General features: G+C 58.5%; 37 protein-coding genes and 1 tRNA gene. 28 read left to right on the top strand and 10 right to left on the bottom strand.

Annotation, left to right across the window (positions count from 1 at the left end; genetic code table 11):
* Nucleotides 1–271: 271 nt before the first annotated feature.
* The 4 genes from V3572_RS13980 to V3572_RS13965 are packed head-to-tail and all read left to right on the top strand — an operon-like array spanning nt 272 to nt 2826.
* Complete coding sequence (locus V3572_RS13980) at nt 272–499, top strand: HypC/HybG/HupF family hydrogenase formation chaperone (protein WP_332111629.1); 228 nt, start codon at nt 272–274, stop codon at nt 497–499.
* Complete coding sequence (hypD, locus tag V3572_RS13975; protein ID WP_332111628.1) at nt 486–1577, top strand: hydrogenase formation protein HypD; 1092 nt, start codon at nt 486–488, stop codon at nt 1575–1577. The genes V3572_RS13980 and hypD overlap by 14 nt, the downstream gene beginning before the upstream one ends.
* Before the next feature lie 12 nt (nt 1578–1589).
* Nucleotides 1590–2594, top strand: a complete 1005-nt coding sequence (gene hypE / locus V3572_RS13970; protein WP_332111627.1) for a hydrogenase expression/formation protein HypE — start codon at nt 1590–1592, stop codon at nt 2592–2594.
* Nucleotides 2595–2613: 19 nt separating this feature from the next.
* Nucleotides 2614–2826 (top strand): hypothetical protein, encoded by a 213-nt coding sequence (locus V3572_RS13965; RefSeq protein WP_332111626.1) that lies wholly within the window; start codon nt 2614–2616, stop codon nt 2824–2826.
* 51 nt (nt 2827–2877) lie between these two features.
* On the opposite strand, the gene V3572_RS13960 is transcribed toward V3572_RS13965, so the two are convergent.
* Nucleotides 2878–3393 (bottom strand): DinB family protein, encoded by a 516-nt coding sequence (locus V3572_RS13960; protein WP_332111625.1) that lies wholly within the window; start codon nt 3391–3393, stop codon nt 2878–2880.
* Between the two features lie 124 nt (nt 3394–3517).
* Here V3572_RS13960 and V3572_RS13955 point away from each other — a divergent pair, with 124 nt between their 5' ends.
* Nucleotides 3518–3967, top strand: a complete 450-nt coding sequence (locus V3572_RS13955; protein WP_332111624.1) for a VOC family protein — start codon at nt 3518–3520, stop codon at nt 3965–3967.
* A gap of 211 nt (nt 3968–4178) precedes the next feature.
* Here the strand turns inward: V3572_RS13955 and V3572_RS13950 are convergent, their stop codons facing one another.
* Nucleotides 4179–5126, bottom strand: coding sequence for a hypothetical protein (locus V3572_RS13950; RefSeq protein ID WP_332111623.1), 948 nt, complete (start codon nt 5124–5126; stop codon nt 4179–4181).
* Nucleotides 5127–5626: 500 nt separating this feature from the next.
* Here V3572_RS13950 and V3572_RS13945 point away from each other — a divergent pair, with 500 nt between their 5' ends.
* From V3572_RS13945 to V3572_RS13875, 15 genes are all read left to right on the top strand, one after another.
* On the top strand, nt 5627–6151 hold the full coding sequence (locus tag V3572_RS13945) for an inorganic diphosphatase (RefSeq protein WP_332111622.1): 525 nt from the start codon (nt 5627–5629) through the stop codon (nt 6149–6151).
* Nucleotides 6152–6650: 499 nt separating this feature from the next.
* Nucleotides 6651–7100 (top strand): VOC family protein, encoded by a 450-nt coding sequence (locus V3572_RS13940; protein WP_332111621.1) that lies wholly within the window; start codon nt 6651–6653, stop codon nt 7098–7100.
* A 368-nt stretch (nt 7101–7468) separates the two neighbouring features.
* Nucleotides 7469–7780 (top strand): type II toxin-antitoxin system TacA family antitoxin, encoded by a 312-nt coding sequence (locus V3572_RS13935; protein WP_332111620.1) that lies wholly within the window; start codon nt 7469–7471, stop codon nt 7778–7780.
* Complete coding sequence (locus V3572_RS13930) at nt 7767–8303, top strand: GNAT family N-acetyltransferase (protein WP_332111619.1); 537 nt, start codon at nt 7767–7769, stop codon at nt 8301–8303. Before V3572_RS13935 ends, V3572_RS13930 begins: the two co-directional genes overlap by 14 nt.
* A 547-nt stretch (nt 8304–8850) precedes the next feature.
* Nucleotides 8851–12375: a DNA polymerase III subunit alpha gene (gene dnaE, locus V3572_RS13925; RefSeq protein ID WP_332111618.1), complete on the top strand. Its 3525-nt coding sequence runs from the start codon at nt 8851–8853 to the stop codon at nt 12373–12375.
* Nucleotides 12372–12791 (top strand): 6-carboxytetrahydropterin synthase QueD, encoded by a 420-nt coding sequence (gene queD / locus V3572_RS13920; RefSeq protein ID WP_332111617.1) that lies wholly within the window; start codon nt 12372–12374, stop codon nt 12789–12791. Before dnaE ends, queD begins: the two co-directional genes overlap by 4 nt.
* Nucleotides 12792–12941: 150 nt before the next feature.
* On the top strand, nt 12942–13358 hold the full coding sequence (locus V3572_RS13915) for an ATP-binding protein (protein ID WP_332111616.1): 417 nt from the start codon (nt 12942–12944) through the stop codon (nt 13356–13358).
* Nucleotides 13346–13687: an STAS domain-containing protein gene (locus V3572_RS13910; protein WP_332111615.1), complete on the top strand. Its 342-nt coding sequence runs from the start codon at nt 13346–13348 to the stop codon at nt 13685–13687. The genes V3572_RS13915 and V3572_RS13910 overlap by 13 nt, the downstream gene beginning before the upstream one ends.
* A 41-nt stretch (nt 13688–13728) precedes the next feature.
* Nucleotides 13729–15507, top strand: coding sequence for a CgeB family protein (locus V3572_RS13905; protein WP_332111614.1), 1779 nt, complete (start codon nt 13729–13731; stop codon nt 15505–15507).
* 3 nt (nt 15508–15510) lie between these two features.
* Nucleotides 15511–17244 (top strand): glycosyltransferase, encoded by a 1734-nt coding sequence (locus tag V3572_RS13900; protein WP_332111613.1) that lies wholly within the window; start codon nt 15511–15513, stop codon nt 17242–17244.
* Nucleotides 17241–18680 (top strand): glycosyltransferase family 9 protein, encoded by a 1440-nt coding sequence (locus V3572_RS13895; RefSeq protein ID WP_332111612.1) that lies wholly within the window; start codon nt 17241–17243, stop codon nt 18678–18680. The genes V3572_RS13900 and V3572_RS13895 overlap by 4 nt, the downstream gene beginning before the upstream one ends.
* Nucleotides 18681–18788: 108 nt before the next feature.
* On the top strand, nt 18789–20717 hold the full coding sequence (locus V3572_RS13890) for a flagellar hook-length control protein FliK (RefSeq protein WP_332111611.1): 1929 nt from the start codon (nt 18789–18791) through the stop codon (nt 20715–20717).
* A gap of 17 nt (nt 20718–20734) precedes the next feature.
* The gene (locus V3572_RS13885; protein WP_332111610.1) at nt 20735–21436 is read left to right on the top strand and encodes a flagellar hook assembly protein FlgD; all 702 of its coding nucleotides are present in this window, start codon (nt 20735–20737) and stop codon (nt 21434–21436) included.
* Nucleotides 21437–21481: 45 nt separating this feature from the next.
* Nucleotides 21482–23146 (top strand): flagellar hook protein FlgE, encoded by a 1665-nt coding sequence (locus V3572_RS13880; RefSeq protein ID WP_332111609.1) that lies wholly within the window; start codon nt 21482–21484, stop codon nt 23144–23146.
* A gap of 154 nt (nt 23147–23300) precedes the next feature.
* Nucleotides 23301–24164 (top strand): YihY/virulence factor BrkB family protein, encoded by an 864-nt coding sequence (locus tag V3572_RS13875; protein ID WP_332111608.1) that lies wholly within the window; start codon nt 23301–23303, stop codon nt 24162–24164.
* A gap of 409 nt (nt 24165–24573) precedes the next feature.
* Here V3572_RS13875 and V3572_RS13870 read toward each other — a convergent pair whose 3' ends face one another.
* Nucleotides 24574–27069, bottom strand: a complete 2496-nt coding sequence (locus tag V3572_RS13870) for an AAA family ATPase (RefSeq protein ID WP_332111607.1) — start codon at nt 27067–27069, stop codon at nt 24574–24576.
* Nucleotides 27062–27289: a hypothetical protein gene (locus V3572_RS13865; RefSeq protein ID WP_332111606.1), complete on the bottom strand. Its 228-nt coding sequence runs from the start codon at nt 27287–27289 to the stop codon at nt 27062–27064. The genes V3572_RS13870 and V3572_RS13865 overlap by 8 nt, the downstream gene beginning before the upstream one ends.
* 607 nt (nt 27290–27896) lie before the next feature.
* Here V3572_RS13865 and V3572_RS13860 point away from each other — a divergent pair.
* The 8 genes from V3572_RS13860 (at nt 27897) to V3572_RS13825 (ending at nt 37923) form a co-directional block, all read left to right on the top strand.
* Entirely contained in the window at nt 27897–29096 is a 1200-nt protein-coding gene (locus V3572_RS13860; RefSeq protein ID WP_332111605.1) for a tyrosine-type recombinase/integrase, read from the top strand.
* A gap of 102 nt (nt 29097–29198) precedes the next feature.
* Nucleotides 29199–30074: a hypothetical protein gene (locus V3572_RS13855; RefSeq protein WP_332111604.1), complete on the top strand. Its 876-nt coding sequence runs from the start codon at nt 29199–29201 to the stop codon at nt 30072–30074.
* 62 nt (nt 30075–30136) lie between these two features.
* The gene (locus V3572_RS13850) at nt 30137–30370 is read left to right on the top strand and encodes a helix-turn-helix transcriptional regulator (RefSeq protein ID WP_332111603.1); all 234 of its coding nucleotides are present in this window, start codon (nt 30137–30139) and stop codon (nt 30368–30370) included.
* A 13-nt stretch (nt 30371–30383) separates the two neighbouring features.
* Nucleotides 30384–33236, top strand: a complete 2853-nt coding sequence (locus V3572_RS13845; RefSeq protein WP_332111602.1) for a DUF927 domain-containing protein — start codon at nt 30384–30386, stop codon at nt 33234–33236.
* Nucleotides 33237–33630: 394 nt separating this feature from the next.
* Nucleotides 33631–35901: an AAA family ATPase gene (locus V3572_RS13840; protein ID WP_332111601.1), complete on the top strand. Its 2271-nt coding sequence runs from the start codon at nt 33631–33633 to the stop codon at nt 35899–35901.
* A gap of 11 nt (nt 35902–35912) precedes the next feature.
* On the top strand, nt 35913–36452 hold the full coding sequence (locus V3572_RS13835) for a conjugal transfer protein TraD (RefSeq protein WP_332111600.1): 540 nt from the start codon (nt 35913–35915) through the stop codon (nt 36450–36452).
* Nucleotides 36452–37249 (top strand): hypothetical protein, encoded by a 798-nt coding sequence (locus V3572_RS13830; protein WP_332111599.1) that lies wholly within the window; start codon nt 36452–36454, stop codon nt 37247–37249. The genes V3572_RS13835 and V3572_RS13830 overlap by 1 nt, the downstream gene beginning before the upstream one ends.
* A complete protein-coding gene (locus V3572_RS13825; RefSeq protein ID WP_332111598.1) occupies nt 37246–37923 on the top strand; it encodes a DUF6753 family protein in 678 nt (225 codons plus the stop codon). Before V3572_RS13830 ends, V3572_RS13825 begins: the two co-directional genes overlap by 4 nt.
* A gap of 105 nt (nt 37924–38028) precedes the next feature.
* Here the strand turns inward: V3572_RS13825 and V3572_RS13820 are convergent, their stop codons facing one another.
* From V3572_RS13820 to V3572_RS13795, 6 genes are all read right to left on the bottom strand, one after another.
* Nucleotides 38029–42006 carry a hypothetical protein gene (locus tag V3572_RS13820; RefSeq protein WP_332111597.1) on the bottom strand — a complete coding sequence of 1326 codons (3978 nt, stop codon included), beginning with the start codon at nt 42004–42006 and terminating at the stop codon, nt 38029–38031.
* Between the two features lie 157 nt (nt 42007–42163).
* Entirely contained in the window at nt 42164–42880 is a 717-nt protein-coding gene (locus tag V3572_RS13815; RefSeq protein ID WP_332111596.1) for a hypothetical protein, read from the bottom strand.
* Nucleotides 42877–45918 carry an HsdM family class I SAM-dependent methyltransferase gene (locus tag V3572_RS13810; RefSeq protein ID WP_332111595.1) on the bottom strand — a complete coding sequence of 1014 codons (3042 nt, stop codon included), beginning with the start codon at nt 45916–45918 and terminating at the stop codon, nt 42877–42879. Before V3572_RS13810 ends, V3572_RS13815 begins: the two co-directional genes overlap by 4 nt.
* 566 nt (nt 45919–46484) lie before the next feature.
* Nucleotides 46485–46561, bottom strand: a tRNA-Pro gene (locus tag V3572_RS13805).
* A 334-nt stretch (nt 46562–46895) separates the two neighbouring features.
* On the bottom strand, nt 46896–47771 hold the full coding sequence (locus V3572_RS13800) for a TPM domain-containing protein (protein WP_332111594.1): 876 nt from the start codon (nt 47769–47771) through the stop codon (nt 46896–46898).
* A 15-nt stretch (nt 47772–47786) separates the two neighbouring features.
* Nucleotides 47787–48362, bottom strand: a complete 576-nt coding sequence (locus tag V3572_RS13795) for a LemA family protein (RefSeq protein WP_332111593.1) — start codon at nt 48360–48362, stop codon at nt 47787–47789.
* Between the last annotated feature and the right edge of the window lie 86 nt (nt 48363–48448).

Raw genomic sequence — 48448 nt, 5'->3', positions numbered from 1 at the left:
CCCCGGCCTGGTAGTCCCCGCCCCCCTTTCGCCCCGGCCTGCGGGGACGTGCTCCCGCCCCTGTCCGCCCCGCCTACCCGCTTCGCGGAAGTCCCGGCCTGCGGGGACGTGCTCGAAGTCGGCCTGCGCCGCGTCCGTTCGTGCGCCAAAAACCGCCAACCCGGCCGTATCCCCGCTTTTTTCCCCGGAGAGGCTTTACGCCACGGCCCGCCGGGTTTATCTTTACCCATTGCCCTCGCATCACTGAACCGCCACCCTGGAGGAAACCGCCGTGTGTCTTGCCGTTCCCATGGAAATCATCGCCATTGCCGATAACGTCGCCGACGTGGAAATAGGCGGCGTCAAGCGCCAGGTCCGCCTGGACATCATCGACGAGGCCCCGGCCATCGGCGACTACGTCATCGTCCACGCCGGATTCGCCCTGCGCCGCCTGGACCGCGCCGACGCCCTGGAGACCATCAAGCTCTTTCAGGAAGGGCTCAACCTTGAACTCCTTTGACGCCTTCAAGGATCCGGCCCTGTGTCGCAGCCTTTTGGCGCGGCTCACGCAGGAGGCCCAAACCCCCGTGCGCTTCATGGAGGTCTGCGGCACCCACACCGTGGCCATCTTCCAAAGCGGCCTGCGCTCGCTTCTGCCGGAGACCATCACCCACCTGACCGGCCCGGGCTGTCCCGTGTGCGTCACCCACGAGTCCGAAGTCGCCGCCTTCCTCGAACTGGCCGCCCGCGACGACGTCATCGTGGCCACCTTCGGCGACCTCATGCGCGTACCCGGCCCGAAAGGCGCAAACCTCAAGACCGCCTCGGCCGAAGGGGCCAGGGTGGAGGTCGTCTATTCGCCCTTCGACGCCCTGGCCCTGGCCAAGGCCAACCCGGATCGCAAAGTCGTCTTTTTGGGCATCGGCTTCGAGACCACCGCGCCCACCGTGGCCGCCACCATCCGGCTGGCCCGGGAGCAGGCCCTCGACAATTTCCTGGTCATGAGCTTCCACAAGCTCGTGCCCCCGGCCCTGCGGGCGCTTTTGGCCGACCCCGAGGCCAGGGTGGACGCCTTCATCCTGCCCGGACACGTTTCGGCCGTCATCGGCGTCGACCCCTACGCCTTCCTGGCCACGGAATATCGCGTGCCCTCGGTCATCACCGGGTTCGAGCCCCTGGACATCCTCCAGGCGCTTCTGCACATCGTGCATATGCGCCGGGACAACGCCCCGGCCGTCATCAACCAGTATTCCCGGGTGGTGCCCGAACACGGCAACCAAAAGGCCCTGGCGGTTATGGCCGAGGTCTTCACCCCCGTGGACGCCCTGTGGCGCGGCCTTGGCGTTTTGCCCCAAAGCGGGCTGGCCATCGCCGAGCCCTATGCCGCCTTCGACGCCTTCAAGGTGCTGGGCATCACCCTCAAGGACCATCCTCCTCTGCCTGGGTGCCGCTGCGGCGAGGTGCTCAAGGGCAAGATGGCGCCCAACGAGTGTCCGCTGTTCGCCAAGGCCTGCACCCCGGCCACGCCCGTGGGGCCGTGCATGGTGTCCACCGAAGGCGGCTGCGCGGCGTATTACAAGTATCGGTTGGACGCGTAGGAGACGCACACTATGTCAGGACGACTTCTTTTGGATCACGGCAGCGGCGGCAAGGCGTCGCAACGTCTGGTGTCCGAGATGTTCATGCGGCATTTCGACAACGAGATTTTACGCGTCATGGACGACGCGGCGTATTTGGACATATCCGGGCCGCTGGCGGTGAGCACGGACTCGTTTACCGTGGACCCGATCTTTTTCCCGGGCGGCGATATCGGGGCGTTGGCTGTACACGGAACAGTGAACGATGTGTCCATGCTCGGGGCCACGCCGCTTTTTCTGACCTGCGGATTTATTCTGGAAGAGGGGCTGGATCTGGGGGACTTGGAACGCATCGTGGTCTCCATGGGCCATGCCGCGCGTGAGGCCGGGGTGCGCATCGTGGCCGGGGATACCAAGGTCGTGCCGCGCGGTGCGGCGGATAAAATATTCATCAACACCACGGGCATTGGCACGGTTCGGGTGAACCCTGCCCCGAGCGGCCATCGGGCCGTGCCGGGAGACGCGATACTTTTGACCGGCAGCATGGGCGACCATGGCTTGGCGATCCTGTCCACGCGGCAGGGATTGTCCTTTGAGTCGCCGGTGGTCAGCGACTGCGCCTCGCTGAATTTTTTGGTGGGCAAGGTGCTGGACGCCGTGCCGGACGTGCATGTGCTTCGCGACCCGACGCGCGGCGGACTGGCCACGACGCTCAATGAGATTGCCGGGCAGTCGGGCGTGGGGTGCTTTATCGAGGAGTCGCGCATTCCGGTGGACCCGGCCGTGGCCGGGGGCTGCGCCGTCTTGGGGCTTGACCCGCTGTATCTGGCCAACGAAGGCAAATTCATCTGCATCGTACCCGAGGCCGACGCCGAGGCGGCCCTGGCGGTGATGCGGGCCGACCCGCTTGGGCGCGGGGCCTGCCGCATCGGCGAGGTGCGGGCCGACTATCCGGGCAAGGTGGTGATGACCACGCCCCTCGGCGGGCAACGGCTTTTGGGGATGCTCGAAGGGGAGCAGCTGCCGAGGATTTGCTAATCGTTCACGCGTAAGGGCTATGAAAAACGACAGGCACATTGTCAGCTATACGGCGGAGGAGCTTCGCGCCAAGCGTGCTGAAAGCCGCACCGACCTGCGCCGACTGGACGCGACCACGGACGCCGATGTGGAGCGGCTGGTGGCGTCCGACGCCGACGAGACCGCCCTGGTCCCGGACTGGACCAGGGCGAGGCTGGTCGTACCCGCATCGAAAGAATCCGTCCGGCCGTAATCTCCACGCCGACCCTCCGGGCCTTTTTACGGCGGCCCGGCCGCGCCACGATCATCCTTCCGCTTTCTTCGTCTCCGACAGCTCCCGCTGGTAGAACACCAGATCGATATCCCGGGGCCGGACGCCGCATTCGGAAACAAGCGCGTGCATCTGGCCCCGGTGGTGCGTCTGGTGGTTGAAGAAATGCGCCGCCATGGCCGCCAGGGGCAGGGCCATGGGGCGGCCGTCCATGGCGTGGTAGTGCAAAAGGCCCGTCAGCCGGGCCGGGTCCAACTCCTGGGCGAAGGCCACGATGCGGGCGTCCTCGGCCCGGCGCGCGGCCAGCAGGTCCGCAAACCCGGGATAGGGGATGGTGTCGATGGCTGTGGGGCTGTCTCCTGATCCGGTAAAACGAAAGAGCCACGCCCTGTCGGCCAAAAGCACATGGTTGGCGATGCCCGCCAGGGAGCCGAAATTCACGGGCCGGGGCGCGGCCCAGTCTTCGGGCGACAGTTCGGAAAGATGTTCGAAGAGCAGGGCGTTGGCCCAGGCGTTGTACCCGGCCAGGGTGACGAAAAGGTTCTTCATGTCGCGCCTCCTGATATTGTGAAAGAGACTGGATGGCGGGGCCGTGACACGTCGTTTTGCGCAACGGGCGTATTGACGCCTCTCCCCTTGGGGTGCATTTTCCCCCAAACACAAGGAGTTCGTCATGCCTACCCAATTCGCCCACACCAACATTGTCGCCAAAGACTGGAAAACCCTGGCTAGGTTCTATGAAATTGCACTGGGCTGTACGCCTATGCAACCCGAACTCGTCCTTTCCGGAGAATGGCTTGACGAACTGGTCGGCCTGTCCGGATGCAGCCTGCACGGCATCAATCTGCGCGTGCCCGGCCACGGCGACACCGGTCCGATGCTTGAAATCCTGACCTACGAGGAGATGCCCGAAGGCCCGGTCATGCATGCCAACACCCCGGGGATGGCCCATCTGGCCTTTTCCGTGGACGATGTGGAGGCGGCGGTCAAGGCCTTTGTGGCCAACGGCGGCAGCCTTGTGGGCAAATCCATCGTGAAAGAGGTTCCCGGCGTGGGGCGGTTGTCGGCAGCCTACGCCCGTGATCCCGAGGGCAACATCGTGGAGCTGATGCGCTGGGACTAGCGGGTCGCCCGGTGAGCCGGGTGAGGATTTCCACTCGGAAACGTTCAATGATTTTGCAGGCGTGAGGCCGCGCGGCGCGGATCATGCGGCAGTGAGGCGCGGGCGCATGTCGCGGGATATCCCGGCGGCGTGCGCCCGGTCTTCGTGTTATGCGGGCGCTCGATGTGCCTGAGGGATGTGTCAGGCGCCGCTTGCCGCAAACCCATGCGGCCTATCCCACAAGTGACGCCAGACAAAGCGACAGGAATATCCATGGCAATCGGATGCCAAGGCCGGCAAAGGTCAGGTATGTCCCCAGCCGGGTTCCGAAGACGGCGACGTTTGCGGAAAAGAAATACGAAAAGGTGGAAAACACCACGTTTCCCAGGGCGGCCAGCATGAGAATCCTGGGAATCTGGACCAGGGTGACCAGGGAATCGTCCAGACAGGTGATGGCCGTGGCGTAGCCCACCATGATGTTCGGCAGGGCGGACATGGCGACCAGGGCGCCTTCCGAGGGCACGTCGAACCAGGCCAGAAAAACGTCCGCCCTGTCCATGGCCGACTGCACGGCCGGGACGGCGAGCAGCAACTCCACGGCCAGGAGGCATGGCGCGAAGATGATGGCGATGCGGCAGAACTGGGCCGCCGCGTCACGCAGGACCATGCCCCAGCCGGGCCAGCCGTCTGGGCATGACTCGTCCTGGACATGGGGCTGGCTGTCCGGGAGGGACGCGAACCGCGTCAAAACGACGCCGCAGCAAAAGGTGAGCAGGCTGGCCAGGAGAAAAAGCGCCAGGACCGTTGTCGCCATTTTGAACCCAAGCACGGGATACAGGATGGGCGCTGTGAAAAAGATGTGGAAATACAGGCTGGAGGGGAAAAACCCGATCAAATAGATGCCAAGAATGTTCCGCCTGTGCACGACGCCTTTGCGGGATAAGGACGACAAATAGGCGTTTGCCGAATGCTGGTCCAAAAAGCACAGGGGAAGATAGATCGTGGCGGGGCCGTGGAGGCCGGAAAGGCGGGCCATGGGCGAAAAGACCGCCCGGCAGCGTGGGCCGAATTTGCTGCGGGCCATGAGGCTTCCGGCCAGACAGCCGACAAACATGAACGGCAGGATCATCAGGCACAGACGTGTACCCTGTCCCAGCTCCCGGATGATGATGTCAATCATGGTCGCCGTGCGTGCCGTGCTTGGAGATGGCGGGGCGAGGGCATGCGCTGGGTCACGGCCGCAATGCGCGGCAGCCATTGCGTCGCGCACCAGGACATGCCGCCTGCGCCGGAGCGAACGGCGAGGGCCTGGGCGCGGGGGAGACTGTCCGAAGCGAGGGCGGCGTCACGGACATATCTTTATTCCTTCGGGCCTGACGGGATGTTCTCTGTCGCCGGGCCGGGCGAGGCGGGCGACGCCATGGGGGAAAGGGCTTTCATGACGGTCATATAGCAGATGGGGCTGGCCGTGTCATCACGGCGGGTTTGCGACGGCGAAGGGCGGCGCGTTCCGTGAAACGGTCCCCGGCTGGGTGTCCGTGCCGGGCGTCGCGCGAACCGGAGGCGCGAATAATAATTGGTATTGATTCTGAAGTTCAAAATCATTAGAGTGGGGACATCACGGGCGCAATGGTCGTATCAGCATGAAAATCAACACGTTAACGATCTGAAGGAGTGACCATGGACTACAACGCCATTTTGACCCCGTATGCCAAGGACAAGATCATCAATGTCGTGATCGAGATTCCCATGGGGTCGTCCCACAAGGTCGAATACGATCGGCATAAAAAGATCATGGTGCTGGACAGGGTTGAACCGGCGATCTTCGCCAAGCCCGTGAACTATGGGTTCATTCCAGCGACCCTGGACGACGACGGGGACGAGTTGGACGTGCTTTTCATCACCGACGAGCCCATGCCCGTCGGCGTGGCGGCGAAGGCCAAGGTTCTCGGCGTGCTGGAATTCGAGGACGACAACGAAATGGACCACAAGGTCATCTGCGTTCCGGCCGATGACCGCAATACCGGAAACCGCATCGCCTCGCTGGCCGACCTGGGCGAGCAGTGGAAAAAGAAGATCGAGCACCATTTTGCGCACTACAAGGATCTCAAAAAGCCGGGCACGACCAAGGTCCAGGGCTTTGGCGACGAGGAGAAGGCGCATAAGGTGATCGAGGAATGCATCGAACGCTGGAAGAAGCAATAAGGGCGTCTGCGGTTCGTCGCCGGAAAACGGTTTTTACGACAAAGGCGTCTCCCTGGCCGGACGATCCGTTCGTTCCGGCCCGGGGAGGCGCCTTTGGCGTGGGGTGACCGGGCCGCTAGGGGAGTAGACCGAGCGTGGTCCGGACGTGGTCCGGGCTGCTCGGATCGTTGGCCGTTCATGGGCGGGCGTGGTCCGGGCTGCTTGGAACAGTAACCGTTCATGGGCCGGGCGTGGTCCGGGCGTGACCCGGGTGTGGTTCGGACTGGTCCGCTCATCCCGGTTGCGGTTAGGCCGGGACGTCGTTTCTTCGTCCCGGCGACGAATTTTTGGGCCTGGGCGGGCGAAGTCCCGATGGAGCGGGGTTCGGGCCGCCGGGAATGGTCCCCGAAGGGCAGAGTGGGGCAAGGGCATGCCGCCGCTTGGCGGCCCGTGCCGCCTCTCCCCTTGACGGCCGCCCTTCGCCCGGCGCATCCTGCCGCCGCAACACAAGGAGCGTCCCATGCCCGTCCGCTACGCCCACACCAACATCATCGCCCGTAACTGGCGGTCCCTGGCCGCCTTCTACGAAACGGTCCTGGGCTGCACGCCCGTACCGCCCGAACGCGACCTGTCCGGGGCGTGGCTGGACGCCCTGACCGGGCTTTCCGGCAGCCGCCTGCGCGGCATGCATCTGCGCTTGCCCGGGCACGGCGAGTCCGGCCCGACGCTGGAAATCTTCTCCTACGATGATATGCCCGCCGGTCCGGTCATGGCCCCCAACACCCCGGGGCTGGCGCATCTGGCCTTTGCCGTGGACGACGTGGGGGCCGTGGCCCAGGCTTTTTTGTCCCACGGCGGCAGCCTCGTCGGCGAGGCCATCGCGCGCGACATCCCGGGCGTGGGGCGGCTTTCTTGCGTCTACGCCCGCGACCCCGAGGGCAACATGGTGGAGCTTTTGCGCTGGGACTAGTGCGCCGCACGAGGTCTCAGGGTAGGAAAGCCCCCTTGACCATTCGAGAGTTTTTCAAGTGGGAGACTGCGCGGTGTGGATCGCGCTACGGTGATGCGCGGGCGTATGTCGTAGGAATATCCTGGCGGGGGAAAGGTCATGGGGGGCGCGGTGCGGGTGTTCCCATGGGCGGGCGCGGCAAGCTGGCCGGGTACAGGCGGCGCGGATCGGTGGGTGGGGATTTCTCGAGCCGGAGAGCCACGGCCCGTCCCCGGGGAGGGCCAAAAGGAAACCAAAGAAAAACCCGAACCACTCTTGACTTGTACGGCGGATGCCGTACAGATTGATTCCAGGGCATGAGACTAAACACTTTGCCAGGAGGAATTACCATGCTGGCATTTCAAGCGCATGATGTGGACGAGGGGAAGAAAAGGGTGCGCATGGAACAGCGCCTTTCTTCCGAAGCAAAAGAAATCATTGAAAAAGCAGCCAGACTCCAGGGGATTCCTTTATCTGAGTTTGTTGTAGCAAACTCTGTAATGGCTGCAAGAGAAACGATTTCTAAATTGCAAACAACGATTTTACGGCCAGAAGACGCGGAAGCTTTTATGCTTGCGCTTGAAGATACAACGCCGTGCCAAGAATTGGTGGATTTGTTTACTCTTCATAACGAAGTGACGGCGTCACATGGCCATAAATAAAGAATTTTTAGCAAAAATTGTTATCGAGCCGCTCGATTCTAAACATAAACGAGCGGCTTTTTCATGTGGTGAAACCCGCATTGATAACTATATCAGGCATTCTGCGGCCAACCATGCTAAAAATGATTTTGTCAAAGTGTACGTGGCTTCAAAAACAGACTCAGATATTGTAATCGGATACTATGTACTTGGGCCACATGCTATAGACGCAACTAGTCTTCCTCCCGAATTCATAAAAAAGCTACCAAAATGGCCATTAATATCGGCTATATATCTTTCCATGATAGCAGTAGACAACTCTTGCCAAGGAAAAGGACTAGGTTCGTTTCTTATTGCTGATGCGTTCGAACGATGTATTCAAGCCGCAGATATAATCGGAGGATATTTTATCGTCCTTGACGCAATAAATGAAAAAGCCGCTAGGCTATATCGAAGATGCGGCTTTATTGAACTGTCTTCGCCGCCTCTTCGTATGATTGTAAGCGCAAAGAAAGTTAGAGGAATGATAGCTGCGGCCAAGTGAAGCCTATTGAGACAAAAAGAAAAAGGCCCTCTGAATTGAGTTCAGGGGGCCATTTCTTTGCTATCGTCCTAAATTAAGGATGACAAATTATTAGCTTGGCGTTAATTATTTGCAAACATCAGAAAAAATGGAGAAAGTCATGATGCGGAGCACTTTTTTAGCTGTTTTATTAGGATAGTCTTCGGACAAAGTTCGGGGTAAACGACATCTAAATAAAGGAGAGGCCCCGAAGGCAGTTGCCACCGAACGCTCAATCCTGCTGCGGCCGCCGCAGCCGGAACCATTGCCCGTATTTCTTCGGGGCTTGCCCTTGCCGCCAGAAACGCAAGAAAAACTCGACCCGGATGATGACCGCCGTGCCTTAGAGCGTCACCGCCCCCCCCCGAACCAACCTTCACCGTCTTTCCGGCAGTCGCACTCCCGCCAGCACGCCCCGCCGTCCCCGGCCCGTTCCCTTCCCGGATGAAATGGGCTATGTTTTCCAGGTACCGGTCACGGCGCGCGCGCCGTTTTCAAAAAAACCTTTCCCATCAGGTTGTTCCCCCATATGGCCGATTTCGTCCATCTGCATTGCCACACGGAATACAGCCTCCTCGACGGGGCCATCCGCATCGGCGACCTGGTCAGGACGGCCAAGGAGTTCGGCTGTCCGGCCGCGGCCATCACCGACCACGGCAACATGCACGGCGGTCTGGTCTTCTACGAGGCCGCCAAAAAGGCCGACCTCAAGCCGATTGTGGGCTGCGAGGTCTACGTGGCCAAGGAGCGCATGGGCAAAAAAGACGCCCGCTCCGCCCGCGACGCCGGATGGCACCTGATCCTTCTGGCCCAAAACGATGTCGGCTTCCGCAACCTCCTTAAGCTCGTGACCATGGGCTATTTCGAGGGCTTCCACTACAAGCCTCGGGTGGACAAGGCCGTTTTGGCCGCCCATTCCGAGGGGCTTATCGCGCTTTCGGCCTGCCTCAAGGGCGAGATCAACCAGGCCTTCCTTCGCGAGGGCATGGACGCGGCCCGGGAGCAGGCCAGGCAGTATGCGGCGCTTTTTCCGGATCGCTTTTATCTTGAGCTTCAGGCCAACGATCTGCCCGAGCAGGCCAAAGTCAACGACATGCTCATCGAGTTGGCGCATGAGACCAGGCTGCCGCTGGTGGCCACCAACGACTGCCACTATCTGCGCGCCTCGGACGCCGAGGCCCATGATATTTTATTGTGCATCCAGACGGCGGCCTGCGTGGACGACGAAAAGCGCATGCGCTTCACCACCAAGGAGCTTTATTATCGCTCCCCGGACGAGATGGCCGCCGCGTTCGCCCATGTGCCCGAGGCCATCGCCAACACCTGCGTCATCGCCGAGCGCGTCAATTTATCCCTCGACCTCAAGTCCCTGCATTTCCCGACCTACACCCCGCCCGAGGGCAAGGATCTGGACGAGACCATGGCCGCCATGGCCCGCGAGGGCCTGACGCGGCGGCTGGCCAAGATGCCGGGGGTGGAGGAAAAGAAATATTGGGAGCGCCTGGAGCTTGAGCTCGACGTCATAAGGCGCATGGGCTTTCCCGGCTATTTCCTCATCGTGCAGGACTTCATCAACTGGGCCAAGGCCCAGAACATCCCGGTGGGGCCGGGGCGCGGCTCGGCGGCCGGGTCGCTGGTGGCCTATGCGCTGCGCATCACCAACCTGGACCCGCTGCCGTACGATCTCCTGTTTGAGCGCTTCCTGAACATTGAGCGCGTCAGCATGCCGGATATCGACGTGGACTTTTGCGAACGCCGCCGGGTGGAGGTCATCCGCTACGTCACCGAGAAGTACGGCCGTGACTCCGTGGCCCAGATCACCACGTTCGGCACCATGAAGGCCAAGGCCGTGGTGCGCGACGTGGGCCGGGCGTTGGGCATGACCTTTGGCGAGACGGACCGCATCGCCAAGCTCATCCCGGAAGACCTGAAAATGACCATCGACAAGGCCCTGGCCCAGGAGCCCAAGCTGCGCGAGATGGCCGCCGCCGACCCGCGCATCGCCAGGCTCATCGACGTCTCGCGACGTCTGGAGGGGCTGTGCCGCCACGCCTCGACCCATGCCGCCGGGGTGGTCATTTCCGACAAGCCCATGAACGAATACGTCCCGCTCTACAAAGGGAAAAACGACGAAATCGTGACCCAGTGGGACATGAAGCGGGTGGAGAAGGTGGGCCTGGTCAAGTTCGACTTTCTGGGCCTTAAGACCATGACCGTCATCCATGACGCCCTGGAGAACATCCGGCGAAGCGGCGGGGAGCCGCCGGACCTGGACACCCTGCCCCTGACCGATCCGGACACCTACGAGCTCTTCTCCCGGGGCGACACGGACGGCATCTTCCAGGTGGAAAGCGAGGGCATGCGCAAGTATCTGCGGATGCTTCGGCCCACCTGCTTCGAGGACATCATCGCCATGCTGGCCCTGTACCGGCCGGGCCCCCTGGGGTCGGGCATGGTGGAGCAGTTCATCCGCCGCAAGCACGGCGAAGAGCCCGTGGAATATCCCCATCCGCTTCTGGCCGAGACCCTTGGCCCCACCTACGGGGTCATCGTCTACCAGGAACAGGTGATGAAGATCGCCCAGGTCCTGGCCAGCTTCAGCCTGGGCGACGGCGACCTGCTGCGCCGGGCCATGGGCAAGAAAAACGCGGACGAGATGGCCAAGCAGCGCAGCCGCTTCGTGGACGGGGCCAAACAAAACGGCATCCCCGAGAAAAAGGCCACCGAGATCTTCGATCTCATGGAGAAGTTCGCGGAATACGGCTTCAACAAGTCCCACAGCGCGGCCTATGCGCTCATCTCCTACCATACGGCCTACCTGAAGGCCCACTTCCCCGTGGCCTACATGGCTGCGCTGATGACCTCGGACATCGACAACCAGGACAAAATCCTCAAATACATCGCCGATTGCCGGGAGCGGGAGAGCGAGGTGCTGCCCCCGGACGTCAACGCCGGTCAGGCGGATTTTTCGGTCAAGGACGGCAAGATCCTCTACGGCCTGTCCGGGATCAAAAACGTGGGCCGCGAGGCCATCTTCGAGATCGTGGCCGAGCGCGACAAAAACGGCCCCTATACCTCGCTTCTGGATCTGGCCAGCCGGGTCAACCTGCGCAAGGTGACCAAACGGGTGCTGGAATACATGATCAAAAGCGGGGCCTGCGACGGCTTTGGCTGCACCCGGTCCGGGCTTTTCGCGGGGCTGGACCAGGCCGTGGCCATCGGCCAGAAGCGGGCCGCCGACCGGGCCACCAACCAGCTCTCGCTTATGGCGCTTATGCCGACCAAGCCCGCGCCCACCACCGGGCTTGGCGTCGACTGCCCCGAGGCCACCCTGTCGGAATGGGGCCACGAACAGAAGATGGCCTTTGAGAAGGAGGCCCTGGGGTTCTATCTCACGGGGCATCCGCTGCTGGCGTACATCCGCGACATCCGGGCCATGCGCCTGCCGTCGCTTGTGCAGTGCGCCGACCTGTCGCCGGGAACCGAGGTCAAGGTGGCGGCCATGGTGGTGTCGCTGAAGGAAATCGTGACCAAAAAGGGCGGCAAGATGGCCTTTGGGCTGGTGAAGGACTTAACCGGCGAGGCCGAGATCACCTTTTTCCCCGAGGTCTTCGAGAAGTCCCGGGATCTCTTGTCCGTGGACGCCCCCCTCTGCATCACCGGAAAGATCAGCACCTACGAGGGCGGCGGGGGCGACGACGGCAAAAAACTGGTCAAAATCGAGGCGGCGGCCGTGGAGCATCTGTCCAAGACCGCCAACGACAGCGCCGATCCGGTGCATGTGCGGCTTGACGCCTGCGGCGGGGGCGAGCTTTCCCTTTCCGGGTTGGCCCCCATCCTGGCCAAATATCCCGGCAACTGCCGGGTGCATCTGGTCATCGTCTACCCCAGGGCCGAATGCCGCCTGCGCTTCGGCGACGCTTTTTGCGTGCGCCGCTGCCCGGATCTGCGCCAGGAGCTCGACGAGTTCGAGGCCTCCTGCCGGGACGCGGCCGTGGCCGCGGCCGGGAAACATGTCGCCGCCACGGATCTGGCCGGAGGAAATACCCGATGAGTGCCGCACCGTTTGCATCCGATGGCCGGGGCCTCTACCAGCTCACGGTGAGCATGGATTTCGCGGCGGCCCACTGTCTGCGCCACTACGGTGGCCCCTGCGAGAATCTGCACGGCCACAATTTCGCCGTGGAGGCCGTGGTTTCGGGCAAAAAGCTCGAACCCAAGGTGGACATCCTCATGGATTTCAAGGAACTCAAGAACCGGCTGGGCGCGGTGGTGGCCGAACTCGACCATCGCCACTTAAATGAGCTGCCCGTTTTCCAAAAACGCAACCCGTCCTCGGAGCTTCTGGCCCGCTATATCTTCGAAGGGCTGCGGGAGAGGCTGGCCGACGTCCCCCAGGTGACGCTTATAAGCGTCTCGGTGTCCGAAAAGGCCTCGAGTAAGGCCACCTATATGGAGCCCGCAGGCTGATGCGTATTGTGATGCAGCGGGGAAAGAAGCGCCGCCGGGGCCTGCCTGTTGACGGCGCGGGATTTTTGGCGAAATGATCCGATACATGGAAGCTACGCACGGGCCTTGCCCGCATCCCGGTTCAAACGCGTCCGCTGTCGGGGGACGCCCATGATCCGCCGCACCTTTGCGGCCCACTCCGCACCCGAGCAAAGCCGTGGGCTGGCCAGGGAGGTGGTGGGTTTTCTCGGGCAGTATCTTGCCGACCAGAACATCCTGCACGACCTGGACATCATGCTCACCGAGGCCTGCGCCAACGTGGCCCGCCATGCCTATCGCGGCGGGGAAGGGCGGCTGGAGGTGCGGCTGGCGGTTTCTCCCGGAGAGAGCGTGGACCTGGAGATCGTGGACTGGGGGTACGGGTTCGAGGGCCCTGTGCGGTTCGTGAATCCCGCGCCCGAGGCCGAGGGCGGCCGGGGACTGTTCATCATCTCCCGGCTTTCCGATGCCGTGGCGGTTCGCTCCGAGGGGCAGGAAAACATCGTGGCCATTCATAAGAAAATAGGGAAAACTTCGTGGAAAAGCTGACGGTTTCGCGTGGAAAAAACGCCTTGTATTTCAAATACGACGGCGAAGTCACCCTGGACGTGACCCCGGAGCTCAAACGCCACCTGGAGGCGGAGCTGGCCGACAACGAGGTGGCGGCGGTGGTTTTGGATCTGTCCGGGGTGGGCTTTATGGACAGTTCCGGCATCGGCTTTCTGGTGTCCGTGAACACCCGCATGCGCAGCATCGGGAAGGCCTGCTACCTGTGCCGGTTAAGCCCGAAAGTCCGAAAGACCCTGGGGCTTGTGCAACTGTTGTCGTATTTTCAGGTGGTTGAAAACGAAGAGGACGTGGCGGCGCTTTTGTCCTGAAAACGCCTGTTCCGCGCCCCGGCATATGGACCGCGCCGCGCATGACCGATCCCTGGCCCTATGAGGCGGCGGCCGTCAGCCACGACGGCGCGCTCACGGACATCCGGCTGACCCAGGCCGGAAAAACTCGCCATCTTTTCGGCCGAAGCGCCCGCAGCGGCGAATTGCGCCTCCTGGACAGCCTTGCCGCAAAATCCCCCCTTGTCGCCTCCTCCGGAGGGTCAGCCGTGTTGCCGGTGCTCGTCGGGTCCGGGCTGGGCCATGCCCTGGCCGCCCTGCTCGGGGACGCCCCGGCCGTCGCCGCCCCCCCTGTGCTGCCGCGTCTGGCGGTGGTGGACCGCGAGGCCCCGCTCCTGGACATCACGGGGCTTGACCGGGCCGCCGCCGCCGATCCCCGGGTGGTGTGGTTCGACGACCCGGACCCGGAGGCGGTCCTGGCCGCGATTGACGCGCTGTGCGCCACAACGGGGCGCGTCCCCGTCCCCCTGGTCCTGCCCGCCTACCAGCGCCTGGACCCCGGCTATTACGGGGCCGTCCTGCACGGGCTCAACTCCCGGACCCGGGCCGCCGCCCCGGCCGCCAGACCCGGCCGCGATCCTTTTTCCGCCTGCCGGTATCCCCGCTTTGCCGGGGATGCGCCCCGGGTGTTGCTTCTGAGCTCACGGCTTTTTCTCTCTGGCGAGGTCGTGGCCGCCTGCGGCCGCCTGGGCGTGCCCTGCCGGTATGCCCAGGTCGGCGCGGACGAACTGGACGCCGAGGCCTTCCTGGCCCGGGTCGCGGCGGACGTGGCCGATTTCCGGCCCGATTTCATCCTGACCTTCAATCATTTGGGCCTGGATCGCGAGGGGTACCTCACGGATCTGTTGTCCCGCCTGGAACTGCCCCTGGCCTCCTGGTTCGCGGACAATCCGGAACTGATCCTGGGAAACTACGTCCGGCCCTTCCCGAGCCATGCGGCGGCCTTCACCTGGGACGCGGACACCGTGCCCTTTTTGGCGCAAAGCGGCTGCGGCAACGTCTTCCACCTGCCCCTGGCCGCCGACGTGACCCGCTTTCGGCCGAAAAAGGACCGTGATCCCGGCCATGCCCTGGCCGCCAGGGTGTCTTTCGTGGGCAACTCCATGCTGGCCAAGACCCGGACGCGGCTGGCCCACGCCGCGCCCCATCCCGATCTGGCGGCAAAGCTGTCGGACATCGCCTGCGGTTTCGGCCAAAGCCCCGATCGATCCGTGCCCGCCTTCCTGGCCTCCCGGCATCCGGATATGCTTGCCCATTACCAATCCCTTTCCGGCCCCGACCGCACCCTGGCCTTCGAGACCGCCGTGGTCTGGGAGGCCACCCGCCTGTACCGACGGGACTGCCTGGCCCGGGTCATGCCCTTTTTCCCCACCATCGTGGGCGACGCGGGCTGGCTGGAAACCTTTGCAGACGAGGGACGCCGGTGGCGGCGGCTGCCGGAGATGGCCTATTACGACCAGTTGCCCGATTTTTATCCCCGCAGCGAGGTCAACCTCAACATCACCAGCCGCCAGATGAAGGGCGCGGTCAACCAGCGGGTTTTCGACGTGCCGGCCTGCGGCGCGTTTCTTCTCACCGACCGTCAGGAACAGATGGACGCCCTGTTCGATCCGGACCGGGAATCCGCCATCTATGCCCACCCGGACGAACTGCCGGACCTGGTCCGCCATTATCTGGGGCGTCCCGACGAACGTCGCCGCATCGCCCTGGCCGCCAGACGCCGCATCCTGGCCGAGCACACCTACGACCGGCGCATGGAGACGCTTTTTGCCGTCATGCGCCGCCTTTTCGCCACAGGATGAGCCATGGATGTCTTCGCGCCCGTCTCCACCGTTCCCGAACCCCTGCTGCGCGCCCTGCTGGTGGGCGGCGACGGCAGTCCTGAGCTTGTCCGGGCCGCCGCCCTGGCCGAGGCCCTGGCCGATGGCCCGGCAGCGGGGCAGGGCGGCATGCCGCCCCAGGAACTGCATCGTCTGGCCTGCGACCTGCGACAGGCCGCCTGGGAGGCCGACCCCCTAAACGGTTCCCTGGCCGCCTCCGTCCTGGCCCTGGACGTCGCCCGGCCCTTCCTGGACGAGGCGCGCCGCCGCGTGCTGGCGGCCGTGTCCGGCCAGGACAGGCCGCCCGCCGATGTCCGCTATTTTGCCCGGCTCCTGGAACGGCGCGAGCACGACAAGACCATGGCCTTCCTGTTCGGCCGCCTGGAGGCCGAGCCCGGCAACCTCCACTGGCTGCGCCACCTGGCCTCCCTGGCCCTGGCGGCCGGGGATTTCGACGCCGCCGCCCGGGCCTCCGCCCATCTACGTCATAGCCCGCTGGGCGTCCTGGCCCCGCTGGCCTTTCTGGCGGATCGCATCGATGCCGACGCGGCCTTTTTGCACCACGACTTCGCCCTGGCCGAACGCCAGTATGCCGCCGCCAGCGCCGTCCTCCCCATGGGGGCGACGCGGACACGCCGGGCCGAGGCCCTGCTGCGGCTGGGACGTCGCGACGAGGCCGTCTCCCTGCTCGGCCGGGATTTCGCCACGCATCCGTTCAATGTGACCACGCTTTTGCGCCTGCACGACCTGGCCCTTGGCCTGGACCGGACCAGGGCGACCCTTCCCGGCGCTCTGGCCCTTTTGCTCTATACCTGCAACAAGGCCGCCGATCTGGACAACACCCTGGCCAGCCTGGCCGGGGCCGACCTGTCCTTCGCCCTGGGAACGCGCATCGTGGTTCTGGACAACGGGTCCGCCGACGCCACGGCCGACGTGGTCACGGCCTGGATCGACCGGCTGGGTCCGGATGTGCTTTCGCGGGTCGATCTGCCGGTCAACATCGGGGCGCCTGCGGCCCGCAACTGGCTGGCGCGCCATCCGGCGACCCAGGGTGCGGCCTATGCCGCCTACCTCGACGACGACGCCGATGTCCCCCGGGATTTCCTGGGCCGACTCGCCGCCGCCGTCCAGGCCTTCCCCAAGGCCGGGGTCTACGGATGCCGGGTGGTGGACGCAGCCCATCCCGCCCACATCCAAAGCGCGGATCTGTTTCTCGAACCCCTGCCCGAGCCGCCCGGCGAACCGGCGTTTTCCCGGGCCTTCGAGATCTCCCGGGCTCATCTGCATTCCCTGGACATGGGCCGCTTTGACTACCTGCGGCCCTGCGCCTCGGTCACCGGCTGCTGCCATCTGTTCTCCACCGCCCTGTTGCGCACGGCGGGCGACTTCGACATCCGCCTGTCGCCCTCCCAATACGACGATCTGGACCATGATTTCCGCTGTCTTTTGGCGGGCCATGTCCCCATCTACCAGGGGCATCTGCGCGTCCTGCACCGCAAGCGCACGGGCAGCCAGGGCCGACCCGGCGGCAGCCAGTATTCCACGGGCTTCGCCAACCAGTTCAAGCTGCACCAGTTCTATTCCCGGGATCAGTTCGCGGCCATGGCCGAGGCCGCCTTCCAGGCCGCCCGCCTGGACGCCGCCGTCAAATGGACCTGGATTGCGGAACAGGTGCATGTCCCGGCTGCCGCGCCGGGCCAGGCGGGGGGGCAGGCGTGAGGATTCTGGTCTTCCAGATGCAGCGGATGGGCGACCTGATCCTGTCTTTCCCGCTGTTTTTATGGCTGACCCGGGCCTATCCGGGGGCGGCGATCCGGGTGGTGGGCGAACCTGGGTTTTTCGGGCCGCTGTCCGCCCTAGGCCCGGCCGTGGACTATGTGGGCTGGGATGGCGGCGGCCGGGTCGCGGCCCATGAATATGACATGGTGATCAACCTGAGCCATCGACCCGAGGCGGCGGAATTGGCCGGGAAGGCCGCCGCGCCGCGCAAGGCGGGCCTGGTCATGGAGGAGGGCGGCGTGCTCAGGATGCACGGGGACTGGCAGCTCTACCGGGCCTCGCTGGTGCGCAACAATCGCCACAACCGCTTCCACTGGGCGGACCTCAACGCCCTGGACGTGATTCCCCGGGAGATGATCGCGGCGACGCGCTGGGACGCGCCGCGCCAACTGGCGGGGCAGGATGGCCAGGTGGGGGTGTTTCTCGGCGCCAGCCAGCCGGAAAAGCGTCCGGATGCGGCCTTTTGGGGAAGCCTGGCCCGGGAACTGGCCCGGCGGGGGCTTAGGCCGGTGCTCCTGGGAGGTCCGGCGGAACGGGAGCTTGGCCGGGAGGTCAAGCGGCTGTGCGGCGGGGCGGCCCTCGAATATTGCGGGCGGCTGGGGCTGGCCGAGCTGGCCAAGGTGTTGCAGACCTTTCATCTGCTGATCACCCCGGATACCGGTCCCATGCATCTGGCGGCCTGGACTGGATGCCGGGTGCTCAACCTGTCCATGGGGCCGGTGAATCCCTGGGAGACGGGGCCGTACCAGCCGGGGCATTTCGTCTTGCGGGGTGCGGTGAGTTGCCGGGGCTGCTGGGAATGCTCCCGGTCGCCCATGCCGTGCCGTGCGGCCTTCGATCCGGCCCGGGTGGCCTATGCCGCCTGGCGCATGGTGCGGGGGGAGAGCCGACGTCTTGCCGGGACTGCCGGGACTGCCGGGACGGGGCTGTCGGGGATGGATCTTTTCCAGGTGGCCCGGGATGATCGGGGATTGTACCGGCTTGAGGCCGTTTCCGGACGGCCGTCCCTGGCCGGGGAGGCCCTGGGAAGGTTTTGGTCGGAGATGTTCGGGCATTTTTTCGGCCTCGGAGATATTTCCCGGCCGCACAGGGCATGGGATGAGCTGGCGCGCAGCCTGCCCCGGCTGGCCGCGGCCTTTGTCCGAACCCTGCCGCGCCTGGGGGGATTTTTGCGGGCCGGGATATCGGGGCGGGGGGATTTTTCCGACGAGTCGTTTTGGGCCGGATTTCCTCCCTTTGTGCGCCCCTTGACCGGATACCTGCACCTCTTTTTGCAAAACGGCGATTTTTCCAGCGAGGCGGGGCGGATATGCCTGGAGAGGGTGTCCTGGGTGGCGCAGGCGACGTCCGGTCCTTCCGGCCTCCCTCCCGGCTGAGGGAAAAAAGTGCCCCGATGGTGGGGAGCGCGATTTGAAATGGCCTGGAATTCCAGGCTATTTTTTTTGGAACGGCTCTTGAAGTTTCTTTGCCCCAGGAGACCGACCATGCAGATTTTGCCCTCATCAGACGAAACTCGAGCCAAGGCAGGGCTTGAGACCCTCGGCGGGCTTGACCCCCAGGCCTATCGCAAGCAGGCCAACGCCTTCAGTTCGTATTTCGACGCCTGCCTGAACGAAACCACCGATTCTTCAGGACAAAATATCGCCACGACCAGTCGCAAGAGCGAATCTTCCGCCAACGCGGCCAACACGGCCACCCTGGCCACCTCCGGGCTGTTGTCCGCCGGGCTCGGAAATGTGGTTTCCGATCCCACCAACGTGCGCATGACCAAGGAAGATTTTGCCCAACTCAAGGCCAGCCTCTCCAAGAGCGGGATCAGCGACAAGGATATCGAGGAGCTTGAGGCCCGGATCGACACCCCTCAGGGACTGACCTGGGGCTCGTTTATGACGTTTTTGCAGGACAAGATCGTCGCCAGCCAGCCTAGCGCCCTGAGTGCGGAGAGCAAGCGCCAGGTGCAGAGCTTTCTGGGCAAGATCGGGTTTACCCCCGGCGAATCGTCCCAGTTGATGACGGAACTGGAGCAGGGACAGACCACCAAGGCCTGGAGTTCCATCTCCTCCAAGCTTTCGTCCCTGTCTGCCGAGACCACCCTGACCGTCACCCCGGGGGAGGCCCAGGCCCTGGCCCAGGCCTTGGGATTGTCCACGAGCGCTCAGACCCGGTTGTCGGAACTTTTTTCCCGTCTTGAGGACAGCGAACTGGTCGGTCGGGACATCAAGACCGCCCTTTTGGCCATCACCGCCGAGGTTAAGGATCAGGCCGCGACCGAGAGCAAGGCCCTGGCCGGGATGAAGGAACTGGCCTCCCAGGTGTTCGTGGCGGCGCAGAAGCGGGAATTTGGCCAGACCCTTTCCGATTCCCGGGAGGATCAGGTGGCCAGAAAGGCCATGTTGGCCCGGGAAATGGCCTCGCGCGGGGCCGATGAGAACGACGGGAGCACGTCGTCGGGCACGAAGAGCGTGGCCGATCTGGGCTTTGCCTTCACGGAAGAGGCCGAGGCCTCGACCAAGACCGCCAAGGGGCAGGCCCAGAGCGCCACGGAAGGCCAATCGGTCGCCCAAAAGCGCGTGACGTTGTCCGAGGACAGCCAGGGGGCCGATCCTCAGGGTCAGTCCGGCGCATCCGGAAACGGGAAGGGCTTTTTGGGGAATGGGAGCGCAAGCGGAAACCAGAACGGGACCACGGACGAACGGAGCGCGAAGGAACGCGCCACGGCGAGCCGGGAACAGGCAGGGCTTGGCGACACGAAGGCCCAGAAGGATTCCGGCGCGTCCTCAACGGATGCCGACTGGACGGGATTTTGGAGCAAGATCGGCCTGGATGCCAGCGCGACCAAGCATTCGGGGACGGAGGCGACGCTTACGGACGCCTTGGCGGGCATCACTTCCTCCCAGGTCTCCCCGCGCATGGCCCAGGCAGAAAATTCCCAGAGCACGAATTCTTCCGTCTCTTCCGACGTGCTGCGTCAGGTCGAGAACGGGATGCTCAAGAACCTGGGGCAGGGGGCGAATCGCCTCACCCTGAACCTGACGCCGGATGAACTGGGTTCGGTCACCGTGATGCTGACGGTCAAGGACAAGGACGTCCAGGCGGTCATCAGGGCCGAAACCCCGGAAGCAGCCAAAATTTTAAGCGAAAACATGGTGAAGGTCCGCGAGTGCCTCGAACAGCAGGGGCTCAAGGTCAGCAAGCTTGATGTGCAGACCAACCTGGCCCAGCAGCAGGATCAGTCCGCCTGGCAGGGCGCCAATCAGCACAATGAAGCCCGGCGGCAGCAGGAAGAATCGGATATGCGGCGTACCGCCTTGAGGATTTTGGGAATGGGCTCGCTTGGGGCGACAGATGTGACGACGGATACGGTATCTTCCGCCATGGCGACGCGTAACGAAGGTGTGGACGTTTTTGCGTAACATCCTGGAGGGTGGTTATGTCTTCAGTATCGAGCCTTCTTGACTCCTCGTATACGACGGATACGTCAACGACCACCAGCTCATCGACCACGGATCTGGGGAAGGAGGCCTTTTTGCAACTCCTTTTGACCCAGCTTACCTATCAGGATCCTCTCGATCCCATGGACGACCAGGATTTCGTGGCCCAGTTGGCGCAATTTTCGAGCCTGGAACAGCTCACCAACATCAGCACCGGCATCACCGAGCTCAATGAGAACGTCCTCGAAAACCAGATGTTCTCGGCGGTCCAGTTCATCGGCAAGACCATCCGGGCCTCGGGCGAGTCGATCCAGCTTGAGGAAGGGGAGGCCAGCACCATCCACTATACGATTGAGACCGACGCCGAAACGGTGTTGGCCAACGTGCTCGACGAGGATGGCAATGTGGTGCGCACGGTGGATTTGGGCGGCATGAACGCGGGTGAATACGATTTCGTCTGGGACGGCATGGATAGCGACGGCAACGTCATGGACGACGGCGTCTACACGGTGACCATCATGACCCAGGATGCCGACGGCAACGCCGGTGTGGCCAGCACGGAGATTGAAGGCAAGGTCACCGGTGTCGAGAGTTCCGATGGAACCTATTACCTGCGGGTTGGCGACGTTTTGGTGGCCTTTAGCAACATTACGGAAATTGTCGATGAAGATGAAGTCGCAACGGATGAAGCCACTTCATAACAATGGATTTGATATTTTTTTGATGACGAAGAGAGGAGGTATACAATGGGACTGAGTTCTTCCATGTGGGCTGGGGTGACGGGACTGCTTGCCCATGGGCAGCGGATGGGGCTTATCAGCAACAATTTAGCGAACGTGAACACCGTGGCCTATAAGGGATCCAATATGTATTTCGAGGATCTCATCAGCCAGGATATCGGGACGTCGGCCGGCGTCGCCCAGATCGGCACCGGCGTGACCATCGGCGCCGTCTATGCCGACCTGAGCCAGGGCGGCTTCGAGACCACCACCGATGCCCTGGACATGGCCATCGGCGGCAACGGCTATTACATCGTCAAGGAAAAGACCTCCACCGGTGAAAACGGGCAGGCCTTGAGCAGCGGGAACCTGACCTCCTACTATACCAGGGCCGGGAACTTCCGCTTCGACAACGACGGGTATCTTGTCGACACCAACGGCTACGTGGTGCAGGGCTGGGAAGTGGACAACGCCAAGATTCGCAGCAACGAGGCCTCGGGCATCACCACCACCCAGGTGCCCATCAAGGGGTCGATCAAGGACATCAAACTCGACCAGTTCCAGATTCCGGCCCAGGCCACCCAGAACATGACCGTCACCACCCAGCTCGATTCGGCTGAGACGGACCATGCCACCAGCGATACGGACCCGTTTTTCGCCATGGCCACCCTGTGGGATGGGCAGAATGTGCTTGACGACGAGGATGCCCTGGCGGATACGGCCTTCGCCTATCAGACCACCATGAAGGTCTACGACCAAAATGGCACGTCCCACAACATCACCATCTATTACGACAAGGTCACGGTCAGCAACTCCGGCGGCAAGTCCTACTGGGAATACATCGTCACCTGCGATCCCCTGGAAGACGGCCGGACCCTGCCCGACAGCAATGGGGGCCTCGCGGTCAGCACCACCGACACGGCCGGCCTGCTGATGATGGGCACCCTGACCTTCGACGCCTCGGGCAACCTGGAGAACACCAGCGCCTATACCCTCAAGGCCGACGCCACGGCCTCCGGCGGCTCGGTCAACCTCAATCAGTGGACCCCGGCGGAAATCAATGCCAGCGGCTATCCCGAGTTCACGGCGAACTTCCGGTCGGTGTCCGGCGGCAGCGCCACCGATTCGGCCAACGCCGTCAACATCGCCCTGAACATGGGCATCCGCAACACCACCGGATTCACGGGCGGGGCCGCCACGGCCGCCGGCGTCGGCACGTCGCAAACCAATCTGACGGGGTTTGACTCCGCCACCACAAAGTTCAACACCAACATCACCACCAGCAACAGCACGTCCTCGACCACCCTGTTCAACTCCCAGGACGGCTATACCGCAGGCATGCTCACCGGGGTGTCCGTGGACCAGGACGGCGTGCTCACCGGGACGTTTTCCAACGGACAGACCATGGAGCTCTACGCCATCGCCCTGGCGGATTTCAGCAACTCCTACGGCCTGAGCCGGGCCGGAAGCAACCTGTTCACCGAGACCATCGACTCGGGGCAGCCCACCACCGGCCGGGCCAATACCGGCCGCCTGGGCACGATCTCCGGCAACACCCTGGAGACCTCGAACGTGGACCTGGCTTCGGAAATGGTGGACATGATCCTCACCCAGCGCGGCTTCCAGGCCAACAGCAAGACCATCACCACCGTGGACACCATGTTGGCGGAAGTCATCCAGCTCAAGCGGTAACCGGCAGACCTCCCTCTCGTCGAAAGGCCCGTCCCCGTTGTGGGGGCGGGCCTTTTTGCGCCAAATCCGCCCCATTTTGCGGGTCGGCCGTGGGGCCCGCTCCCTTGTCCGTCGCTTTCCAAATACGGCGAAATGCGGCAGGGAAGGAGGAGCCATGAACACGACCGCAATCGATATTCTCCGCACCGCCCGGGCGGCCACCCGGGATTTTTTTCGCTACCAGGGCCTGACCCAGGCGGCGGCGTTGGCGTTTTACGCCCTGATCTCGTTTATCCCCATGGGATTTTTGCTCATTTCCCTGCATGGGATGCTGGTGGGGGACACCTGGGAGGCCCAGCTTTTGGTGAAGCAACATCTGGGCGAGGTGGCGCCGTGGGCGGACGATCTGCTGGTCGGGCGCATGCGGCGATTGGTGTGGGCCGCACCGCATCTGCGCTGGCCGAGCCTGGTCTTTATCGCCTGGACGTCCTGCCTGTTTTTTTCGGCGCTGCGCGGCGCCTTGCGCCATCCCTGGAAGGGCGGCGAGGAGCGGGTGTCACTGCTGCTGCGGGCGGCGGCCTGGTTGGGCGGGCCGGTGGTCAGCGGGCTTTTGACGGCGGTGCTCACGGGGCTTTTGGTCCTGGCCCATACCTCGGAGGAGATTTTCCCCAGCGGGCGGCTGTGGGGGGAGGCCTTGCGAGTGGTATGGTCGCTTTGCTGCCTGGCCACGCTGTTTTTTTGCATCTATGCCCTGGGCCTGCCGCATATCCGGCCGCTGCGGGCGGCGGGGCCGTTGTGCCTGGGGCTGGCCGTAGCGGCCTATGCGGTGACGGCGGTTTTCACCTGGTTCGTGACGGCCATGCCGCGCTACAACATGGTCTACGGGTCGTTGGCCGGGGCGGTGCTGTTCGTTTTGTGGCTGCACTACAGCACGGCGGTCATCCTCTGGGGTGGGCATTTTCTGCGCATCTGGCGGCAGGGGCACGCCCCGAAGAAGTATGGGCGGTGGTTTCGACTGCGGCGCAAGAGAAAGGACTGAGCACCCGGCGGCGTAGCCGCGTTTGGGGCGCGGCAAGAGGATGCCGGGCGCGTTCGCCCGGATGCTCGGGAACGCACAAGCCAGGGAGCCGTCCTCACGTATTGATTGGGCCGGACGAAGCGGACGGCGGTGGGGCGATTAAAGAAATCGGCCAAAAACTTTAATCCTGCGGGGTGGGATTAAAGTTAGCTTTAATCGGTTCCTCCCGGCCAGACCCGGCAGAGCGTCCGGGTTGGTCAGTTATTAGCCTGGACGGCCCGGCCGGTGAAAGGTCAGATGGAGTGCAGGTGATAACCATCTCAGCACAGTATATACTGCCGTGGACCAGGGTAGCGCATCAAGAAAGCAGTCTCATAAAACGTTTGCTCACAACCCCAACTTCAGCAAATAATATACTGCTACTTGCCTTTCACGCAGTACTAGCTGAACCAACAACGTCGATACAAAGCTCTAGTTGAGCTTCACAAGTACCGCAAGCACAAACCGGCTTCTTCAAATTACTTGGCCGCTTAAACCTACTTTTGCCACATTTTTTACAAAAAAAACTTCTTTTAAAAGCTATAAATTCTTCCCAACGCGCTTTCTCATCGCCGAGAGATCCACATCCATGAGGATTATCTTGAAAATGGCTGCCAAAATTTTCCACCTCTCCTTTCTGAAGAGTATTAAGAAAGCGATTAGCTACTCCTGGCACTATAGGCTGTGTCAACTTTGCATCTTTAAGAAAACTAGCAAGAGCCGAAGCAAGTTCACTACGTTCATAAGAATACGCTCTGTCTAGAGGCCGTATGCGAACGCTAACACCAAAATCTCGACAAATACTTAACAGCCATTCTTCTTCAGCTTGACGCATCTCGTTTGCCGCCGACTGCCCTTCAGCCCAACGAGCTTCAATCATTTCATCACTAATTTTATGGTCCGCAAATCGGGGGCCATAAGTCGGGTCAAGGTCAGTGATTCTTGTAAAATGCCAACCACACTCTCCAAGTTGATCTTTTAGGTAACAGAAAAAACGCTCATCATGTGTAGTAATTAAGACTTGATAGCCAACAAAGTATATGGCAAGCAGCTTCGCAATATTACGACGATGATCAGAATCATAAGATGTGACAATGTCATCGAGTATAACAATCGGTGCATCATGGTTAAAATGCTTAATTGCAGCCAACTGCAATGCTAACGCTACTGAATGAATCTGAGAATCACTAAGATAGCCGCTAGGCTGGACACTTGGACGATTTTCAGCAAAATCGATTACCAGACTCAGCCGCTGTTGGTTTGTTTCGTCCTCTGGCGGCAGTTCCAGACGAATCGGCACGGCGCTGTCCCCTTGGATCAGTCGATAAATTTCATTTATAGGAGATTGCAACTTATCCAGAAGCGATTCGACCTTTTTTCGAATTTCAGTCGAAATCATGGTTGCCTGCTCGGACAGAGCTCGTGAAATACCCTCAAGCTCCCTCTTAACGCCCAAAGCTAACTCCCGTTCTGCCTGTAATTCGATCAGGCGATCAATTTTTACTTTGGCTTTAGCATAAGTGTGATCACCTTGTTTTTCTTCAATCTTCGAGATGTCCTGGCCAAGCCTATCCAGCAACTTATTAATTGAGGCGACTAGCTTGCCAGACGCTGGCATTTCACCTTTTGACCAACTTAAAACGTCACTTTGATAGGTTTCAATATCGGACTTTAAAACTGCATCCTTGTCATCCAAAAGACCTACAAGCACGGGCAGGGCTGCAAGGAGTTTTGCTCGTGCATCACTTGTTGCAGTAATTGCCTTAGATAACTCATTTTTCGCTTTTGCATAGTCAGCTAGTTTGGCCATACTTTGAGAAATATAAGTATGAATCTCACCAATACTTCCAGCAGCTGTTTCTGCTATTGGTGTATTGCAAATAGGGCAAGCTTCTACAGGGACCGCACCGTCGGAGAAAAGCGGTTCCGCAGCCTTCCATAGAGCTGCAAAGGCAGAAGCTGATGCCTTTTTGCGCTCCTCCGCTTCCTTCGCTTTAGTAGATTCCAAATTAACAGCAGCCGTTTCGAAATCAAGTATTACGCCACTGAAAACCATTTGGCCGTCGTCATCATTAACAACATTTTCCCAAAGGGACGTAGCCGCCTTTAGTATTTGACGCAAGCCAGCAAGTCCAACCTCCTTCTCCTCTATCTCCGTACGAGCTTCTAATTCCAGATAGGCCGGATCTATTTTTGAAATCCGTGTCATTATTAATTTGGAATCCAGAGGTGAAAGAATAGAAATATTGACATAATTGAGCAACACAACATCATTCCAGTTCTTAACACTTTGAACTGTTTCTTTTGCTACCAAATCGTCAACATGATTAAGCGGAGAAACATCAGTTACAGCAGAATTAACATGAGAGCGTAATGCACGAATATTCTTTTGAACTTCAACAAGAGGATCAAGTTGCAGCCAGGCAGCCAACCTAGCGTATCGTTCTTGGGGCGTATCCACCTCTACAAAAGAGCGCAATGAATGGCCACGAATTATTGGGGTTGTTACAAAGCACCCTTTTAGTTTAACGATCGCTTCTGGAATAGGCCTCTTAGCTGCTGTCGCCAACCTCTTGCCGCTTTCAACAACTGCCCCTTGAACAACCTCGAAAGATACGGCCGGTTCAATATTCTTCTCATCAGCCAAATTATGTGCAAGAGCAACAACTCCAGCATTATTGTTGACAGCTCTCAACCCAAGTCGTTCTAGCGTTCCATCTTTGGACAACAGAAACTCTATTGCATCGACTATACTTGATTTTCCCTTTCCGTTTGGAGCAAAAACTGCCAAGCTTCGTTTTTTGCTAAAATTAAAAGTCTTGGGATGAAGATAGGCTCGAAATCCACTTAAAGAGAGTGATCGAAGGAAGTTATGAGATTCACTCATGGGTTGTTCTCTCTTCTATTATTGATTCGACTCGGTTAGTTGCTAGCGCAAGAATGTCCTTCATTGCTTGGACAACTACGTCTTGGGCTGGCGAAACTTTCAAAATATGTTCCTTGAGAATTTTTACGAGCTCTTTGTCTACATCGTCTTTACCTTCAAGACTTTCCCCCAAGGTGGCCAGAAAGACCTCTACAGTTCCCGAGCTCCCTTGATCTTCCATAGATTTCTTCCTTGTCACTGTATTGTTTGAACAACATATCAGATAAGCGCATAAATGCCCATGTTGAATAACGGCAGGTCCACTTGGAAATTACGAGAGCCCTCCCGCTAACGCAAGAACTCAGGCCTTCCCATTGAGGACGATATGCGTAAGGACGACATTTAAAAACAAATATAGCTGTAAAGTCAATCGAGCGAGACGATAAGATGCCCACCCGGCAGGCCTCCCAAGTTCAAGCCGATCCCCTGATTTTAGAAATAAGGGGTCGCCCCGGTTACTCACCCACCTGGGATCCCAGGCCAAGAGGCTGTCCACCCGGTTATCCAACGCAAAAAGGGATCAGATCTTTCGATCTGACCCCTTTTTAAATCTCTGGTCGGGATGAGAGGATTTGAACCTCCGACCCCCTGAACCCCATTCAGTTATTATAGCCTTCAGACAATTTCAGACTACTTACCAAACATATTGACATCAAGCGTTTTTTTCGATTAGACGCTTCACATGTCTTCAGTCAAATCCAGTCTATTTCACCTCAAATCGCGGGGCCAGAGCGGGGCCAATTTTTCCGCCTTGACCCCCTGAACAGATAAAAACAGGTCAGGAAGCCATGCCCAGAGAGTATGTGAAATCCAAATTCCCCGGCGTCCGGTATCGCGAGCACGCAACCCGCAAGCACGGGGTGAAGTTCGACCGGTACTATTTCATTCGCTACAAACTGGACGGCAAAGACAAGGAGGAGGGTTTAGGCTGGGCCTCGCAAGGCTGGACCGAGCAAAAAGCCGCCGCGCGGCTCGCCGAACTCAAAGAAAATCAACGCACAGGCCAAGGCCCTCGAACACTGCACGAGAAGCGCGTCATCGCCGACGAGAAGGCCAAACGCGAGGCCAAGGAAAAGGCGCGAACAGAACAGGCGGCCGTCACCTTTGGGTCTATTTTTTCTGGTCCCTACCTGGAGCACTCCCGACAGAACAAAAAGCCGAACTCCGTGGTCACGGAGAACGGGCTTTTCACGAAATGGATTGCTCCGGTCATTGGCGACGTCTCGTTGAAAGATATCTCCCCCTTTCATCTCGAACGAGTAATGAAAACCATGAATGACGCGGGCCTCACCCCACGAAGCGTCGCCTACGCCATGAGCGTTGTGCGCCAGGTCTACAATTTCGCGCGCGACCGCGAGCTGACCGAATGCCTATCGCCCACGAGCAAAGTTAAAACGCCCAAGACCGACAATCGACGTCTGCGCTTTCTGACGCACGAGGAGGCGAACAACCTTCTCGACTACCTTGCGCAGCGCGTTCCCGATCTTCACGATATTGCCCTACTCTGCCTCCACTGTGGCCTCCGTGCCGGGGAGATTTTCAACCTCACCTGGGGCGATGTGGACTTCAAGCGCGAGCTGCTGACCCTGCGCGACACTAAGAACGGCAAAACGCGCCCGGCGTTCATGACGAGCAGGGTTCGCGAAATCCTGACACAGAAATCAAAATACGCCGAGAGCGATCTCGTCTTTCCAGGCCGCGGCGGAGTCAAGCGAACGTACGTCTCAAACGCGTTTGAACGCGCCGTGCAGCATCTGGGATTCAATGAAGGAATCACAGATCACAGACAAAAAGTCGTCTTCCACACGCTCCGCCACACCTTCGCCTCGTGGCTCGTAGAGCAAGGGACGGACTTGTACAGCGTCAAAGAGCTCATGGGGCATTCGACCTTGTCAATGACGGAAAGATATAGTCACTTAGCACCTGACTCGTTGCGAAGAACTATAAAGTCCTTTGACGTGTCATTGGCCACGGCCAGTGCGCTTTAAAATGCTATTATTCTGGGCAGAAAGTCACGGTCCAAAAAAATTACAACATTCAAAAATACACAAAGCAGAATTAACACTTTAACCGGATGACTAGCACATCATATGCTCTACAGACTTCTGCAAGAATACTATGCAGTCTTCGACTGGAAAGCAAGGGCAAAAATAAGAATGTCAGATATGCATTATGCCTCTCTCGGCTTTGACGAAAACAAGGCTTACAGTATGGGGATTTTTAAATCCTTGATTTTCTCACAGCCACCTAATTTTGTGTTTGAACATCTCTCGGAGGAGACAGATGAAAAAGAGGTGGCGTTCTATATCTATGTCGATGATTTCTGTGAAGAGGCAAGGCTTTGGATAGATGCTCATTTAACACTGGCAGAAGAATTTGGAAAAGTATTTTGCAAAAAAAGAAATACAACAATGGAAGAATGCGATCTTCATGAAGATGAGTATTTGATAAATTCCGATGACGAGAATTCTTTTTTAGATTTGAGTACTGACAAAAAAGATTATATTAAAAGGTTAAAGTTTCTAGCTGCCGCTGATATGATCCAAAAGAAACAGCTTCTTGACAAAGCGAGATCGCAGGGAAGCATAGATAGGATAGCTTTATGTTCCTTCGCCATTGCTAGATCAATGTCTCAATTTTGTGCAATAAATTCAGTTAAAGATGGCACGAGCATGAACACTGGAAGAGGTAAAGGCGGAGAAGCTACAGGTGATCGAAATGGATACAAGCAACTTCTAGATCATTACAAACAGTTATATCCAAACAAATCACGGCAAAAGCTTTGGGACATAATCTGTCGTGACCTCCGAAAGAAACCTTTCTATACCCCTTGCGGGGAATATGAAATCCAGCTTTGGATTGATCCGGTCCATGACAATCATCAATTGGCACAGCTCAAAGATGGCAAATCAAATCGAAAGGTAAGATTTCGAACATTTAGAAGCAAAGAGTTTTTTGGCATGTAGCTAAGCTCTTTGCCAAATCGCCCTGGTAACCTGCCTACATATTCCATCAGGAGGTTACCCAGATGAAGCTTTCCCCGCATGATGTAAATTTCGCAGCGCTAATTAATTCGCTCCCGCCAATCGTGGCCCGCAAAGAGATTGACCGTTACCTCGGCGGCATGATCTCTAAGGGCTACCTAGCCAATCTCGATTCCGAGGGCCAAGGCCCAAAACGGATTCGTATCGGCCGACACGTCGGCTATCTTCGCGAAGACCTCATAGCTTGGCTGCAAGCAAGATCATCCCACATTGAGTAAAGCTGGGCGCGCCATGAGCAACCCAGCTATCGAATTCCGAGCCGTCCTCGAAGCTGCGGGACTTATTCCCGTGGAAATCATTGGTGATGGCGCGATCCACCGTTGCGGCGTTGCAGGCAAGGAGAAGGGCAAGGACGGGGCCTATCTTCTTCACCTGGACAATCCTCCCTCTGGGTGGTGGCGAAACTACCGAACGGGCCAGGAAGGAACCTGGACAGCGCGCAATGACCAACCAGTCACTCCAGAAGAACGCCGACGACTGCAGGCCCGCATCGAGTCCGACAAGGCGAAACGCGTTCAGGACGCAACCCGGAAGCATGCGCAAGCGGGTCAAAAAGCAAAGCAACTCCTTGCGGGATGCGCCCTCGCCACAAAGGACCACCCCTATCTGAGTCGTAAAGGGGTTACGTTCGTCGAAGGAATCAAGCTGGCGCGAGATGGGCGGCTCGTGCTCCCGGTCTATGATGCGACCGGGGACGTCATGAGCGTGCAGTTCATTGCGAACGACGGACTAAAACGCTTTTTGACCGGCGGAAGGACCAAGGGCGGATACTTCCCCATCGAGGGGAGCGAAGGGCCGCTCTACATCGCCGAGGGATTCGCCACCGCGGCGAGCATCCATGCCGCCACAGCGAGCACAGTCTTTGTCGCCTTCAACGCCGGCAATCTGGAAGCCGTGGCCGCCATGGCGCGGGCCAAGCATCCGCAGCGGGAGATCGTCCTCTGCGTGGATGACGACCGCGAGCAAAAGGACAATCCTGGCCTAACAAAAGGCGTCAAGGCGGCGCAGCAAATCCGCGGGCTGGTGGCTTTTCCCACCTTCGCGGACCGGCGTTCAGGAAACGACTTCAACGACTTGGCCCTAGCCGAGGGGTTGGACGTCGTTCGCGTTCAACTCGCCAAGGCGCGCGCCCCGGATTCAACGTCACCCGCGAGCGTCCTGCCGCATGGCTTCGAGGAGCGCAAGGGCGGTATCTTTTTCCTTGCCGAGAACAAAGACGGGGACATCACCCCGGAATGGGTCTGCTCGTCGCTGCGAGTCCTCGCGCTGACCAGGGACGCCGACAACCAGGAATGGGGCCGCCTGCTCGAAGTGGTCGACCCGGACGGCGCCGCGCACAAGTGGGCGCTCCCGATGTCCATGTTGTCCGGCAACGGCGAAACCTACCGCGCGCATCTCCTTTCCCTTGGCTTGCGCTTGGTGCCCGGCGGCAAGGGCAACAATCGTCTCCATATGCTCTTGTCGTTGGCGCGACCCGAACTGCGGGCGCGTTGCGCCTCCCGGATCGGCTGGTTCGGCGCGCGGTTCGTCTTGCCCGAAGGAGCGATAGGCGAAGACCAGGGTGAGGAGATCATTTTACAGGGTGTCAGCGGTGACAATCCCTTTCGAGTCTCAGGAAGCATCGACGATTGGCGCCGCGAAATCGGGGCCTACTGCGTCGGAAATTCGCGCCTGATCCTGTCGGTTTCCTTGGCGCTGGCTGCGCCCTTGCTCTTCCTGACGAACTCGGAAAGCGGGGGATTCCATTTGGTCGCGGGATCATCTCTCGGCAAGACAACCGCCTTGGCCGTGGCCGGGAGCGTTTGCGGTGGCGGAGGGCTGAACGGGTATATCCGGCAATGGCGGGTCACGAGCAACGGCCTCGAAGCTGTCGCCGCCGCGCATTGCGACACGCTTCTCTGCCTGGACGAGCTATCCCAAGTCGCCGCCCGCGAGGCGGGCGAGGCCGCGTACATGCTCGCCAACGGGACCGGCAAAGCCCGCGCGAATCGCAAAGGCGAAGGACGCAAGCCTGCCGCGTGGCGCATCCTGTTTCTTTCCACAGGCGAAATAAGTCTGGCGGACAAGGTGCGCGAGGACGCAAACGGGCGCGTCGCCGCAGGACAGACCGTGCGCGTCGTGGATATTCCGGCCGATGCGAGCGCGGGGTTCGGTCTATTTGAGACCCTCCACGGCTTTCCCGACGGAGGGAGTTTTTCCCGACATCTCAAAGAAGCCTCGCAACGATTCTACGGCGCGCCCTTGCGGGCTTTCCTGGAGCACGTCGCCGCCCATCTCGATACGGTTCCGGGCGCGATCTTGGCATTCATGCGCAACTTTTCGGAACGGCATTGCCCCCATGGCGTAGACGGGCAGGTGCGGCGCGTGCTTTGGCGCTTCGCCATGACCGCCGCGGCGGGAGAGCTTGGCGCGAGCATCGGGGTGCTTCCTTGGCCCAAAGGAGAGGCTGAAAACGCGGCGCTTGTTTGCTTCCAGGCCTGGCTCATGGAACGCGGCGGCCTGGGCGCGTTGGAGACGCAAACCGCGATTTCACAGGTCAGGGCGTTTATCGAGACGCACGGCGCCAGCCGTTTTCAAGACCTCCACGGGGAAGACGGGCAGCGCATCGTCAACCGCGCGGGTTTTCGTCAAACCGTAGACGGGCGACTGCGGTATTGCTTTTTCTCCGAAGCCTTCAAGCGCGAAGTCTGCGCCGGGTTGAGCGTTGCGACCGTCTGCAAGGCCCTGCTCGAGCGTGGACTGCTCGTCTCTGAGTCAACTCGCCATACCTTGACGGTCAGAACGCCGGAAGGACGAATGAAGTGCTATGTCGTCACCTCCGCAGTTATGTCCGGGGACGGCGGGGACAGCGAGGACATCCCCGAAGATGCAAAGCATTCTCTGTCCCCATCGACGACCTTGCGAGAGGGGACGGCGGGGACAGACCCGCGAGAGCGCGCCGCTCGTCCCCGTTGTCCCCAGCTCCAGAACGAGCCCCGGGGACAACGCAACACACATGATTTCGCGCCTGTCCCCACGGTCCCCATTGTCCCCGCAAAAAATGGCGACAGCAAAATGACTTCTTTCATGGCGGAGAATGGATAATGCACGCTCTTTCAACCTCACGCCTTGAACAAGGCCTCCGCCAATTTCGTCGCCATGCGTTTTTCGTGGGAAACGGAGCGATCAATCCCCAACTTTCGACCCCATTACGAATGACGCCTCGCAAGCAGGCGACGTTTTGCCCTCGCATCTGGCGGTCAATTCGTACGATGCTTTTCCACCGCCCGAGTGAAACGAGAGCAGACGCGATCAATCCCCAAATCTCGAACCCATCACGAATGAAGCCTCGCAATCCGACGACGTCTGTCCCTCGCATCTGGCTGGCAATCCGTTTGATGCCTTTCCAACGCCCGAGTGAAACGAGGGCAGACGCAATATACATTTTATCCTTCGGAAAAATGATTGCGCTCTGCGAGGCAGGAAGGAGAAACGGAAAATGGCGATAGCCTTTGCCAGAATGGAAATTATTTCCACCCGCGACGGCGGATCGGCGGTTGGGCTTTCCTCGTACCTGAACCGGGATCGAAAAATACAAAACTCGACCGGCAGGCAATTCGACTTCACTGAAAAGCTCGCGGACGGGCCGAACGAGTTCGTCCATTCTGAGTTTCTTGCGCCTGAACGACTCAACCAAAAATGGACTTCCAGCGAAACGCTCTGGAACGCCGCAGAGGCCGCCGACCTGAAAAAGGACGGGACCATCAAGGCGAACGCCCAGATTGCGAAGCACATGGTCTTGGCCCTTCCGGCAGACGACGGTCTTTCGCGGAAGGACACGCTAGAATTGGCCCGGAAATTCGCTCAGGAGCATTTCGTCAAACACGGCGTGGCCGTCGAAATGGTCATCCATGACAAGGGCGACGGCAATCCGCATGCGCACCTACTCATCTCCACCCGCACCCTTGGCGAGAATGGCTTCGGACCAAAGGCAAGACATCTCAATCCCGGATTCGCCAAGGGAAAACACGTCCTGCGGAAGGATGCTTGGGGCCAGGAATGGGCGAATTTCCAGAACGGCTATTTCAAGTTTCGTGGTCTGGACGTCGAGGTGGATGCAGTCGGCAAGGCCAGCCAGAAGCACGTCGGCCCGGTTTGGCACCAAAAAGGCGAGCAGGCGGTCAAGCGGGAGATCAATGAGGGCATCCGGGCGGAAAACGCCGAACTCACCCCCGAGGAAATGCTCACCCAACTGACGTGGAACAAATCCATCTTCAGCGAACGCGACATTGCCCGCCTGATTTCCAAGATCGCCGACACGCCCGAAGAAAACGCCACACGCAAGGATGAACTTCTTTCCCAGGAAACACTTGTCAGCCTCTACGACCATGAATCCGGGAAGTTCGCGGGCTTCACCACACGGGAAGTCCTTGAACAGGAAAAGCGCGTCATAGACATGGCCAGGGCCAGAAGCCAGGACATAGAACCTCCACCACGACCGGAAGCCGTCCAACGCGCTCTCCTCTCCCGAACCATGGACCCTGAGCAGGAGCAGGCCTTCCGACATGCCATTGCGCCCGGCGGTCTTAAAATCATCGAGGGCCGGGCAGGGTCCGGCAAATCTTACACCATGGGCGCCATCCGGGAGGCATACGAGAAGTCCGGCTTCCGGGTCGTGGGCCTCTCCCCGACCAACACCGTTGCCCAGGACATGAAGAAGGATGGTTTCGCCGAGGCCGGTACCGCTCATTCCGCCGTCTGGCATCAGGAGAAAAATGCCCGAGCCGAGAAATGGGGCAAGAAGACCGTTCTTCTCGTGGACGAAGCGGCCATGCTCGATACTGAGATCATGGAGAAGGTCTTAGCAAACGCCGACCGGGCAGGAGCCAAGATGATCCTGGTTGGCGACGACCGGCAACTTGCTTCCATTGCCAGAGGCGGCATGTTCACTGAATTTCGCCATAAATTCGGGTCGGCAGAGATAACCAAAGTCCGCAGACAAGAGGCCGACTGGCAGAAGGAAGCAAGCGCCAACTTCTCCGAAGGCCAGTTCCTCGACGGCCTCAAGCGCTATCAGGAGCGCAAAGGTTTTCTTCATTGGCTTCCCGACGCCGCAAGTCAGAAAGAAGTACTTGTCAGGGAATGGACCAAGGACATGTCGCGTGATCCAGCCCAGGCGCGCTTCGTCTACGCTGGAACCAACGCCGAGGTGAACGAACTAAACATGCGCTTGCGGGACATCCTGGCGAAGCGCGGTGACGTCATCGGCAACCATGAGTTCGAGACCTGCAAGGGAACGCAAGCCTTCGGCGTTGGCGACAGAATCCAATTCCACGGCACAAACAAGCAGACCGGAATCTTTAACGGCTCGCTTGGGACGATCAAATGGATCGACGGCGACAAAGTTCACGTCCTCACCGACGCGGGCAATGAAGTCGCTTTCAACGCCAAGGAGTTCAAAGACTTCGCCTTGGGCTATGCCGGAACGGTCTATCGCGGCCAGGGCAAGACCCAGACAACCGTTTACTGCCTGCATGGCCGCAACTGGGAATCCCGCACAAGCTATGTGGGCCTGACCCGTCACAAGGAACGGCTCAAGTTTTTCATCGACCAATCCCACACCAAGGACTTGCGCGTCCTGGCGATCCAGATGGGCCAGAAACGCGTAGCCAGGGCCAGCATCGGCTTTCGGCCTGAATTCACCGTGAAACGGGTTCTCCAGAAAGAACGCGTGAGAACCAAAACACGAGATTTCGATATTGGTTTTTAAGGAGGAAACGCATGGCAAATGTAAAAATTACCCCGGAAGAACAACTCGAGCGCGCTTTGAAGCGTAAAAATCGCGCAATAGCCGCTGAGAATAGAGCCAAGGAACAGCTCCGGAAAGCCGAACAGCGGGTCAAATACGAGCTTGGAGGACTGGCAGTCAAAGCAGGATGTAAAGGAATCGACCTTAAGACGCTCTTTGGCGCCCTGTGCTTTACCAGCGCAATGCTACGCATCCATCCCGCACGAAACAACGTTCAGGAGTATTTTCAACGCGTTGGTTTCGCCGCATGGGAGCGGTTTGAAGTCGAGAAGGATCTCAAGTTTTTGAAAGACCTTTCGGAAGAAGAACTCACCGCGATTTTGTCAGAGCTGCTTGAGTTGATCCAAATGCATCCTTTCCCCAGCAACGACCATGCAACCAGGCCAGCGCCCGCGAGGCCTTCTCAGCAGCCCCAGACGCAGCGCCAGACGCCCAAGATTGAACCCAGGCAACCGGCAGGCCGTCCTCTCACTCCTTCGCCAACACACGCCGGATTCGACGAGGAGGCATAATGCGACGCGCAATCTTCGTACTCAGCCAGAAAGGCGGCCCCGGCAAGTCAACCTTCTCCCGCGCCCTGCTCGACGTTCTCAGGTACGGCAAAAACATAACCGTTGGCGCGTTCGATGCGGATGGAAACGTCGGCCAACTTCTCCAGTATTATGGGGAGCGCGGTGAGAATGGCAGGCTCATCCCGGATCAAGACCCAGTCCGAGGCGTTTTTCCCTTCGACATCCGGGACAAGGTTGCGCGGGATAACGTTGTCAACGCCCTGGACCTTGATGCGGATGTTCTTCTCTTCGACCTGCCGGGCGGCGCGGTTGATAGTCTCACGACCATCATCAGGGCGGAAAATGGCATTCAGGCGCTCGTCCAGGAATACCGAGACGCAGGCGTAGCCATCACTATCGTCATCGTCATGTCCATCGTGCACGCCTCGGCGAGCAATGTCGTCAAGACTATCAACCTCTTCGGCTCTGACGTCGATTATGTGGCCGTGAAGAACCTCTTTTTCGGCGCGCCGGAAGACTTTCTGTTTTTCGACGGCTTCACCGACGTCCAAGGGAACACGGTTGGAGGTCGGGGCAAGGCTCTGCTTCATCAACATAGAGGGGAAGTCATCGCCATGCCTCAGCTTCGAGGCCGGGAATACGCCCTCCTTGACCTTTACAGCCTCGGATTCAGTCAGGCCTTGAAATCCCCGTTTCTTCGCCGGGCAGAACGAAGCAACGTCTTCCACTTTCTTGAAGGATTCAAACGTGTCGTAACCAACGCGGGGCGGCTTCTCGGCGTGAAGGAGGACATATGACTTTTCTGGACAAGCTGCTTCAAGGACTCCCCGAGGATGTTAAGAACCACGTCCAGCGCGTTGTCATCAACTACGAACTCGACCCGAACAACCCGGAAATCCTTCTGGCCGTTCTTTGCGGGCATATTGAATCAATCACAGGAAAGATTCCTGCCAAAATCGCAGCGCAAATTGATCACTCCGCCAAGATTGCGGGCGACATCGCAGAGAAAAACATCGAGCAGCGCGAACGGGAAATTCAATCCCGACTGGTGAATTTTGTCGTCGAGAACTCTGAGAGAGTTTTGAGCGCTAGGATTCAAACGAGCCGTTTCAGGTGGTTCTGCGTCGCCTGTGTATTTACAATTCTGCTGGCGGGAGGCTGTCTGTATGGGGGGTACGAATGGGGCTTCGGGGAGCGTGACGCAGATTATCGTGTTGAGCTTGAAAGATTGCCAAAAACCGCTGCATGGGTAGCAAATGCGATCAAATCCGAGAAAGAGTTTGAGCTTGTGAAGTGGTCATTATCTGATGATGGTAAGCTTGGACATCGTTTCTCAGCATTAAATGGAGGAATGTCAAAATTTTTTGATTGCTATTCTAAAGGCTCCTTGGAATGGGAAAAGAATCGAAAGGTTTGTTATCCTCGGGATTCAAAAGGAAGCATATACGGCTGGGTTGTTGATATAAAATGAAGATCAACGGGACTGACAACTTCAGAAATATACTGAATGGTAATTCCAGACAACTCACTTATATGCAGCGACTCAGCCGTTGATTTACTTTTACATCTTGCCCTCCTACTCTTCAACGTTGCTCTTTATATAGTGAATCACTTCAGCGCAGATGGCTTGGTCGCCAAGATCGGCAATCGTTGCATCATTGACTTTAGTAGGCGTGCCATCCAAAGCCCAAGCTACCGCCTCATGCCCCTTAGGCAACATTGCCGCTATCTCCTCGGCAACACCCCGATCACGACCTGTTAGCGGCCAGACCATGAGGAGTAGAAGCACTCGGCGCTTAGAATTAGTCGCCAGCTCTTCCGCCGCTGCACGAACTGCGGAAATGGCTCCACGCCAACCAGCCAAAATAGCCAGAACGCATGCCACCGGCTCATAGTTTGTAGTTAGCAGGCGGGGCGATATCTCGTCGATGACGAGTTGATCGATCTGTTCTCCCGCCTGAAACAGTGCAAATGCTGCCGAAGATCGAATCCACGGGCGACCCGGCTCCACCGCAAGGTCGAAGAGCTTCTTTTGAATTGTGGTCCCGGACTTCGCCAGCAACCGGAAGATGGCGTTGCGCACATCTTGATCTGATGTGTCGGTCGCTATGGCGAATAGAGCATCATTGTCTCTGTCATCAAGCGGGATAATATCGGAGAGTGCGGAAATAGCGGTTCGCGCAATCGGATAAACATGGTCGTTGTGACCGTAGAACATTGTATCCTTCGCCCACTGATCACCCGCCAACTTGATCAAAATATTTTTGTGCGCGGCATTCGGCTTAGTTTTGAGGATCTCCACAAGCGTTCTCCGGACGGGGCTGGCGCGGTGTGTCGCGAGACCCAAAAGACGCTCTGGGAGCGGCGCAGTTAGTGGGGATGCGACCTCTTTCAGCGCAAGTGCAGCGACATATGCGAATCGATGATCGAGAGCCGCTTCAACCTTTCCTGTAATCCCATGACGAATTGCGGCTTCAATGCCGAGAACGGCGACTTTTGATTCATTACTCACCTCAAGCGCCCAGCAGACATCGCCCTCGATCGGCATAGGAATACTTGCGTCGAGCTGTAACCGGAGTGTGCGCACCTGATCGCCAGCATCAGAGATCGCCGCAAGAATATCACGTGCGGGGGCAGAGAGATCAAAGGATTCCTCATTAATAATGGCTAGTTCCGCACGGCAAATCTCATCAAACGGCGGAGGCAACTGTTTCATGGCGACTTCGGCAACGGCAGCCTGCTTTTTGTAGTCAGGTGAATGACGGCGGCGCTGTAGCTCAACGATCAGACGACCGATCTCAACCAAACGACTCGCCGCCCTTCGCTCAACAAGGTCAGCCACGATGAGGGGAAAGACCTTGGAATCATGCTTAAGTAAGCATGCCAACGCAGCTTTATCGACGTGAACATCATCAGCTCCTTCGCGGATTCGAGCTTCGAGAGTCCGAAAATACCGGGGGTCCCACCTCGCGCTTAGCGCCCGCCAAAGGTCATCCTCGTCTCTCGTACCATAACCGGCCTCAAAGGCTCCGGCTAACTCTTCGCTGTCCAACACACCTATCCGGGACAGGTCGGCGAGAGCGCGGAGCCAATAGGGGCGCAGCATATCGACGTGAGCATGGTGTGCGATGCGTCGCCAGCTATCTTGCTCACGAACATGTTTAACATAGGCTTCAAGGAACTCACGAGCGGTATAGCCATCGTCGTTTTCACCGATGTATTGCGCATAGTCGTAGCTGTAAACATCGTTGGTAATATCGAGATGTATTGCGGCGGCCTTCCGTATTTCTTCGCCAGTGGGCGTCAAAACTTTCACGGCTATATCAACAATCTCTTCAAATCCCGCAATATCATTCAGAGCTCCGTGTGCAACTGCAGCATGTGAGGCTATGTAACCGTAATGGACGATCTTTTTTGCCGCATCGAGAAATGCGACAGTCAATCCTGAAGAAAGTCGGGCAATCTCGTCAGCGAATGTTTGGGGATAACCTATCCGATCTTGTGTCAAAATTGTAATGATGAAGGCTTCGAGCAGCGGCTTGGTCGATGGGTCGTTTGCCCGCGCACCATACCATTCATCGTTATATTTCTGTTTGTTCCAACATTTCATGCCGCCGAAAGATTTGTCGGGACGATGCAAGAGAAACCGCGCCGTTTCTGCCCCGTTGCTCGCTGATGATCCTACGCAAGCAGCTAATTCGAGATGGGTTTCGAAGTTTTTCCCGCCCTCGGCAAGCCTTGTCTCCAGCCAGGCATCAATCTTGGGAACCGCGTCAACGCTGGGCTTTACTCCGAACTGATCGGCTGCGCGTGCAAGGATGCGAGCGGCAGCCCCAGCTCCCCAGCGCACTCCAGGCCCAAAGTTTGAGACAAGGTGATCAATCAGTTGGTTTAAAGTGCGTCGGACGACCTGCCGATGATTGTTGAGCGTCCGTATAATGCCAGCTTCGACTCGCGGATGGTAATAGGTGACAATCCCACCTTCGCTCTGGCGTAGGTTGCGGGCGGCGACGAAGAAATCGACGAGCGGCGAGACTCCCTTCTCCATTGCTGCGTCCATGTCGGCGAGATGATCCTCGATTTCGCGAAGAAGCGAACGCGCGAACTTATCGTTTGCGGTGAGCAATGCCCAGACGATAGCAGCCGCGCGGACGTCGTCACGCTCCTCGATTTGTTCGATGACCGTCTGCTCAATTGAGTCTTGATGGGAGTGATCGATGGCCGCTGCCACAAAGGCCTGCGGGTCTTTAAGTCCGCCGCGTTCCTGCGTGCGCATTGCATCGAAGAATTTTTGAATCTCGAGCGGCGTTGCTAGTTTGTCGAGCACCTGAAGCTCAGAGCCTCGAGCAAGCTTCTGCAAATCGCGCGGCAACGTATCGATCCGACTGCGATAAAGATGTTGCCGCTCACATCTTCCATAATTCTCAGCTTCGAGTCTGACGGACCAAGGTTCAACCGTTCCAAGAGTGCCTGACTCCTGCGCCACATCTAACCTCGAAGTTGCGAGGATCATTCTGTCGGGCCGGGCGGTCGCAAAGAAGCTCCCAAGTTGATCATTCCATGGACGACTATTCGGGTCGAAGTCGAACCGTCCCCAGGGATCTTCGATGTCATAAAGAACCGGTGGAGGCGTCGTGTCGTCGCGCAGCTGAGAAGGGCCGTGCCGAATCAGCACACGTGTTAGGCCGGGTAGTTCCATGCGTAGCTCGTCATAGAGCATCTTGGTCGCTAGCGTCTTGCCCGTGCCGGATTGGCCGATGATGAGGGCCGCAGAGTTTTTAGCCATTGCGGCACGCAACTCATTCCAATTGTTTGGATGGATATAATGCTCAAGCTCTGGCGCGCTTGCGAGATAACCTTCGTGCTTCCTGATGACTTCTGTGAGTTCCTCGCACTTCCAGTGTCCGCCTCCCGCCCGCATAATTCTAGCGCGAGCGTCCTCACGCAGCTTGGTGCGGCAAGCGTTTAACAATGCATTGGGAACACGGCAGCCCTCGGTAAGGAGGCGATTGATGTCCCCGCGTAGGCGTTCAGCATCTTGGCTTGCGATGATGGCAACACGGCCAGAGATGTCGTGAGCGATGCCTTTTGCGATAGTAATCGGCATCGCGCCAGGCTTGGGCCATGTCCCTGGTTGGCGCCGATTTAGTTGTCGCGCAGCCCCGTTGACGCTTGCGCTGGTTACCAGGAGATAGCGAGAATTGGGATCTTTGAGCCGATTCGCTGCTGATATCCGGGTGTCACTGCCATGCTCAAGCAATGTTTTAAGAGTCTTTGGGGTCCAGGCATCGCCTCCACGTAGTTTCGCCTGTACGATGAGTGTATAACCTGGCATTGGCAAACGACTCACGAGCCGACCTGGCTCGGAGTCGGTAAGTGTGATCTCCAAATCTTCCTGAGTTGTGGGCTCCAGGATGAGTTCTTCTGCCGATTGGGAAATGAGGACTAAATCGAGCGCCAGCCAGACCGAAACATCAATTTGATATTCGTAACCGGCGAGTGAGTCCGCGCCTGCGCCTCTGCCATACGTTTCCGTTTGGTCGATCTTGGTCACGCCGTGCGCCTCTCATCACGATGCTAGAGCAGAGTGGTTGATGGTGGCTAATGGTCCCCTGTCAAGATATTGATTTAGATTTATAGCCCCCAGACGATCATCTATCTGCCGCAAATGTTTTTCGGACCAACCTCGTCTCAATTATCATAATCGATATTTATGAGTGAACCCAGAGGTGCCAAATAGCAATATTCCCCGGTGTATTCCCACTCTGAGTTTCATGAACGTAGAAGAAAGAACGCCCATGTATCGACTTTGCAGCGTCAGGTAAAGCCGGAAAACATTTTTGAGGAAGTGTAACTACTGAGTAGTCCGGTGGTGACTTCGCCATCGCCGATGCGAGGAACGGATGGAGATGATGGGCGATGGATGCACCGTCCCTCACGTAGGCCAGCATCATAGCCTCACGGTTTGTCCACGCATAGTCACCTCGTATGAACCGAGCTAATCCGTCTCGGCAATACATGTCGGCAGTTTTTCTCTTCGGCCTATCGATAAGCTTGCACTCAACAATCAACGGAAACAGGTGCTGCCAACCTGTCAGAGAAATTTGGATATCCGGCCTCTTCTCAATACAGCTCGCGTTGAAATTCATCGTCTCGGTACCACGCGAAACCGCTCGAACCATCAAGCTAGCCAGAGGATCATCACCAACCAAATGATTTAGGCGATGAACCATCAACGCGTTGATATCCTTCTCTTCGCCACCGGAGACTGCTTCAGGATGATCCGCTTTTATCCCCTCGTAAGCTCTTTGCAGTAGTTCAAGGATAAATGCGATGTGTGCTGGATCAAGAGCAGGCAAAGGCAATTCCTGCCCGCGAACCAACTCAGAAAGATGGTCTTGCTGCAACCCCGTAACCAGTTCGCTCATGCTGACAGATGCCCCCTGAACAACTCTGGTCGGGTCCAGATGATACGTTGAGCGGCAAGGCGGGCCTGTGTCTCGCTCCAATATCGAGCTTGCGCAAGGAGCAGCATAACCAAACGTTGAGCACCCTCCTCGACGATGATTTCTGTTGCGTTCATCCGATCAGCAATCGCAGTAAATACCAGCGCATCAGGGGGGGGGGTATTGATTATGTCTTTTCTTTCAACCTCTCTGCCGAAAACTACATGCAGCGCTCGCCATGGTGATAATTGCTGACCATCTACGGGGACAACGCGTACTTTACGTTGGAAGCGCTGAGCGAACCTCGTAAGCTCTGTTTCGAGCGTTCGGCAATAGATTTCAATCTGCTCAATTGATGGTGCCCTTTGAGCCATTTCTCGATTTGCAGCGTATGGGAGATTAAAGTTTAAGGTATCATTTATAACAGTGAGATCACGCTCACAAAGTCCATACAGATTTGCCACCCAAGCATCGACTTCAGGCCAGACCTTCTGCCCCTCTCTCTCCAATCGCGCAAATAAATTTTCTGCTTCCTTAACAGAACCTGTATCCAGCGTTTCAAAGGGCGGAATTGGTATTTCTTCCACAATTGACTTTTCAACCACCTCACGTTCGAAGCCGAACTCTCCGCTTGTAACTAAAGCTATCCACATCGCCACACGACTGCCAAGGACAAGCGCAAGGTATCGAGTTAGGCTCAGGGCGTTCGAAATTCCCTTTGCGCTGAAACCATACCAACTCTCACTATAAACAATGTCGTTATCACAAATCGAAATATGAATGCGCTGCATATAGGCAGGAGGCGATTTATGAATTAACAAAAGTGGCCCGCTGTATATTTCGCGCTTCCGTTTATAATGAAGACGTGGGGTTTGAAAAGGAGGCAAGTGTTTAATATCGACAACGAGAGGCTGCTCTTTCTCTCTACCTAAATGAGGAAGGCCATACAGATCAGTTGCGTTGTCCCCAACTTGACCATTTACTTTTCTCCTACTGCTTCTACGAAAGTTCTGATAGCCGTTCCCATGCGCTAAACCATGTTCACTCCAGCAGCGCTTAAGGGTTGTAAATTTACCTAGACGTATTCTATCAATCAAAGAGATGTCTGCTTCGCTCCCGCGAAACAGAATTTTCAACGTTTCTGGTCGTTCTCTCAAATCCTGCGGACGGACAACATAGGCGTTGGTTGGATCGACTCTAAAAACGCCAGCATTGTTGAAACTCTTCTCGTATCGCGGTGTTATCATGCGGAATCCAGAGGCCGCATGCGCTGGCCGGTTCATCGCGAAGAGCAAGCAGAAAGGAGCCGAAACACTCGGCCAAACCTTGGTCTGCCGAAGCTCAGAACCGTTGATGATTGAGGTTACGTCAAGCGCTTCGAGGAGATTTTGCCGAGCTAGCGGCATACCCTCTCCCTGCTGAAAGAGAAAGCGCGCATGCAAGGCGAATACAATCTGCGCTCCGGGTTTTGCCCAACGCATCGCCCGCCAGACAAACGGTAAATCAAGGACTTCGTTGGGCAAAGGCGGCGCGGCTATGCCGTCGCCAAGTCGAGTCCGGGCGACAGTATGAATCTCAGCAAGCAGGAGGCTCCAGTCTTTTAGCCCGGTCGAGCTAGCCCAAGGAGGATTTCCGATGACAAGGTCATATTGGCCGTCATGTTCAGCGCCAACCATCGGCCCCAGACTTCCCAACTGCTTCGCTTCAGGATGAGCCTCATCAGTGACGTCTATTGGCCGGTACAGGACGGTGTTGCGCAAATTGTCGAAATGGAGCTTGTCCACCGGCAAAGGATCGGGATCGAGTTCAATCGACAGGAGGTAGAGACCAAGCGCGCAAAACCGCAGAGCTGCCTCATTGATGTCAAATCCGCATACCTGCTTGTAGAGGATTTCGCGGAGTGTCGCCGTATCAGGTCGCTGCCCTTCGGCTCTCCAGCGTGCAGCGACGAGTTCACGAAAGGCAGCCAGTAAAAATACTCCCGCGCCAGCTGCGGGATCCAATACGCGCGCGGAGGCAGAGACCCCCTGGGCATCCAGTCCACGAAAAGCGGCTGAGACCATCAGGTTCGCGATTGAATGTGGCGTATAATAGCCACCTTCACGCTCTTGCTGTTTCGGTGCATGCTTGCGGAGATAGTACTCGTAGGCTTGACTCAACACGCCAACCGGGATGTGTGAAAAATCAAGGTTGTTCCAGCGCTCTTCCCAGCCCAGAAATAACTGACCACCTTCCGCTCGACGTAATATATTTCCAAGAACACCACATGTTTCCACTGTGATCTGCGTAAATACCGCATCTGACAGTGGCAATAAATCTCCATTGAACGTTTTATCAAGCCAAGCACAAGAATGACGGACGAATTCTGGGGTGTCAAAGAGGTTATGATCTTTATGTATAGGATCACTCCCTCCGACAGTGCCGCCAATAATATATTCGATCGGAGGCAATAAGTCCCGATCAGCAAGAAATCGCATGAAAAGAGCTCTGCCAACCAACGATATCGAGTCTTCACCAGAGAGGCTGGTAGTTGTTTTGAGCGACGATATTGCCTGATCAAGCAACTTTAAAATAATACCGGTGATCCAGGTTTTGTTATTAATTTGCGCAGCCGGACGCAGATTTCCAAGACGCGCGAAGGTCAACCAGCGTTCATCCTCGGCAACACCTATGTCGACCAGAGCCTTTTGGGGCGAGCAGCTATCGAGAGCGATACGGTATACATCCAGCCGCCCAGGATAAACAACACCGAGATAAGGCGCATCGCCACGCATTGCGAGAATACGCCGAACCCGGCCGAGACGTTTAAAATCCCCGTCAAGCCGATCGCCATCCACGAGAAAAACGAGGGGAGCCCCTTGCCACTCATAGACTCCTTCGACGAGGCCCAAATCCTCGTCGTGGCTACGCGCCATCAGAATGGTCGAGTAGGCAAGCAGTTCTGGAGCTGGGGTAGCGAAGGCGTGAAGGTTGGCACGATCAGCACCCAGCGCGCCCAAGGTGTCGAACAGACCAATCATACGCCTGCTCCCAATCGGAGAGGAGGGGTCGAGTAGGGAGCATTAAACTCCGAGAGGATGTCGAACGCTTTCATTGATCGAAGTCCAATGGTTCCTGTGGGCCGCCTAGCTGGTCGAGGCGTACCTGGCCGTATAGCTTTTTGCCGCCAGAACCACCTTCGAAATCACGGTTCGAAAAACTTGTCTTTAGAGCCACTACAACAACCGCCGCTGCAATAATTTCGAGATGCCTGGAAACCCTGCCAAGCGGCCGCGATTTGGAGCAAGGTTCGAATTCAATTCAATCAATTCGGCAAATGCCCTGATGGTTAGCCCCCCCGTGAGAGTGCTGAGAAAACGTCTCATAGCTATCAAACCTAAAGCCCAACCACATAATTTTATAATATATTCGCACATAAAAGCGTGTGTGGCAATCCAGAAATCGGGATAGCTTGGCGGTCAGTTCGTTCAACATTGCAACTATACGTCCGGCAAGGGCTTTTTAAATAAGCGGGGCCATAGCGGGGCCAAACAGTCCAAAACGAGAAAAGGGGCTAAGCCTGTTTGGCTTAACCCCTTGAAATCTCTGGTCGGGATGAGAGGATTTGAACCTCCGACCCCCTGAACCCCATTCAGGTGCGCTCCCAGACTGCGCTACATCCCGACGAAGGGGCGTTATTAGACCCCCGGGCGGGCCTTGTCAAGCGTCAGATCCCCGCTTTGCCATGGAGTCGTCGCAACCCGCCAAGAAGATATGATAAAATCTCGTCACATGCCCGGGCGGCACCCCGTTGTCGGGTCCGGCAGGCGGCTTGGCCAAGCCTGTGGCCATGCTTGTGCCGATCCGTTCCCTGGACGGCGTGGTGCGGATTCCCCCCAGAGACAAGACCGGAACGTGTCGGCGCGCCGGGGCCGCGAAAGCCGTCTTGACCCGCAGCACGCAAAAGCCCCCAGGCGCGTCAACGTCCGGGGGCCAGGGCGCGTGGAAGGCGCGCAGATCACCATTTGCCCGACGAGCCGCCGCCGCTGAACGAGCCGCCGCCGCCGGAAAAACCTCCGCCGCCGCCGGAAAAACCTCCGCCGCCGCCGCCCGAAAAACCGCCGCCGCCCGTGCCGCCCCGGCCGCCACGAAAAATATACGGCGCGAGAATGCCCAAAACTACGCCCACCAGGGCCATCACGATGGTCATGGTGATTCCGGAGGCGACCACAAACGCCAAAATCCCCATCCCCACGCCGCCAAGTCCGGCCCGGATCATGGCCGGCAAAAACCGCAGGATGGACATGAGCACCAGGCAGATCATGGCCCCGAACATCAAATACGACGTTTCATCATCAAGCTCGGAGGAGTCGCCCGCGGAACCGTCGCCCGTATATTCCCCGCGCACCGCGGCCATGATCTTTTCCACGCCCTGCTGCACTCCCGTATTGAAATCGCCCTTCTTGAACTCCGGAACGATCACATGGTCGATGATCCGGCCGCTCAGGGCGTCCGTCAGGCGCCCCTCCAGCCCGCGCCCGACCTCGATGCGGACCTCGCGGTCACCCTTGGAAACCACCAACAGCGCCCCGTTGTCCTTGCCTTTCTGGCCGATGCCCCATTTCTGGGCCGTCTTTATGGAGAAACCCTCAATGGTGTCCCCCTCAAGGGACGGCACGGTCAGCACCACCACCTGGGTCGAGTCCGAGGCCTCGAAGGCCGCCAACGCGCTTTCCAGGCGCGTGACCGTGTCCGGGGACAATATCCCGGCCATGTCGTTGACCCGGCCTCGAAGCGGCGGCACATCCAGCGACCAGGCCGAACCTGCCGCCAGCACCATGCCCATCACCACAAGCAGGGCGGCGAGACGCGGCATACGCAGCTTGCCTTTCATGTCAGCCTCCGGCGCTTAGTTGAACTTCACCTTGGGGGGCGTAGCCGCCGCTTCCTCAGCCTTGAAGTATTCCTTGGGCGCCAGATGCAGCAGCAGGGAATTCGTCAGCGAATTGGGAAAGGTCCGAATCGACGTGTTATACGCCTGCACGGCCTCGTTGAAACGCTCCCGGGCCACGTTGATGCGGTTCTCCGTGCCCTCCAGCTGATGCTGTAAGTCCAGAAAATTCTGATTCGCCTTCAAATCCGGATAGTTCTCCACCACGGCCAAAAGCCGCGCCAGCGCCGACGACATCTCCGATTGGGCCTTGACGAAACTCTCCACCGCATGGGCGTCGGACAGCGCGTCCACGGACAGCTTCATCTGCGTGGCCTTGGCCCTGGCGTCCACCACGGCCTGCAAGGTGTCCTTCTCATGGGCTGCGTAGCCCTTTACCGTCTCCACCAGATTCGGAATCAGATCCATGCGACGCTGCAACGCCGACTGCACGTTGCCCCAGGCCGCGCCAACGGACTCGTCGTTTTTCTGCATCTCGTTGTAGCCGCAGCCCGATAACAACATGATCGCTAAAATTCCTGCCCAGAGTTTCATACGCGCTCCTTTTGAGGGAGAGGAGAAGGGGTTGCGACTACAATGTGACGAAGAACACGAGTGTTTAACTTGGTTAAACGATCGAA

The organism is Desulfolutivibrio sp., from assembly GCF_036584575.1.
Taxonomy (GTDB): domain Bacteria; phylum Desulfobacterota; class Desulfovibrionia; order Desulfovibrionales; family Desulfovibrionaceae; genus Desulfolutivibrio.
This window is presented reverse-complemented; position numbering and strand designations above follow the sequence as displayed.

Coding starts and splice junctions, on each gene's coding strand:
- V3572_RS13860 (WP_332111605.1), top strand. CDS start 27,897: ATGCCCAGAGAGTATGTGAAATCCAAATTCCCCGGCGTCCGGTATCGC.
- V3572_RS13915 (WP_332111616.1), top strand. CDS start 12,942: ATGATCCGCCGCACCTTTGCGGCCCACTCCGCACCCGAGCAAAGCCGT.
- V3572_RS13890 (WP_332111611.1), top strand. CDS start 18,789: ATGCAGATTTTGCCCTCATCAGACGAAACTCGAGCCAAGGCAGGGCTT.
- V3572_RS13845 (WP_332111602.1), top strand. CDS start 30,384: ATGAGCAACCCAGCTATCGAATTCCGAGCCGTCCTCGAAGCTGCGGGA.
- V3572_RS13940 (WP_332111621.1), top strand. CDS start 6,651: ATGCCCGTCCGCTACGCCCACACCAACATCATCGCCCGTAACTGGCGG.
- V3572_RS13840 (WP_332111601.1), top strand. CDS start 33,631: ATGGCGATAGCCTTTGCCAGAATGGAAATTATTTCCACCCGCGACGGC.
- V3572_RS13950 (WP_332111623.1), bottom strand. CDS start 5,126: ATGATTGACATCATCATCCGGGAGCTGGGACAGGGTACACGTCTGTGC.
- V3572_RS13800 (WP_332111594.1), bottom strand. CDS start 47,771: ATGAAAGGCAAGCTGCGTATGCCGCGTCTCGCCGCCCTGCTTGTGGTG.
- V3572_RS13855 (WP_332111604.1), top strand. CDS start 29,199: ATGCTCTACAGACTTCTGCAAGAATACTATGCAGTCTTCGACTGGAAA.
- hypE (WP_332111627.1), top strand. CDS start 1,590: ATGTCAGGACGACTTCTTTTGGATCACGGCAGCGGCGGCAAGGCGTCG.
- V3572_RS13905 (WP_332111614.1), top strand. CDS start 13,729: ATGACCGATCCCTGGCCCTATGAGGCGGCGGCCGTCAGCCACGACGGC.
- V3572_RS13965 (WP_332111626.1), top strand. CDS start 2,614: ATGAAAAACGACAGGCACATTGTCAGCTATACGGCGGAGGAGCTTCGC.
- V3572_RS13815 (WP_332111596.1), bottom strand. CDS start 42,880: ATGAGCGAACTGGTTACGGGGTTGCAGCAAGACCATCTTTCTGAGTTG.
- V3572_RS13880 (WP_332111609.1), top strand. CDS start 21,482: ATGGGACTGAGTTCTTCCATGTGGGCTGGGGTGACGGGACTGCTTGCC.
- V3572_RS13945 (WP_332111622.1), top strand. CDS start 5,627: ATGGACTACAACGCCATTTTGACCCCGTATGCCAAGGACAAGATCATC.
- V3572_RS13875 (WP_332111608.1), top strand. CDS start 23,301: ATGAACACGACCGCAATCGATATTCTCCGCACCGCCCGGGCGGCCACC.
- V3572_RS13865 (WP_332111606.1), bottom strand. CDS start 27,289: ATGGAAGATCAAGGGAGCTCGGGAACTGTAGAGGTCTTTCTGGCCACC.
- V3572_RS13930 (WP_332111619.1), top strand. CDS start 7,767: ATGGCCATAAATAAAGAATTTTTAGCAAAAATTGTTATCGAGCCGCTC.
- V3572_RS13810 (WP_332111595.1), bottom strand. CDS start 45,918: ATGATTGGTCTGTTCGACACCTTGGGCGCGCTGGGTGCTGATCGTGCC.
- queD (WP_332111617.1), top strand. CDS start 12,372: ATGAGTGCCGCACCGTTTGCATCCGATGGCCGGGGCCTCTACCAGCTC.
- V3572_RS13935 (WP_332111620.1), top strand. CDS start 7,469: ATGCTGGCATTTCAAGCGCATGATGTGGACGAGGGGAAGAAAAGGGTG.
- V3572_RS13795 (WP_332111593.1), bottom strand. CDS start 48,362: ATGAAACTCTGGGCAGGAATTTTAGCGATCATGTTGTTATCGGGCTGC.
- V3572_RS13835 (WP_332111600.1), top strand. CDS start 35,913: ATGGCAAATGTAAAAATTACCCCGGAAGAACAACTCGAGCGCGCTTTG.
- V3572_RS13960 (WP_332111625.1), bottom strand. CDS start 3,393: ATGAAGAACCTTTTCGTCACCCTGGCCGGGTACAACGCCTGGGCCAAC.
- V3572_RS13955 (WP_332111624.1), top strand. CDS start 3,518: ATGCCTACCCAATTCGCCCACACCAACATTGTCGCCAAAGACTGGAAA.
- V3572_RS13850 (WP_332111603.1), top strand. CDS start 30,137: ATGAAGCTTTCCCCGCATGATGTAAATTTCGCAGCGCTAATTAATTCG.
- V3572_RS13900 (WP_332111613.1), top strand. CDS start 15,511: ATGGATGTCTTCGCGCCCGTCTCCACCGTTCCCGAACCCCTGCTGCGC.
- dnaE (WP_332111618.1), top strand. CDS start 8,851: ATGGCCGATTTCGTCCATCTGCATTGCCACACGGAATACAGCCTCCTC.
- V3572_RS13870 (WP_332111607.1), bottom strand. CDS start 27,069: ATGAGTGAATCTCATAACTTCCTTCGATCACTCTCTTTAAGTGGATTT.
- V3572_RS13885 (WP_332111610.1), top strand. CDS start 20,735: ATGTCTTCAGTATCGAGCCTTCTTGACTCCTCGTATACGACGGATACG.
- V3572_RS13830 (WP_332111599.1), top strand. CDS start 36,452: ATGCGACGCGCAATCTTCGTACTCAGCCAGAAAGGCGGCCCCGGCAAG.
- V3572_RS13825 (WP_332111598.1), top strand. CDS start 37,246: ATGACTTTTCTGGACAAGCTGCTTCAAGGACTCCCCGAGGATGTTAAG.